The 52,546-nt window shown below is 69.1% G+C and carries 43 protein-coding genes and 1 tRNA gene; 13 read left to right on the top strand and 31 right to left on the bottom strand.

The annotated features are described in order from the left end of the window. From OPF83_RS14750 to purB, 4 genes are all read right to left on the bottom strand, one after another. On the bottom strand, positions 1–2,135 hold a 2,135-nt coding region (locus OPF83_RS14750), incomplete at its 3' end, for a S9 family peptidase (RefSeq protein ID WP_264888338.1). Between the two features lie 101 nt (positions 2,136–2,236). Further along, a complete protein-coding gene (locus OPF83_RS14745) occupies positions 2,237–3,127 on the bottom strand; it encodes a phosphoribosylaminoimidazolesuccinocarboxamide synthase (protein WP_264888335.1) in 891 nt (296 codons plus the stop codon). Positions 3,128–3,211: 84 nt separating this feature from the next. Beyond that, positions 3,212–4,072, bottom strand: coding sequence for an alpha/beta hydrolase (locus OPF83_RS14740; RefSeq protein ID WP_264888334.1), 861 nt, complete (start codon positions 4,070–4,072; stop codon positions 3,212–3,214). Positions 4,073–4,300: 228 nt separating this feature from the next. Continuing rightward, positions 4,301–5,731, bottom strand: coding sequence for an adenylosuccinate lyase (gene purB / locus OPF83_RS14735; protein ID WP_264888332.1), 1,431 nt, complete (start codon positions 5,729–5,731; stop codon positions 4,301–4,303). 202 nt (positions 5,732–5,933) lie between these two features. Between purB and OPF83_RS14730 the strand changes: the two genes are divergently transcribed. Then, entirely contained in the window at positions 5,934–7,817 is a 1,884-nt protein-coding gene (locus tag OPF83_RS14730; protein ID WP_264888330.1) for an HNH endonuclease signature motif containing protein, read from the top strand. Between the two features lie 46 nt (positions 7,818–7,863). Here OPF83_RS14730 and OPF83_RS14725 read toward each other — a convergent pair whose 3' ends face one another. The 4 genes from OPF83_RS14725 to OPF83_RS14710 all read right to left on the bottom strand — a co-directional run bounded on the left by OPF83_RS14725 (position 7,864) and on the right by OPF83_RS14710 (position 12,635). Next, positions 7,864–8,007 carry a hypothetical protein gene (locus tag OPF83_RS14725; RefSeq protein WP_264888328.1) on the bottom strand — a complete coding sequence of 48 codons (144 nt, stop codon included), beginning with the start codon at positions 8,005–8,007 and terminating at the stop codon, positions 7,864–7,866. A gap of 84 nt (positions 8,008–8,091) precedes the next feature. After that, on the bottom strand, positions 8,092–9,282 hold the full coding sequence (locus OPF83_RS14720) for an aminotransferase class I/II-fold pyridoxal phosphate-dependent enzyme (protein WP_375546276.1): 1,191 nt from the start codon (positions 9,280–9,282) through the stop codon (positions 8,092–8,094). 4 nt (positions 9,283–9,286) lie between these two features. After that, positions 9,287–10,843 carry a family 43 glycosylhydrolase gene (locus OPF83_RS14715; RefSeq protein WP_264888326.1) on the bottom strand — a complete coding sequence of 519 codons (1,557 nt, stop codon included), beginning with the start codon at positions 10,841–10,843 and terminating at the stop codon, positions 9,287–9,289. Between the two features lie 115 nt (positions 10,844–10,958). Then, positions 10,959–12,635, bottom strand: a complete 1,677-nt coding sequence (locus OPF83_RS14710) for an AMP-binding protein (RefSeq protein WP_264888324.1) — start codon at positions 12,633–12,635, stop codon at positions 10,959–10,961. Positions 12,636–12,826: 191 nt separating this feature from the next. On the opposite strand from OPF83_RS14710, the gene OPF83_RS14705 reads away from it, so the two are divergent. Then, positions 12,827–13,978, top strand: coding sequence for an acyl-CoA dehydrogenase family protein (locus OPF83_RS14705; RefSeq protein WP_264888322.1), 1,152 nt, complete (start codon positions 12,827–12,829; stop codon positions 13,976–13,978). A gap of 101 nt (positions 13,979–14,079) precedes the next feature. Continuing rightward, complete coding sequence (gene idi / locus OPF83_RS14700) at positions 14,080–14,673, top strand: isopentenyl-diphosphate Delta-isomerase (protein ID WP_264888321.1); 594 nt, start codon at positions 14,080–14,082, stop codon at positions 14,671–14,673. 79 nt (positions 14,674–14,752) lie between these two features. Here the strand turns inward: idi and purD are convergent, their stop codons facing one another. Further along, the gene (gene purD, locus OPF83_RS14695) at positions 14,753–16,009 is read right to left on the bottom strand and encodes a phosphoribosylamine--glycine ligase (RefSeq protein ID WP_264888320.1); all 1,257 of its coding nucleotides are present in this window, start codon (positions 16,007–16,009) and stop codon (positions 14,753–14,755) included. Positions 16,010–16,113: 104 nt separating this feature from the next. Beyond that, positions 16,114–16,851, bottom strand: coding sequence for a TetR/AcrR family transcriptional regulator (locus OPF83_RS14690; protein WP_264888319.1), 738 nt, complete (start codon positions 16,849–16,851; stop codon positions 16,114–16,116). A gap of 130 nt (positions 16,852–16,981) precedes the next feature. Between OPF83_RS14690 and OPF83_RS14685 the strand changes: the two genes are divergently transcribed. After that, the gene (locus tag OPF83_RS14685) at positions 16,982–17,410 is read left to right on the top strand and encodes an HIT family protein (RefSeq protein ID WP_264888318.1); all 429 of its coding nucleotides are present in this window, start codon (positions 16,982–16,984) and stop codon (positions 17,408–17,410) included. Between the two features lie 42 nt (positions 17,411–17,452). Here OPF83_RS14685 and OPF83_RS14680 read toward each other — a convergent pair whose 3' ends face one another. Together OPF83_RS14680 and OPF83_RS14675 are read right to left on the bottom strand one after the other, a co-directional pair. Next, positions 17,453–17,872: a nuclear transport factor 2 family protein gene (locus tag OPF83_RS14680; RefSeq protein ID WP_264888317.1), complete on the bottom strand. Its 420-nt coding sequence runs from the start codon at positions 17,870–17,872 to the stop codon at positions 17,453–17,455. A gap of 65 nt (positions 17,873–17,937) precedes the next feature. Beyond that, positions 17,938–18,315, bottom strand: coding sequence for a nuclear transport factor 2 family protein (locus tag OPF83_RS14675; protein ID WP_264888316.1), 378 nt, complete (start codon positions 18,313–18,315; stop codon positions 17,938–17,940). Positions 18,316–18,451: 136 nt separating this feature from the next. Between OPF83_RS14675 and OPF83_RS14670 the strand changes: the two genes are divergently transcribed. Beyond that, complete coding sequence (locus OPF83_RS14670) at positions 18,452–18,724, top strand: hypothetical protein (RefSeq protein ID WP_264888315.1); 273 nt, start codon at positions 18,452–18,454, stop codon at positions 18,722–18,724. A 49-nt stretch (positions 18,725–18,773) separates the two neighbouring features. Here OPF83_RS14670 and OPF83_RS14665 read toward each other — a convergent pair. Beyond that, positions 18,774–18,846: transfer RNA gene (locus tag OPF83_RS14665), tRNA-Thr, on the bottom strand. A 118-nt stretch (positions 18,847–18,964) separates the two neighbouring features. Between OPF83_RS14665 and OPF83_RS14660 the strand changes: the two genes are divergently transcribed. The 3 genes from OPF83_RS14660 (at position 18,965) to OPF83_RS14650 (ending at position 22,088) form a co-directional block, all read left to right on the top strand. After that, entirely contained in the window at positions 18,965–20,347 is a 1,383-nt protein-coding gene (locus tag OPF83_RS14660; protein ID WP_264888314.1) for a threonine/serine exporter ThrE family protein, read from the top strand. 75 nt (positions 20,348–20,422) lie between these two features. Next, a complete protein-coding gene (locus tag OPF83_RS14655; RefSeq protein WP_264888312.1) occupies positions 20,423–20,608 on the top strand; it encodes a hypothetical protein in 186 nt (61 codons plus the stop codon). 31 nt (positions 20,609–20,639) lie between these two features. Continuing rightward, positions 20,640–22,088: a trehalose-6-phosphate synthase gene (locus OPF83_RS14650; RefSeq protein WP_264888310.1), complete on the top strand. Its 1,449-nt coding sequence runs from the start codon at positions 20,640–20,642 to the stop codon at positions 22,086–22,088. Between the two features lie 76 nt (positions 22,089–22,164). Here OPF83_RS14650 and OPF83_RS14645 read toward each other — a convergent pair whose 3' ends face one another. The 12 genes from OPF83_RS14645 to OPF83_RS14590 all read right to left on the bottom strand — a co-directional run bounded on the left by OPF83_RS14645 (position 22,165) and on the right by OPF83_RS14590 (position 33,896). Further along, the gene (locus tag OPF83_RS14645; protein WP_264888308.1) at positions 22,165–23,004 is read right to left on the bottom strand and encodes a hypothetical protein; all 840 of its coding nucleotides are present in this window, start codon (positions 23,002–23,004) and stop codon (positions 22,165–22,167) included. Continuing rightward, positions 23,001–23,543 carry a hypothetical protein gene (locus tag OPF83_RS14640; RefSeq protein WP_264888306.1) on the bottom strand — a complete coding sequence of 181 codons (543 nt, stop codon included), beginning with the start codon at positions 23,541–23,543 and terminating at the stop codon, positions 23,001–23,003. Before OPF83_RS14640 ends, OPF83_RS14645 begins: the two co-directional genes overlap by 4 nt. Beyond that, a complete protein-coding gene (locus tag OPF83_RS14635) occupies positions 23,543–24,961 on the bottom strand; it encodes an MCE family protein (protein ID WP_264888305.1) in 1,419 nt (472 codons plus the stop codon). Before OPF83_RS14635 ends, OPF83_RS14640 begins: the two co-directional genes overlap by 1 nt. Then, the gene (locus OPF83_RS14630) at positions 24,958–26,196 is read right to left on the bottom strand and encodes an MCE family protein (RefSeq protein WP_264888303.1); all 1,239 of its coding nucleotides are present in this window, start codon (positions 26,194–26,196) and stop codon (positions 24,958–24,960) included. Before OPF83_RS14630 ends, OPF83_RS14635 begins: the two co-directional genes overlap by 4 nt. 8 nt (positions 26,197–26,204) lie before the next feature. After that, positions 26,205–27,470, bottom strand: coding sequence for an MCE family protein (locus tag OPF83_RS14625; RefSeq protein ID WP_264888302.1), 1,266 nt, complete (start codon positions 27,468–27,470; stop codon positions 26,205–26,207). Then, positions 27,467–28,618, bottom strand: a complete 1,152-nt coding sequence (locus OPF83_RS14620; protein ID WP_264888301.1) for an MCE family protein — start codon at positions 28,616–28,618, stop codon at positions 27,467–27,469. Before OPF83_RS14620 ends, OPF83_RS14625 begins: the two co-directional genes overlap by 4 nt. Then, positions 28,611–29,666, bottom strand: a complete 1,056-nt coding sequence (locus OPF83_RS14615) for an MCE family protein (RefSeq protein ID WP_264888299.1) — start codon at positions 29,664–29,666, stop codon at positions 28,611–28,613. Before OPF83_RS14615 ends, OPF83_RS14620 begins: the two co-directional genes overlap by 8 nt. Beyond that, positions 29,663–30,901 (bottom strand): MCE family protein, encoded by a 1,239-nt coding sequence (locus tag OPF83_RS14610; RefSeq protein WP_264888298.1) that lies wholly within the window; start codon positions 30,899–30,901, stop codon positions 29,663–29,665. The genes OPF83_RS14615 and OPF83_RS14610 overlap by 4 nt, the downstream gene beginning before the upstream one ends. 10 nt (positions 30,902–30,911) lie before the next feature. Next, complete coding sequence (locus OPF83_RS14605; protein ID WP_264888296.1) at positions 30,912–31,763, bottom strand: ABC transporter permease; 852 nt, start codon at positions 31,761–31,763, stop codon at positions 30,912–30,914. 1 nt (position 31,764) lies between these two features. Then, positions 31,765–32,529 (bottom strand): ABC transporter permease, encoded by a 765-nt coding sequence (locus tag OPF83_RS14600; protein ID WP_264888295.1) that lies wholly within the window; start codon positions 32,527–32,529, stop codon positions 31,765–31,767. 237 nt (positions 32,530–32,766) lie between these two features. Continuing rightward, positions 32,767–33,681 (bottom strand): 3-oxoacyl-ACP reductase, encoded by a 915-nt coding sequence (locus OPF83_RS14595; protein ID WP_264888294.1) that lies wholly within the window; start codon positions 33,679–33,681, stop codon positions 32,767–32,769. A 20-nt stretch (positions 33,682–33,701) separates the two neighbouring features. Further along, positions 33,702–33,896 (bottom strand): ferredoxin, encoded by a 195-nt coding sequence (locus OPF83_RS14590; RefSeq protein WP_264888292.1) that lies wholly within the window; start codon positions 33,894–33,896, stop codon positions 33,702–33,704. A 225-nt stretch (positions 33,897–34,121) separates the two neighbouring features. On the opposite strand from OPF83_RS14590, the gene OPF83_RS14585 reads away from it, so the two are divergent. From OPF83_RS14585 to OPF83_RS14570, 4 genes are all read left to right on the top strand, one after another. After that, a complete protein-coding gene (locus OPF83_RS14585) occupies positions 34,122–35,420 on the top strand; it encodes an acyl-CoA dehydrogenase family protein (RefSeq protein ID WP_264888290.1) in 1,299 nt (432 codons plus the stop codon). A 1-nt stretch (position 35,421) separates the two neighbouring features. Continuing rightward, on the top strand, positions 35,422–36,618 hold the full coding sequence (locus tag OPF83_RS14580; RefSeq protein WP_264888288.1) for an acyl-CoA dehydrogenase: 1,197 nt from the start codon (positions 35,422–35,424) through the stop codon (positions 36,616–36,618). Beyond that, positions 36,615–38,420, top strand: coding sequence for an AMP-binding protein (locus tag OPF83_RS14575; RefSeq protein ID WP_264888286.1), 1,806 nt, complete (start codon positions 36,615–36,617; stop codon positions 38,418–38,420). Before OPF83_RS14580 ends, OPF83_RS14575 begins: the two co-directional genes overlap by 4 nt. A 137-nt stretch (positions 38,421–38,557) precedes the next feature. Beyond that, entirely contained in the window at positions 38,558–39,250 is a 693-nt protein-coding gene (locus OPF83_RS14570) for a hemolysin III family protein (protein ID WP_264888285.1), read from the top strand. Positions 39,251–39,400: 150 nt separating this feature from the next. Here the strand turns inward: OPF83_RS14570 and OPF83_RS14565 are convergent, their stop codons facing one another. Then, on the bottom strand, positions 39,401–40,507 hold the full coding sequence (locus OPF83_RS14565) for a nitronate monooxygenase family protein (protein ID WP_264888336.1): 1,107 nt from the start codon (positions 40,505–40,507) through the stop codon (positions 39,401–39,403). Positions 40,508–40,509: 2 nt separating this feature from the next. Next, a complete protein-coding gene (locus OPF83_RS14560; protein WP_264888283.1) occupies positions 40,510–42,147 on the bottom strand; it encodes an acyl-CoA synthetase in 1,638 nt (545 codons plus the stop codon). Positions 42,148–42,228: 81 nt separating this feature from the next. Here OPF83_RS14560 and OPF83_RS14555 point away from each other — a divergent pair, with 81 nt between their 5' ends. Further along, positions 42,229–43,035 carry a crotonase/enoyl-CoA hydratase family protein gene (locus OPF83_RS14555; protein ID WP_264888282.1) on the top strand — a complete coding sequence of 269 codons (807 nt, stop codon included), beginning with the start codon at positions 42,229–42,231 and terminating at the stop codon, positions 43,033–43,035. A 211-nt stretch (positions 43,036–43,246) separates the two neighbouring features. On the opposite strand, the gene OPF83_RS14550 is transcribed toward OPF83_RS14555, so the two are convergent. From OPF83_RS14550 to OPF83_RS14535, 4 genes are all read right to left on the bottom strand, one after another. Further along, positions 43,247–44,365 carry an Ig-like domain-containing protein gene (locus tag OPF83_RS14550; protein WP_264888281.1) on the bottom strand — a complete coding sequence of 373 codons (1,119 nt, stop codon included), beginning with the start codon at positions 44,363–44,365 and terminating at the stop codon, positions 43,247–43,249. 161 nt (positions 44,366–44,526) lie between these two features. Beyond that, the gene (locus OPF83_RS14545; protein ID WP_264888280.1) at positions 44,527–46,008 is read right to left on the bottom strand and encodes an aldehyde dehydrogenase family protein; all 1,482 of its coding nucleotides are present in this window, start codon (positions 46,006–46,008) and stop codon (positions 44,527–44,529) included. Between the two features lie 182 nt (positions 46,009–46,190). Further along, complete coding sequence (locus tag OPF83_RS14540; protein WP_264888279.1) at positions 46,191–50,489, bottom strand: Ig-like domain repeat protein; 4,299 nt, start codon at positions 50,487–50,489, stop codon at positions 46,191–46,193. Between the two features lie 640 nt (positions 50,490–51,129). Continuing rightward, the coding region (locus OPF83_RS14535) for an Ig-like domain-containing protein (protein WP_264888277.1) at positions 51,130–52,546 on the bottom strand (1,417 nt) is incomplete at its 5' end.

The following is a 52,546-nucleotide window of genomic DNA, read 5'->3' as shown; positions in this document are numbered from 1 at the left end:
CACGCGTATTCGAACGCTATCTGACGCCACCGCTCGTAGCGCCCGGAGACGCCGCCGTGGCCGGCGCTCATCTCACAGCGCAGCAGCACCGGCCGCTCCGCGGAGTTGGCCGAGGTCGACACCTCGCGCAGCTTCGCCACCCACTTGGCGGGCTCCACGTACAGCACGCGGGTGTCGTTCAGCGAGGTCACCGCCAGAATGGCCGGGTAGTCCTTGGCCTCGATGTTCTCGTACGGCGCGTAGGAGGCCATGTAGTCGTAGACCTCCTCGTCGTGCAGCGGGTCGCCCCACTCATCCCACTCGATGACCGTGAGCGGCAGCTCCGGCATGAGGATCGAGGTGAGTGGATCGACGAACGGCACGACCGCCTGGATCCCCGCGAACAACTCGGGAGCGAGGTTGGCGACCGCGCCCATGAGCAGGCCACCCGCGCTGCCACCCTCGGCCACCAGACGATCCGTAGCGGTGAGCCCGGACTCGACCAGGTGCCTCGCGCACGCGACGAAGTCGGTGAAGGTGTTGCGCTTGGTCAGGGTCTTGCCGTTCTCGTACCAGAGTCGGCCCATCTCCCCGCCGCCCCGGACATGCGCCACGGCGTAGACCATCCCCCGGTCCAGCAGCGACAGCCGAGCCACCGAGAATCCGGGGTCCATGCTTGACTCGTACGAGCCGTACCCGTAGATCAACGTCGGCACCTGCTCGCCCGCGTCCACCCTGGCGGCGGTGTCGACGGACATGACCAGCGAGAGCGGCACCCGCGTGCCGTCCTCCGCGGTGGCCCAGTCACGACGCTGCACGTAACCCGACGGGTCGTACCCGCCCAGTACCTCCTGCTCGCGCAGCAGGGTCCGCTCGCCCGACCCCAGGTCCATCGAGTAGACGCGACCGGGCGTGACGAACGAGCCGTAGCCGTACCGCAGCACGGGGGTCCGCCACTCGGGATTCGACCCGACGCCAGAGGTGAACAGCTCCTCGTCGAACTCCACGGGCTCGAACTCGCCGTACGCGTCGGCGCCGGTGTCGGTGTCCGGGTCCAGCGGCATGAGCGCGAACCTGGGCAACGCCCCCTCGCGGTAGCTCAGTACGAGCACCCGCTCGAAGGCGTCCACTCCCTCGACCCGGACATCGTCACGGTGCGGCACCAGCGTGCGCAGCTCGCCGAAGTCCCCGATCGGCCCGACCGGAGCCTCGCCGACCGTCGAGTTGGGCGCCCCTGCGTTGTGGGTGACGATGAACCGGTCCTCGCCGCCCACCACCGCGTGCTCCACGTCGTACTCGACGCCCTCCTCGCGCGGACGGACGCACCAGAAGTCCCCTGCGGGATCGCCGGAGTCGAGGCACCACACCTCGGTGGTGATCTTGGACCCGATCGCTATCTGCAGGAACTTCTCGCTGCGGGTCTCGCCCACACCGATCCAGTAGGACTCGTCCGGTTCGTGGAACACCGTGACGTCGTCGTCACGACCCGATCCCACGCGGTGCCGCCACACGGTGTCCGGTCGCCACGCCTCGTCGACCGTCACATAGAACACATAGTCGCCGTCCCGCGACCACGTCACGCCCGCGGCGATGCCGGGGATCTCGTCCTCCGGCGCCGTGACCTCGGGGTCCAGCGACCGGAAACGCAAGGTGTAGCGCTCGTCGCCCTCGACATCGACCGACCACGCCAGCATGCGACCGTCGTGACTGACGGAGAACGCGCCCAGCGCGAAGTACCCGTGTCCCTCCGCCTCGACATTGCCGTCCATGAGCAACTGCTCGTCCGGCAGCTCAACGCCGGGCGAGACCTCCGGCGGGACCCAGCCCGCGGGGTCCGACTCGTCGGCCACGAACTCGGCCGGCACGGGCACGCGGCAGTGCTGCGCGTAGGACTTGCCCTCGATGGTGCGCGAGAAGTACCACCAGCCGCCCGAGCGCACGGGAACCGACATGTCGGTCTCCTTGACGCGGGAGCGGATCTCCTCGTAGACCGCGTCCTCGAGCGGCTTGAGGTCGGCGGTCAAAGCATCGGTGTAGGCGTTCTCTGCCTCGAGGTACTCGCGGGTCGCCGGGGCGTCCTTGTCGCGCATCCACTCGTAGTGGTCCTCGAAGACCCGGCCGTGGTGCTCGCGCCGGTGCAGGCGCCGCTCGGCCACCGGCGGGGTGGGTGCGGGCGCGCCGGCGGCGGTGGGTGTGCCGGTGTCGGGGGCGCCCGAGTCAGGGGTGCCGGTGTCAGGTGCGTCGAAAGTGGACTCGCTCACGCGTCGCCTCCGATCCAATCAGCGAACTGCAGACCCGAGATACGCTCGTACGCCTCGATGTACCGCGCACGCGTCGCCTCGACCACCTCGGCGGGCAGCGGCGGCGGTGGCGTGTCCGAGGCCTTGTCCCAGCCCGACTCAGGGCCGGTCAGCCAGTTGCGGACGTACTGCTTGTCGAAGCTCGGCTGCACCTTCCCCGCCTCGTATCCCTCCGCCGGCCAGTACCGCGAGGAATCCGGGGTCAGCACCTCGTCCGCGAGGATCAGCTCGCCTCCGGAGACACCGAACTCGAACTTGGTGTCCGCGAGCAGCACACCGCGCTGGGCCGCCATCTCGGCGGCGCGCGAGTAGACCTCCAACGTCGCGGCGCGGAGTCGCTCGGCCATCTCGTCACCGACGATCTCGGTGAGCCGGGAGAACGAGATGTTCTCGTCGTGGTCCCCCACCGCCGCCTTGGTTGCCGGCGTGAAGATCGGCTCGGGCAGCTTGCTGGCCTCGACCAGCCCCTCGGGCAGCTCGATGCCACAGACCGTCCCCGACTCGCGGTACTCGACCATGCCGGACCCGGTCAGGTAGCCGCGGGCCACGCACTCGGCCTGCACCATGTCCAGCCGGCGGACCACCATCGCGCGGCCCAGCACCTCGGCGGGGATCCGCTCGTCGTCCATCGGCCCGGCCAGATGATTGGGCACGTCCAGCGCGTCGAAGAAGTACGCGCTCATCGCGGTGAGGACGCGGCCCTTGTCCGGGATCGGCGTCTCGAGAATGTGGTCGTACGCCGAGATGCGGTCGGTGGCCACCATGAGCAGCGTGTCCGCGTCGATCTCATAGAGCTCCCGGACCTTGCCGGCGGCGAGATGGCGATAAGTGGAGAGGGCAGGTCGCATGAGGCCAGCGTAGCGGCCGCCCCGGACACCGTTCCCTCGGGCGACGGGCCTCAGTCCCTCGCCGCCACCGCGCCGAGCCGCCCCTCAGCCCAACCGCGCGTCGAGCCAGGCCCCCAGCGCCTCGTAGGCCTCGTCCGCGCAGAGATCGTTGAACAACTCGTGCATGCCGCCCTCGATCTCCAGGTACGTGATCTCAGGCCGCGGATCATGGGCGCTGCCGGCCTCGAGGGCGAACCTGCGCGACCCGGTGGGCGCGGTGATGGGATCCGCGCTGCCGTTGAGGACGAGAGTAGGAACACGCAGTCCGGGCGAGCGCTCCAGCAACTTCTTCCCGCCCGCGAGCAGAGAGCCCGCGGACAGTGCGGGGACGCCGGCGTGGTGGACCAGCGGGTCCGACTCGTAGTCCGCGATGTACTCGGGGATGCGGGAGACCTCCTTCGCGTCGAGATTCTCCACCGGGAGGAAGGGCAGCAGTCGGGCGATGACCGGCGCGATCGCCTTGAGCACGGCCGGCGAGTTCTCCCCCACCGCCAGGCCCGGCGAGGACAGGACGAGCCCCGTCAGATCCCAGGGGCGACGGAGTGCCGACTCCCCGGAGATGAGTCCACCCATCGAATGTCCCATGAGCAGCCGCGGGAGGTCCGCCGTTGAGTCCCCGGCCTTCTCCGCCCAGCCGATGACGGCGTCGCGGACCGCGAGGTTGTCCTGGATATGGGTCTCGACCGCGACCCGCGCCCGCGGTCCCGGCGCCGTCCCGTGACCGCGCAGGTCATAGGTCGCGACGGTGATCCCGCGGTCGTTCAGGAAGGAGATCATCTTCCCGTAGCGGCCGGAGTGTTCGCCGAAGCCGTGAACCAACAGCAGGAGGGCCCTGGGGGTGTCCGCCCGGTGGATCGCGACCTGCAGGCCGCCGGTTCTGGGCACGGGGAGGATCGTCTGACTCATGGGCGCAACATTAGCGCCCGGCCCCGTGCGTGTGACGGACTTCAGGCGGCGCCGGTCTGATCGTGGCCCGCGCTCCCGGTGTCACCCGGAGAACGCGGACGCCGGCGTGCGCCCACCCGCCGGCGTCCGCGGACCTCGTCGTCGTCGCTCTGCCCCCGGCCCCACGGCGAGACCCGCGGCGAGCAGCCGTGACCGGACCTGACCAGACCGGACCTGACTCGACCAGACCTACAGGATCGCGCCTGGCGTGTAGCCCGCCGCCTCCGGGTACCGCGCGATGAGGGCCTCGGCGCGCGCGACCACGGCGTCGACCTGGTCGGCGGCCGCACCGATGAACGCGGCACGATCGGCGAGTGCGGCCTCGAGCGCCTCACGGTCGAGCGGCAGGCGGTCGTCGGCGGCGAGACGATCGATGAGGTCGGGCTCGCGGCCCTCCTCCCGCATCGCCAGGGCCACGGCCACGGCGTTCTCCTTGATGGCCTCGTGCGCGACCTCGCGGCCGACGCCGGCGCGCACCGCGGCCATGAGGACCTTGGTGGTGGCCAGGAACGGCAGGTAGCGCTGGAGCTCCTTGTCGATGACGGCCGGGTACGCGCCGAACTCGTCCAGCACGGTGAGGAAGGTCTCGAACATCCCGTCCAGCGCGAAGAACGAATCCGGCAGCGCGACGCGACGGACCACGGAACAGAACACGTCGCCCTCGTTCCACTGCGCGCCCGCGAGCTCGGCCGCCATGGATCCGTAGCCGCGCAGCACGACCTGGAGGCCGTTGACGCGCTCGCAGGACCGGGTGTTCATCTTGTGTGGCATGGCCGACGAGCCGACCTGGCCCGGCTGGAACCCCTCGGTGACGAGCTCGTGACCAGCCATGAGGCGGATGGTCTGCGCGAGCGAGGACGGTCCGGCACCCAACTGCACGAGCGCGGAGACGACCTCGTGGTCCAGCGAGCGCGGGTAGACCTGCCCGACCGAGTCGAAGGTGCGGGAGAACCCGAGGTGGGTGGCGACGCGCTGCTCGAGCTCGGCCATGCGCGAGGCGTCACCGTCGAGCAGGTCGAGCATGTCCTGCGCGGTGCCCATCGGCCCCTTGATCCCCCGCAGCGGGTAGCGCTCGAGGAGGGACTCGACGCGCTCGATCGCGACGAGCAGCTCGTCGGCGGCGGAGGCGAAGCGCTTGCCGAGGGTGGTGGCCTGGGCGGCGACGTTGTGACTGCGGCCGGCCATCACCTGGTCCCGGTGGGAGGCCGCGTGCTCGCCGAGTCGATGGACGGCGGCCACGGCGCGGTCACGCATCAGCTCGAGCGAGCGGACGACCTGGAGCTGCTCCACGTTCTCGGTGAGATCGCGGCTGGTCATGCCCTTGTGGATGTGCTCGTGGCCGGCGAGGTCGTTGAACTCCTCGATGCGCGCCTTCACGTCGTGGCGGGTGACCCGCTCACGGTCCGAGATCGACGCCAGGTCGACCTGATCGATCACGGCCTCGTACGCCTCGATCACCCCGTCGGGGATGTCGATTCCCAGGTCACGCTGGGCGCGGAGGACCGCGATCCACAGCTGACGCTCGAGCACGATCTTGTACTCGGCGGACCACAGGGTGGCCAGATCGGCGCTCGCGTAGCGCGAGGCGAGGACATTGGAGATACGAGGCTTGGCGGTCACGGGCTCGATTCTCTCACGAGACTCCGACACCGGCTCTCGGCGTCGTCCCCCCGCCCGAGTGCCCGTGCGCTCCCCGGCCACACCGACCGGAAATCCGCGCGAGAAACGTGCAGAAAATCCTTGCGGTGTCGAAAATGTGTACGTAGTCTAGAACGCAGATTCGAAGCACGTTTATAGTTCGATCCGACCGGGGAGGTGACTGATGGGGAACGAGTACGACGACGACAAGGTCACCATCCACTCGCTCGCCACCTCCTCTCCGACCACGTCCTCCACCCCGACAAGCGCGCCGGCAGAGGCGGCATCAGAGGTACAAGCAGGCGCGCCACTGGACCCGTTGGGTGCGGCCAACGCGGCACTACGCGAGAGCTGGGAAGCGGAGAACCGCGCGTCCGGCCTGCGGCTCGTGGCGGCGCACACGGTCATGGCCCAGTGCGTGATCGACCCCGTCTGCGCGGACGCTGCCGACGAGCCCCGGCCCGGCTACGGAGTCGTCGACCCGGAGCTCATGGCCGCCACCCACCTGGTCCGGATGCTGTCGATCTCGTCCACCCGCGCCAGGTTGATGATCTCCTTCGCCGCGGACCTGCATTTCCGCTACCCGGCCCTCCTGGAGTCGATGCTCGCGGGCCTCATGGAGCAGAAGGTGGCCCGAGCGCTTGCCCTACAGATGTCCAATGTCGACGAGAGCGTGCTCGACGAAGTCCAGAAGCGGGTGGTCGAGGACTACCTCGACCGGCTCGCTGCCGGCGAGCGTCCCAATATCAACGATGCCAAGGCTCACGCGGACCGAATCATCATCGACATGGACCGGGACGCGGTCCGCCTGCGGAAGGACGATGCCGCACGCGCCAGGGGCGTCCGGATCAACAAGGGCCAGGACGGGATGACCACCGTCAACGCGACCCTCCGTTCGGACGAGGCGGCAGTCCTTGCCGAGGCACTCGACGAGCAGGTGGAGCTCGACCGTGAGGCAGAGAACGCCGCCCGGGACACCGCCCGCGCCGAGGCTGAATCCTCAGGCGAGCCAGAGCCCGATTCCACCGACGATGAGGGCTACACCGAAGCACAGCGTCGCGCGGACGCCCTCATGTCAAAGGTCTGCGGCGGTCTCGGCCCCGCTCACGGCGGCGAACCCGAGCCCGGCCCCGGCGGAGACACGGACGGCTCCCCCTCCGGAGGCAGCGGCGGCAATGGCGGAGGCGCTGGCGGCAACACCACAGGCGGTGGACTCTCCCTCCGTCCGCGGATCACGGTCATCACCAATCCGACCGGCGGAAACGTCCCGGATGGTTCGCACCTCAGCGAGGCCGGCGTCGAGTTCCCCCGGTCCGGCGAGGCCGCCATCGAGTCCCTGCTGGCAATGCTGAAGCTGGCCGACAATACGGTCATCGAGAGCGTGGACCCCACGATCGGCGCCGCGGACTCCGACGAGGAATCACTGCGATATCGCCCCGGCGCCGCACTCGCCCGCAGGATCAGACTCCGGGACGGCACGTGCCGTCATCCCGGCTGCGCAGTCCCGGCCGAGGCCTGTGATCTGGACCATGTCGTACCGTTCAACCACGACGATCCTGCGGCAGGCGGGCTGACTGTGGAGTGGAATCTGGCCGCCCAGTGCCGGAGCCACCATCGGTTCAAGACCTTTGCTGGCTGGGACTACCGCATGGAGCCCGACGGCACGCTCGTCCTCACCTCACCGGACGGCGAGACCATGTACACCCGTCCCACCGGTCCACTGGCGAGATATCGCCTGGCCCGGGAGCGTGCCGAGGCCGGCGCCTGGGACGGCTACCGCGACTATGACCCCGCCCCGCACGACACGAGCGGCAAGGGGCTTCCTGGAGAACTCCGCGCCGACGCCGTCACGGAGAGACACCGCCGAGTGGCGAGAGCTGCCCGACGCGCTCGGAGGCAGTCGCACGGTGCCGCGACCTGGGCACAGCCGTTCACCACGTGCGTTGCGCACCACGGGACCGCCGAAAGCACCACCCACGGCACCACCGAGTACCAGCGGCAGTACGACGAGCTCAACGCTAAGCGCCGCCCGCACTCAGCCCAGCAGGGTGACGAGCCGCCGGTCTAGTCGCGGCCGGCTCGTCCTCCGATGCGGGTCAGGACACCGTCGCGGGTCAGGACACCATCGAGCCGCCGGTCGAGGCGTTGAAGATCTGCGAGGCGTTCATGTAGATCTGCTCTGTCGTGAGTGGCCCCTGGAAGAGGAGCCACGGACGAGTGATGTAGACGCTGGCGGTGATGATCTCGGCGGAACCCATGCGCCGACGGTAACCCGCCGAGCCGCCGGACAGGGCTGCCATCATGAGCTGCGAGTCCCAGCGGCCCGGCCGCCCGGAACCTTACTAGCCCAGCACCGCCTCGAGCCGGTCCAGCGCCTCGGCGACCTCCTCGGTACCTCCGGCGAAGCTCAGCCGGACGGTGTGGCGGCCGTCGACGGTGTCGAAGTCGACGCCGGGCGTCAGCGCCACCCCGGTCCGGTCGAGGATCTCGGCGCACCATGCCACGGAATCGTCGGTCCAACGCGAGGCGTCGAAGTACGCGTAGAAGGCGCCGTCAGGCGGGGCGATCTCCCCCACGCCCAGCTCCCCCAGCCGACGCAGGACGAGCTCGCGATTGCGGGCGTACCGCTCGACGTGACCGTCGAGCTCGGCAGCGGACTCCGGGGTGAACGCCGCAACGGCCGCGAACTGCGCATCGGCCGGCGGGCAGATGGTGAGGTTGCCGATCAGGCGGTCGACGGGATCGCGCAGATACTCGGGCAGCAGCATCCAGCCGATCCGCCAGCCGGTCATGGAGAAGTACTTCGACACCGAACCCATCACCACGGCGTTCCGGCTGGACTGCCAGGCGCTCGCACACTCGCGGCCGTAGGTGACGCCGTGGTAGATCTCGTCGCTGACCAGCAGCGTCCCGTGCTCGTCGCACCAGCCCGCGAGCGCCGCGAGCTCCTCCGCACCGATGATGGTGCCGGTCGGGTTCGCGGGGCTGGCCACGATGAGTCCCGCAGGCGCGTGCCCGAGTTCGGCGGTCACCGCCTCGAGTTGCGCCACCGTCGGCTGGTAGCGGGTCTCGGGCCCGCACGGGATCTCGCGCACGTGGCACCCGAGCGCCTGCAGCGTGTTGCGGTAGGCGGGGTACCCCGGCCGCGCCATGACCACCACATCGCCGGGGTCGAACGCGGCGAGGAACAGCACCGTGAAGCCGCCCGAGGATCCGGTGGTGACGACGACGTCGTCGGCCGACACCTCCACGCCGTCCCGCTCCCGGTGATACGTCGCGATCGCCTCGCGCAGGGGGCGGATGCCCAACGCCTCGGTGTAGCCGAGGATCTCCGTGTCGAGGGCGTGATGCGCGGCCGCCAGCACCGGGCCGGGCGCAGGGGTCGAGGGCTGCCCGGCGCAGAGGGAGATCACGTCACCGTGGGTCTCCTGGCGGCGGGCTGCGGCGGCGAGGACGCTCATGACGTGGAACGTCTCGACGGCCGAACGGCGGGACGGGTCGCGGGGCACGGGCATGACGGTGAGGGTAGTCATCAGTTCAGCTTCCGAACGACCCCGACCCCGTACTCGACCCCGAGCCCAACCTCGACCCCGACCCTGTACCCGACCCCACCGGTACAGACCCGAGTGCGCCTGAGCCGAGAGAGCCCAGCGAGAGCGAGCCGTCTCCGGCCACTTCGAGTCCGAACACGGCCAGTTCCTGCGCCGGGCCGCCGGTGGTCCCGACCGAGATCACCAGCTCATACGAGCCGGCGCCCAGCTCGCCTGTCCGCAGGGTGAGCGCCCGCTCCAGTGACGCGCCCGCCGCGACGGTCACCGGGACGACGGCCACCGGAACGGCGTCGCCCCCGCCTTCATCGGTCACCAGCTGCACCGGGGTGCGCACCATGTCCGGTCCGGTCAGGTCCGCCCGGAGATCTCCCGAATACTCGGGCCCGGTCGACTGCACCAGGACTGTCAGGTCGACCAGCTCGTCGTCGTCCACTCTGTGCGTCACGTCCCCCACCGCGGTGAGGCGGACGGGGAGGTCGACCACGGGATCGGACGGACGCAGGGTCGACGGCGTGCCGTCACCCACCCGCGGCCACATTCCGGTGGTGCCCGGTACCGTCTCCCAGTCGATCCGGTCGATCATCATGTACCGCCGCTGGACCCCGTTGGGCAGGACGGCGCTGCCGCGCGGGGCAGCGTGGTAAAGCATCCAGTCGGTCCCGGCGTCGTCGGTCGCTACGTCCACGTGACCCGGGCCGACCCAGTCGTCGTCACCGTGCAGGATCACGTCCCCCGAGTCCGGTTCGTGCAACGGGCGTCCGCCGCTGTCGACGTACGGCCCCATGAGGTCATCCGCGCGGCCGCCCAGCACGCGGTACTGCGAGCCCTCGCCGTCACAGCACAGGCCGGCGCTGGTGAACAGGTGCGTGTGACTGTCCCGGGCGAGCACAGTCGGAGCCTCTACGCCTGTACCGGCGATGAGCACGGGGTCACCCTCGAGCGCGGTCCCCTCGGCGTTCATCGGCACCGCGTGAATCCCCTCGAAGTTGCCCATGAGCATTACCGGGCCGATCTCGGTGAACACGACCTCCGGATCCATGGGATCGAGGACCTCGCCGCGGTACTCGCCGTGGCACACGATCGGCCCGGAATCGTGGGTCCAGGGCCCCTCGAGGCCCGGCGCACTAGCGCGACCGACACACGGCTCGATGCCACCGGTGGTGTAGTACATGACCGCGCCCGAGTCGGCCACGTGGACGTCCGGCGCCCACAGGAACGACCCCGCCGGGGCCCACGCCGGGAGGGAGCGGAACGCATTGCCCACATACTCCCACTCGACCAGGTCGAACGAGCGGAAATGCGGGATCACCCGGTAGCCGGCACCGTCGGACCAGTCGTCGGAGGACGCGTACACGTGATACGCGCCATCCGCGCCGCGCAGCACGGTCGGGTCCGGGGCGACCGACGAGATCGCGGGATTGGCCGACGCCGGGGCCGCGGCAGCGGTAGTGGCGGTAGCGGTGGTAGCGGCTGTGGAGGTGGAGATGACCACGACGGCGAGGGCGGCAGCCCCGACACGGCGGGCACCGGAGCGAGAAGACATGACTGCGAAGATAGCGCCCCGCACCAGGGAATGTGAGTCATTCCTTAGTGCGGGGCGCTGGTCTGCCCGGGTCGGCCTGGCCGGATCAGGCTTAGCCGAATCAGCCCTGACCGGATCAAGCCTGTGCGGCGCGCTCCTTGCGGAGCAGGAAGCGCTGGATCTTGCCCGACGGGGTCTTGGGTAGCTCGCGGACGAAATGGACCTTGCGGGGGAACGCGTGGGACGCGAACTCGGTCTTGACCCACTTCTGGAGTTCGGAGACCTTCTCGTCGTCGTCGACAACTCCCTCGCGCAACACGACGTAGGCCTCGAGGACCTCGCCCGCCAGGTCGTCGGGGACGCCGATCACGGCGGACTCGAGCACGTCCGGGTGCTGCGCCAGGACCGACTCCACGTCGAACGGCCCGATCCGGTAGCCGGACATGAGGATCACGTCGTCGTCGCGGCTGGAGAAGTAGAAGTGGCCGTCCTCGTCGAGCTTGGCGGCATCGCCGGTGTAGTACCAGCGTCCGTCGGCACTGAAACGCTCGGCGGTCTTCTCCGGCGCCTCGTGATACCCGGTGAACCACATGAGCGGGCTCGCGGGCACGTCGATCGCCACGCGGCCGAGCTCACCCGCCGGGGCGGGCTCGTCGGAGTCCGCGGCGAGCACGGTGCAGGCCCAGCCCGGCAGGGGCACGCCCATCGAACCGGGACGGACGTCCTCGCGAAGCGCGTCGTGCCACGGGTTGATGATGAACATGCCGTGCTCGGTCTGTCCGTACTGGTCGCGCACCTCCACGCCGAACTGCTTGATCGACCAGTCGATCACCTCGGGCGTGAGCGGCTCGCCGGCCGCCGAGGCGCGACGCAGCGTCACGTCGTTCGGGGCGATGTCGGCCTTGGCGCGCATCGTGCGGTAGACGGTCGGCGCGGCGGCGAAGTTGGTGACCTTGTAGAACTGCAGCACCGCGAACGCCAGCTCCGGCGAGTAGCGGGCGTGCAGCAGCAGGCTGCGGCGACCGAGGGCCAGCGGGCCGAGGATGCCGTAGTACAGGCCGTACGCCCAGCCCGGATCGGCGCCGTTCCAGAACACGTCATCGGCGCGCACGTCCAGACCGGTCTCGATGTACTGGTGGAACGCGGCCAGCGCGCGCACCGGAACCACGACGCCCTTCGGCGTGCCGGTGGTGCCGGAGGTGAACAGCATGACCATGCCGGCATCCGGACCGGTGACCGCGGCGGGCCGGCCGGGCTCCTGCGCCGCGACGATGGTCGCCAGGTCCAGATCGCCCTCGCGGGCCTCGGGGCAGTCGGCCAGGCCCGCCACCACGACGGGGACCGGGGTCTGCTCAATCTTCCCGCGCTGGTCGGCGTCGGAGACGATCACCTTGGCGTCGCCGCCGGTGATCCGCATCTCGATGGCGGGCCAGGCGAACGCCGTGAACAGCGGCATGTGGACCGCGCCCAGGCGCCAGATACCCACCAGGGTGAACACCAGGTCCGCGGACTTGGACATCAGGGTGGCGACCCGGTCCCCCTCGGACACGCCGAGCTCGGCCAACGCGGCGGCGACCTTCTCGGACTCGATCCGCAGCTCGCCATAGGTGATGTCGCGGCTCGACAGGTCGGGGTCGATGATCGTGAAGGCCACGGCCTCGGGATCGTGCCGGTCGCAGAGGAACTCCGCGGCGCTGGCGCCGGGGACGTCATAGATCGCGAGCAGCTGCTCGGGAGACAGGGGCGTGGACGCGGTGCTGGCGGACGCGGCGCCGTCGGACGCGGCGCCGTCGGACGGAGTGTTCTGGGTCATACCGACAGATTGTTCTCTTTCACAGCGCACCGCGCCATCACCACCCACCAACGGGCACCCCCGCTTCAGGATCTGGCGTTCCGCGGGTCGGCGGGTGCACTCTAATGAAAGGTCAGAACCCTGCCTGTCCCTGCCCTTCAGTTTCCCCTCACCCGTCCCGCACGTACCCCGCACCCACCCGGAGGACCCTCATGGCCGTCGACCGCATGCTGCCCAGTGACGAGGCATACGACCTCATCGAGATGACCCGCGACGTCGCGGACAAGCTGCTGGAGCCGGTCGCCGCGCAGCACGAGAAGGACCACACGTACCCCGAGGGTCTGTTCGCCCAGCTCGGCGAGGTCGGCCTGCTGGGACTGCCCTACCCGGAGGAGTTCGGCGGCGGCGACCAGCCGTACGAGGTGTACCTGCAGGTGCTCGAAGAGCTTGGTGCCCGCTGGGCCGCGGTCGCCGTGGCCACCAGCGTCCACGGACTCGCCTGCTTCCCGCTGGCGACCTACGGCACGGACGAGCAGAAGAACGCGTGGCTGCCCGGCATGCTCGCCGGTGAGCAGATCGGCGCCTACTCCCTCTCCGAGCCGCAGGCCGGCTCCGACGCGGCGGCGCTGCGTTGCCGCGCCGAACGCGACGGCGACGCCCCGGACGCGCCCTACGTCGTGACCGGCACCAAGTCGTGGATCACCCACGGCGGGATCGCCGACGTCTACAACACCTTCCTGCGCACCGGCGAGGGCTCTCGCGGCATCTCCTGCCTGCTCGTGCCCCGCGACACCGAGAACCTTCACTTCGGCAAGCCCGAGGACAAGATGGGCCTCAACGGCGTGCCCACCACCACCGCCTCGTACGAGGGTGCCCGAGTGGACTCGAACCGGCTGATCGGGGCCGAGGGCGACGGACTGAGGCTCGCGTTCTCCGCCCTCGACTCGGGCCGCCTGGGGATCGCCGCCATCGCGACCGGGATCGCCCAGCGCGCCCTCGACGACGCCGTGGCCTACGCCAACGAGCGCGAGGCGTTCGGCAAGTCCATCATCGGCCACCAGGGCCTGGGATTCCTGCTGGCCGACATGGCCGCCGCAGTCGGCTCCGCACGCGCCACCTACCTCGACGCCGCCCGCCGCAAGGACGCCGGCCGCCCGTACTCGCGCGAGGCCTCGGTCGCCAAACTCACCGCCACCGATGCGGCCATGAAGGTCACCACCGACGCTGTCCAGGTGCTCGGCGGCGTGGGCTACACCCGCGAGTTCCCGGTCGAGCGCTACATGCGCGAAGCCAAGATCACCCAGATCTTCGAGGGCACCAACCAGATCCAGCGACTGGTGATCGCCCGCGGTCTGGCGAACTGAGGCGGGCGGGGCCTGCGGACGGTGCTTGCGGACTGAGCCTGTCGGGCTGACGGACAGAGCCCGGCGGGCCGATCGCCCGTGCTGCGCCTAGGGTGAGTGGCATGGCCCCGCACCCCGACTCCCCCGCCGCAGGCTCCGACCCCCAGGCCCCGGACGCCGGCGCCGGCACCGCCGACGCTGAACTCGTCGTGCTGCTCGACGAGGCGGGCACGCCCGTCGGCTCGGCGGACAAGGCGACCATCCACACCGCCGACACCCCGCTGCACCTGGCGTTCTCGTGTCACCTGGTCGACGACGACGGGCGCGTCCTGCTCACCCGCCGCGCACTGTCCAAGCTGACCTGGCCGGGGATCTGGACCAACTCGTTCTGCGGGCATCCCGGCCCGGGCGAGGACCCGACGGAGGCGATCGTGCGGCGGGCCGAGCAGGAGCTGGGTACGCGGGTCGACACGATCGAACCCGCGATCCCCGACTTCCGCTACCGCGCCGTGGACGATTCCGGGGTGGTGGAGAACGAGATCTGCCCGGTGTTCACCGCCCGCATCCGCGCGGACCTGAACCCGCGGCAGGATGAGGTGTGCGCCCACCACTGGGCGAGGCCGGAGGACGTGCGGCTGGCCGTCGACTCCACTCCGTTCGTGTTCAGCCCGTGGATCGTCGCACAGGTTCCCCGGATGGCTCTCTACTCCCGCTGAGAGCTGCTCCCACTGAGAGCTACTCCCGCTGCGAGACCAGGACGGCCACCGGGTGACCGCGCAAGAACCCCTGGGAAACTCAGCCGGGGATGCTGATGCGCCCCTCTTCGGCGGCCTGACCGATGTCGCGGCGGAAGTGGCCGCCCACCAGCTCGATGCCGTCGAGGATCCGGTAGGCCTCGGCGCGTGCGGTGGCGAGATCGGCACCGGTCCCCACGACGGACAGCACGCGTCCGCCGGCGGAGACCAGCGTGCCCTCGTCGTCGCGAGCGGTTCCCGCGTGCAGCACGCCCGGCTGCTCGGCGCCGGTGATCTCGTCGCCGCGGCGCGGGGTGCCGGGGTAGTTCTCCGCGGCCAGCACGACGGTCACGGCGGCGCCGTCGCGCCAGACCAGCGGCTGCTGCTCGGCGAGGGTGCCGGTGGCCACCGCGTGCAGGATCTGGCCGAGCGGCGACTCGAGCAACGCCAGGACGGCCTGGGTCTCGGGGTCGCCGAAGCGGCAGTTGAACTCCACCACCTCCGGGCCCTGCGACGTGATCGCCAGGCCGGCGTACAGCAGGCCGGAGAAGCCACAGCCGCGCGCCACCATCTCGCGGGCGACGGGCTCGCATACCTCGGTGACGATCCGCGAGACCATGTCCTCCGGCAGCCACGGCAGCGGCGTGTAGGCGCCCATGCCGCCGGTGTTGGGTCCGCGATCACCCTCGCCGACGCGCTTATGGTCCTGCGCGGGCAGCAGCGGGACGACCGTCTCGCCGTCGACGAGGCAGAACAGGGAGACCTCGGGACCGTCGAGGAAGGACTCGAGCAGGACGGGGTGGCCGTCGTCGAGACACGCCAGCGCGTGGGCGTGGGCCGCGGCGCGGTCCGGTGTCACCACGACGCCCTTCCCCGCGGCGAGGCCGTCGTCCTTCACCACCCAGGTGGGACCGAACCGGTCGAGCGCCTCGTCGAGGTCCGCGGGCGAGTCGACGATCTCGGCGCGCGCGGTGCGCACGCCGGCGGCGGCCATAACGTCCTTGGCGAAGGCCTTGGAGCCCTCGATGCGCGCCGCGTCGGCGGACGGTCCGAAGACCGGGATCGAGGCGGCGCGCAGGGCGTCGGCGACGCCCGCGACGAGGGGGACCTCGGGTCCGACGACGACGAGGTCGGCCCCCACCCGGCGGGCCAGTGCGGTGACCGCCGCCGGGTCGGTCACCGACACGTCATGACAGGTCGCCTGGACCATGCCGGGATTGCCCGGCGCGGCGTGGAGCTCCGTCACCGCGGGGTCCGCCGCGAGGGCTACGAGGAGGGCGTGCTCACGAGCACCGGATCCGATCACGAGAATGCGCACAGCGCCTACAGTAGCGCCGCCGCCGGGCTCGGCCGACCCGGCCCGTCGGGAAACTCCGCGCGGGTCGGGAAAGTCCCGCGTCGGTCAGGACTGTCCCGCGTGTATCAGGCCCGGAAGTCCGACAGTGCGCGCACCGGCAGGTCCGCCGCGTCGCGGACGCGCAGCCCCTCGTCGGTGAGGAGATCGGTCAGGCACAGGTCGATCGTGCGCGCGACGGTGGCCGACGCCTCCTCGGTGTCCATCTGATGGATACCGAACATGGCCTGGACGCTCAGCCCGTCGATCGCCGCCCACATCGAACGCTGGCCGACGAGGTTGCTGCCCTGCACGAACGCACCCACCTCTACCCCGCGGTCGACGACGGCCTGCAGGTTCTCGCGGGCCTCCATGGCCTTCTCGGCGACCGTGGTGGAGGAACCGAGGCTCTCCAGCATCATCCGCGCCCACGCCGGCTCGTCCACCGCGAACGCCACGATGCCCATCGCGAGGTTCCGCAGGTCGAGGTAGGCGGCGAGCACCGGGTCGCTCACGCCGGTGGTGGGCTCGACGGCCGCCAGACGCTCCGCCATCGCGAGATACCCCTGGGCCGACACCTCCTCGACGAGCTGCTGGCGGTTGGTGAAATGCCGGTACGCGGCCGTCGCGGACACACCGATCTGGGGCGCGATCTCCCGCAGGACGATCGCCTTCTCCCCGGACTCGCGCGCTCGCGCGGTGGCCTCGAGGATGATCGCGTTGCGAAGGTCACCGTGGTGATAGGACTTCTTCTTGGTGATCTGCTGCTCCCGACCTTCGTTGGCGGTCTCCGCCGGCGCCGACGCCGGAACAAGAGGCTCGACCATGACGGCGCTCCTTCGATTGCTACTGGGACAAGCGGGTCTCCGCTTGTTGACGGGACCACACAACTCCATTAAACACTCGATACTCCCCGTCGGTCGGACGTGAGCGGGCGAAATCCGTATTCTTTGGGTCATGTCGTCGGTTTTCAGCAAGATCATCGCCGGTGAACTGCCGGGTCGCTTCGTCTGGAAGGACCCGGAGGTGGTCGCCTTTCTCACCATCGCCCCGGTCGCACCCGGACACGTGCTCGTCGTTCCCCGCACCGAGATCGACCGGTGGACGGATCTGGAACCGGCGCTGCTCACGCGGCTCAACGAGGTCGCCCAGGCCGTGGGCAAGGCCGTGCTCTCGGGATTCGACGCATCGCGCGCGGGCTACCTGATCGCCGGCTTCGAGGTTCCGCACACGCACATTCACGTGTTCCCCGCGAACGACATGTCCGGATTCGACTTGTCCCGGGCCAACCCGGACGCCCCGGCCGAGGAGTCGGATGCTGCGGCGGAGACCCTGAGGAGCGCCCTGCGCGAACTGGGCTACGGCGAGTTCGTCCCCGAGGCCTGACGCCCCGCCCCCGCGCCGAGTGCGCCGCGTCGCGGCTGCCCGTCAGTGCCCGAGTGCGTCGGTGACCGGCCGCATGTCGTGGTAGTCGACCCAGCGGCGGACGAGCCCGTGCTCGAACTCGAAGAACGCGCCCACCTCCAGCACGACCCGGGTACCGCCGATGCACATGCGTATTGTCCTGTTGATCGCGACGGTGTCGCCTGTGTCCGAGGTCAGCACGTGGTGAATGTCGCAACGGACGTCCGTCGCGACCTCGGTGTGGAACTCGATGACGTGTCGCACCTCCTCGAGACCGTGCACCACTTGGGTGTCCTCCATCAAGAGCTCCACGTCGGGCGTGCAGCACGCCTGAGCCGTGGGCACGTCGCCGGTAAGGGCCGCGGCGAGCAGCCGGAGCGCTACGTCGGCAGGCGTGTCCGTGTGAGGGGAGGCCTCTGTGTCCGGGTCACCGTGTTCGCTCATCCGTCTGCTCTCCCCTGTGTCGCCTGGTTGCCCCTGTGTCCCGGGACGCCCCTCTCGGCCACCCCTCACCCCGCGATACGATCCAGGGTCGCCAGGGATTTGTAGTCTGACCACCGGCTCACCAACCCGTCGGTGACCTCGACGAACGAGCAGCCCCGGATCTCGATCCCGCCGGAGGGGAGGAGGTATCGCTCGAGTCGCCGCAGCGCCACCACACCGTCCGACTCCAGGACCTCACCCTCGATCGAGACGTCGAGGAAGCCGGCCAGCCGGCCGAAATCCACTGCGATGTCGTGAACCCCCTCGTGTCCGATGTAGGTGCGGATCTCACCGAGCCTGTAGACGATGGACGACGACGACAACGCCACCGCCGCGTCGTAGTCGCCACCGACCACAGCGAACATCCATCGCGTTGCCACGTCACTCGCCGACTGCTCCTTCACGGCTACGGCCCTTTCGAGATCATCGTCGATGAACGACACTGTGCGCGGACACCGTCGGCAAGTGCTGCAGATGGACGCAGTTGCCGGACGCTGCACGTAGTGATGCCATTTTCCCACCCTCGTTAAAGGAAAATCAATGGGAACGTCCCGACCCCAGGATCTCTACCCGCAATTAGGTGAGCTGACGGCTCATCTCAGAGGACTGACCGACGATCTCGCGATGCTGCGCGCACGCTGTGAAACCTGGGATACCGCTGAGTTGCGGGTCGACCCCGGCTCGGTGTGGACCACGGACGAGACGCTCGCGGCGGTACTGGGAGATCTCGCGGGGGCGGAGGAGGCGCTGCGCTCGGCCCGCGGCCGCCTCGAGGGCGCCTGGGCTGCTCTCGGACGCCTCGCGTCGGACTGATGTCGCGGACACACGCCTCAGACGACTGCCTCGGCACCATCCCCAGGAGAGCTGGAGACGAGACTTGAACTCGCAACCGCCCGATTACAAGTCGGGTGCGCTACCAATTGCGCCACTCCAGCACGGCCACCCTGACCCGCCGATCCGTCGATGTGTAGATCCGCAGATCGATCAGGTCGCCAGCGACCGGGAACCATCCTAACCCGACCACCCTCCGTGCTCCCGACTACGGTGTCCACCGTGGACTTCCGCGACACCATCTCACCCTTCACCCGCCCCCTGGCGCGGCTGGGTTTGCGCAAATCCGCGATGGACCTCGCCGTCGAGCCGCCGCTGTCGCCGATGGCGCCGGTGGATCTCGACGACGACGGCGCCGTCACCGACGTCCTCAACCTCGCCCTCGAGATCGGCAGCATCCTCCTCTCCTCCGGTGAGGGCGCGGCCGACACCGTAGCCCAGGCCGAGTCCGTGGCCGCGGCGTTCGGCCTGCCCCACGCGACGGTCGAGGTGACGTTCACGTCGCTGAGCATCGGCGTCAACCGTCGGCGGGGTCGCCCGCCGATCTCGGTGATGCGGGTGGTCAACTACCGCACCGTGGACATGACACGGGTGACGCGCGCGGCCCGGCTCATCGACCTCATCGTCCGCCGCCAACTCACGGTCGAGCAGGCGTCGAACGAGGTCGAGGCGATCGTCTCCTCGCCGCACCCCCACTCGTTCCGGGTCGCGATCCTCGGCTGGGCGATGCTGGGCTGCGCGGTGGTGATCCAACTCGGCGGCACTCCACTGGCGGGACTTCTCTCGATGGTCTCGACCTTCGCCCTGATGTACGCCAACCGGTTCCTCGACGGACTCCGCCTCCCCACGTTCTTCCAACAGATCGTGGGCGGCTTCATCGCCACGGCGTGGGCCCTCATCGCCTTCGGCTTCCTCGCGGACGCCTTCATCGAGATCCGACCATCCCAACTGGTCGCCGCCGGCATCATCGTCCTCCTGGCCGGGTTGACCCTCGTCGGCTCGATCGAGGACGCCATCACGGGCTTCCCCGTCACCGCCGCCGGCCGAGGGGTCGAGACGTTGGTCCTCACCGGCGGCGTCCTCGGCGGCATCACCATCGCCCTCGCGCTCTTCGGCCGCCTGGGCCTGTCCCCTCCCCCCATCGATCCGACAATCACCGGCAACGCCGCGACCCACGTCGCGATCATCGCCGCGGCGGTCGGCGCCGCCGGCTTCGCGGTCGCCAGTTACGCCACCGTGCGGGCGACACTCCTCGCCGCGGGCGTCGGCGCGATGGGCATGGCGATCTACCAGATCATCACCTTCGCCGGCTTCGACGTGGTGGTGGGTTCCGCACTCGCGGCCTGCGCCATGGGCCTGGTGGGCGGCATCCTCGCCCGTATCGCGACCCTGCCCCCGCTGGTCGTCACGATCGCCGGCATCACGCCGTTCCTGCCCGGCCTGTCCGTCTACCGCGGCCTGTCGGCCCTGACGAGTGACCAGACCGGTATCGGTCTCGGCCTGATGTTCCAGGCACTGGCGATCGCGCTGTCACTCGCCGCGGGCGTGGTGTTCGGCGAGTGGCTCACCCGTAACTTGCGGCGAACCGCCGCCGCCGAACTGTGACGTAGAATCGACCACGGACTCGGGGCGCCCCGACCTGGGACGCGCCAGTCCGACCCCGACCACAGGAGGACATCGATGGCAACTGCCGCCGCCGACAGCAAAGAGCCCCAGATCGACGACATCGAAGAGGTTGCCGACGAAACCGCGCAGCAGGCACGACTCGTCGTGGCCAGCTACTCCAAGGACGCCGAGGAGTGCCGCATGCTCATCGACATGCTCGGCATCGGCCCCGAGACCGCCGAGCCGGACGACGCCGAGTAATCCACCACCACACAGCGCAGGGAGTAGGGGCATGACACGCGAAGCCGGCCAGGGCACGGGTGACGCGGGGGCCGACTTCGTCGTCGTCGCCAACAGACTCCCCGTCGACCTCGTCCGCGACGCGGACGGCACCGAACAGTGGAAGGCCAGTCCCGGCGGCCTCGTCACCGCGCTCGAATCCATCCTCAAGGCCAACCACGGCGCCTGGGTGGGCTGGCCCGGCGTCGCCGACGCCGCGCCCGACCCCTTCGACTCGGACGGCATCCGGCTCCACTCGGTCCTGCTCTCCGCACTCGACATCGAGCTGTACTACGAGGGGTTCTCCAACGCCACGCTGTGGCCGCTGTTCCACGACGTCGTGGTCCCGCCCGAGTACCACCGCGAGTGGTGGAACGCGTACCGCGACGTCAACACGCGCTTCGCCGAGGCCACCGCCGCCGCCGCCGCACCCGGCGCCACCATCTGGGTGCAGGACTACCAGCTGCTGCTGGTCCCCCGCCTGCTTCGTGAACTCCGACCCGACCTGACCATCGGGTTCTTCCTCCACATCCCGTTCCCGCCCGTCGAGCTGTTCATGCAGCTGCCGTGGCGCACCGAACTGGTCGAGGGCATGCTCGGCGCCGACCTGGTGGGATTCCACCTGCCCGGCGGCGCGGACAACTTCCGCATCCTCGCCAACAAGCTCAGCGGCCTGCCCTCGGTTCGGCTGCGCGCGGACAAGACGAAGGCCGCCGAGATCCGCGTCGACGACCGCATGGTGCGCGCCGGCGCGTTCCCCATCTCGATCGACTCGGGGGCCGTCGACGCCCTCGCACGCACCCGTGCGATCCTCGACCGCGCCGTCAGGCTGCGCGAGGAGCTGGGCTCCCCCAAGGTACTCATGCTGGGCGTGGACCGACTCGACTACACCAAGGGCATCGACGTCCGCCTCAAGGCACTCGAGGAGCTCATCGGCGAAGGGCGGCTCGACCCGTCCGAGGTGACGTTTCTCCAACTGGCCACGCCGAGTCGTGAGCGCGTCGAGCAGTACCAGTTCATGCGGTCACGGATCGAGGAACGGGTCGGCCGCATCAACGGCATGTACGGGGAGATCGGGCAGCCGGTCGTCACCTACATCCACCGGCCCGTGCCCAAGTCCGAGCTCACGGCCTTCTACGCGGCCGCCGACGTCATGCTCGTCACGCCCGTACGCGACGGCATGAACCTGGTCGCGAAGGAGTACGTCGCCACCTGTACCGACGGCGCGGGGGCCCTGGTGCTCAGCGAGTTCGCGGGCGCGGCGGCCGAACTGCGCCAGGCCTACCTGTGCAATCCGCACGACCTGGAGGGCGTCAAGGACGCGATCATGGCGGCCATCTCCGACCCCGTCGAGGAACGCCGGCGTCGCATGCGGGCTCTGCGCCGTCAGGTCCTGGGCAACGACGTCCACGCGTGGGCGCGCCGATTCTTCGAGACGCTGGACGCCACCCCCGACAACTGACGGCCGGGGGCCCGCGCCGGGCCGATCACAGCGCCGGGGCGGTCACCGTGCCGGGCCGATCACAGTGCCGGGATGATCACAGCGCGTTGAGCTTGGCCAGCTTCCAGCTCTCGCCGTCGAACTGCATCTCCAGGCTGAGCCGGGAGGCGGAACTGGCGGCCTCGGGAGTGTCCTTGGTGGAGACCATCCGGTTGAGCATCACTAGCACCGTCACGTGCTCGGCATCCACCACCTCCTGCGGCGCGGCGGCGGCAACGGTCGCGTAGACGGTGGCCTCCTGCTGCTTGGCCGCGGAGGCGACGGTCGGCATCGACTGTTCGACGAACTCCCCCAGCGCCGGCTCGGCGAGCTTGGGGCGCACCGCGGCGAGGTCCGCGTCTACGGTGCGGTGGTCGTAGGTGAACATCTGGGTGGCGATCTCGCGCGCCGCGTCGGTGGCCGCGTGGGGCGCGTCCGCGATCTGCTGCTCGGCGGCCGTGGCCTCGCGGGCCTCGACGTACTGCCACGTGGCCAACCCGGCGACGACGACGAGGACCACCGACGCCGCCGCGAGGATGCGGGTGAGCAACTTCTGGCGGTCCGGGTCTATCGGCTCCTTCGGCGAGGCCGTGGCGCCCACATAGGCAGTGTCGGCGGCGGATGGCGTACCGGACCCCGACGTCGTGCTTCTGCCCGAGGTCGCCGAGGAACCGGATTCGGGGGCCGCAGCCTCCATGCCCTCGAAGAGGCCGCCGGCACGGGCTGCCTCCATCGCACGCTGGCGGGCGGCATCAGCCTTGCGCTGGGCGCGGGCCGCACGCTCGGCCTCACGCTGCGCACGGCGAGCGGCGCGGACGTTGGACTCGGGTGCGCTCTGGTCCGGGGTGCTCGAGTCCGGAGTGTTCGTGTCCGGAGTGCTCTGGTCTGAAGTGCTCACGGGATGAAGTTCACCCCCGAGACCTTCATCACGCCGTCCTCATGGCGATTGACCGTCACGCGGACTCGGTACTGCCGGTCCTGGTCCTCGTCGGCTTTGGGGTTACCGATGGTCTGGTCGATGGCCATGATCACCTCGGCTCGATCGGGGTAGGAATGCTCGACCGCCGCCGCGGACACCGCGCCGTCGGCCACGACGTTGGTGGTGGTGACGACGTCCTCGTACGAGTCGCGGCGCGGGGCGAACTGCTCGGAGAAATCACCCTCGATGAGTCCGACGATCTCGTCCACATCTTCCGACAGGGTCTCCTGCCGGATGGTCATGAGCTTGGTCATGACGTCTGTCGCGAAGTCGCGGTAGGACGCGTCGAGCTCCGCGGAGGAGGCGCGGTCGGCACGGACCGTGGCCGCCTCGTTCCGCTCACTCACCCACAGCCCCGCTGCGACGATCGCCGCCACCAGGCACAGGGCCGCGATCACCGAAACCACGATCAGTCCGGTCCGCCCACCACCGGTGGGGGTCTGGTCAGACTGTGGCACTAGGTCACTCCGTTCGTCAGGATGTCAGCCAGGTCGGCGTCCGCCGCGAGCCGACTCTCGGTACCGAGGTTCAGCTGACGATACGTCTTGCCGTCGGCGCCGAAGTACTCGCCCGTCTCGGCGTCGTACACCGCGGCGGAGGTACGGATCTCCGGCTCGCCCGAGGTGGACGACGGCACGACGTTGTAGGCATTGGGGTTGTTGCCGGGCGGCCCGACCTCGCTAGTGTTGGGCGGGTTATGGCCCTCGGGCACGTAGTTGCCGGCGCGACACTCATCGGGAGAGGCTCCCCGACGCCCTGGGAACTCCATGCACGGCAGGTTGCGTGCACCTCGTGCGGCGATCTGCGAGTCCATCGGCACCTTGCAGTAGATCCCGTTGATCAGGGGCGGCACCGACAGATCGGCCGGGGACCGCCGGTCTTCTGCTGGCAGAAACCCCGTCGTGCAGGGCGGGGTCTCATTGATCTGCAGGTTGAAGTCCACCTTGACGGAGCCGGATTCGCGGCCCCCTTCGATCGCGGTGACAAGCGATGATACCAGCGCCGGGTAGATCACCAACAGCTGCTCGATCGAACGGTTATAGACCACGCCGACCTCACCCACGCTGACCAGGTTGGCCACGAGCACCGGCATGGTGGGCTGCAGCTCGTTGAGCACCTTGGTGGCCCGGCCCAGAGCATCCGGGCCGCGCTGGATCAACGACGTCACCTGGGGTTCGTTCTCACGCAGCTGATCGGTGATGTCGGCTATGTTCCGGGTCCATGCGCGGATCGAGTCGGACGAGCGCAACTGCGAGTCGAGCACCGGCTCCGCGTCCTCGATGAGCTGACGCGTGACTCCCGAGTTGCGCTGGGCCTCCTCCAGCAGCAGCTGCGCGGAGTCCAGGAACTGCTGCAGGTCCCGGGCAGATCCGTTGAACGCGTCGAACGACTCGGAGATGACGCGCCGCATCTTGGCGTCGTCGATCGACGCCATGAGAACGGTGGCCTGGTCGAGGACCGGGCCGATGCTCTGCGGCATGTCGACGCGGTCCTCGCCGATCACGGTGCCGTCGGCCATCCGGCCCTCCGGCTCCCCCTCGGGCACGAACTCGACGAACTGCTCGCCCACCGCGGACACACTGCGGATCTCGGCACGGACGTTCTCTGGCACGTCGGCACCGGAGTCGAAGTGGAGCTCGGCCACGACCATGCCGGGCTTGAGCGTCACGGAGTCCACGCGGCCGATGGTCTTGCCAAGGTAGGAGACGTTGGAGTTCTGGTACAGACCACCGGTGTCCGGCATCTCCAGGGCGACGTCTGTGCGGTGCCACCCCAGGGCACGAGGCACCTGGAGGTACACCACCGACATGACCAGCAACGCCACGACGGTGACCACGGAGAAGATCGTCAGCTGAATCTTCACGAGCCGGGTCATCGGGGGGCCTCCTCGGTCGGTGCGGCGGGGCCGCCGGGGTTGTCGGCCGGCTGCTCACTGGGGGGCGGGTTCCCGGTGTCCGGGTTCTCGACGCCCACGTCGGGCCGGGGCACGTCCAAGGAGAACGGGTCGGGACTGACCACCGAGCCGGGAGCAAGCCCCACGTAGCCCTCGAGGCCGGCCATGCGATTACCGAACTCGGTACCCAGCAGGAACGTCTCCTCCAGACGAGGATTGCTGAAGTCGGCGTCAATATAGAGATTCGCGTAGTCACCGCGCAGGAAGTTGTCGATTCCGGCTTGCGGGAAGGGGAAGGTGATGAGTGTACTCAGCACCCTGGTCATATCCCGGCCAGAGTTGGCCAGGCCCTCGAGCACCGGCGTGAGGTCGCGGAGGTTCGCCACCAGGTTCTGTCCGCCGCCGGCGTCGATAATCTGGTTGGCCTTGTTTCCGAAGTCGCCGAGCGAGACCAGGGCGGTGGTCAGTTCCTGCTTCTGGTCGTTGATCAGACCGACTGCCTCGGGCATCTGTGCGAGAGCGCGGGCGAGGGTGTCGTTCTGCTCGTCGATCTGCCGGGCAAGCCGGTCGAGTCCCTCCATGGCCGCGACGATGTCGGCACGCTGATCGTCGAGTCCGCTGACGGTGGTCTCCAGCTGGGTGATGACCTCTTTTGCGTCGAGCTGACGGCCGTCGAGGGCGGTGTTGAGCTCCTGCGAGATCGTCTCAAACTGCGCAAGGCCGCCGTCGGTGAGAACCACCGACAGCGCCGAGAGCGTCTGCTCGGTGGTCGGGTAGACACCGGCGCGCTCGATGGGGATGACATCACCTGCCGCGAGCGTCCCCTCCGCGCTGCCATCCGGTGGCGGGAACAGCTCGAGGTGCTGCGAACCCAGCAGGCTGGTTTGCCCGATCTTGGCGTAGGCGTTGGCCGGGAGCCGTACTTCCTCGTTGAGTGAGACGGTGACGATTGCGGTATAGTCCTCGACCCTCATCGACGCGATGGAGCCGACATTGACGTCATTGACCCGGACCGGTGAGTTCCGGGTGATGGTGGTGACGTTGGGCATCTCGATGGTGACCTCGTAGGCGCCGTCGCCCTTGCCCTCGGCTCCGGGCAGCGGGAGCGAGTTGAGCCCGTCCCACGCGCAGCCGGTCCCGACGAGCAGGACGGCGCCGGCGAGCGCGCCGGCAGCGAGGACCCGCGAACGGAGGATCCTTCCGGCCGGTACAGTCATGCCGCTCATCATGCGCCTCCCGTCACGAGCAGGGTGTCGGTGAGGTTGTCGCCCTTGTTGACCACGTTGACCAGCGGGTCAGGGCGGTCCGAGACGGGCTGGACGCCCGGCGCCGTCTGTGTGCCCGGCTTCTGTAGGTCCCAGATCTGGTCCGGCTCGGCGGTCGGTGTGATCGGCGGGGCGACCACACCGTACGGGTAGTTCGAGGTCAGCGAGTTGAACAGTGGCCCCATGTATTGGGCGCACAGCTCCGCGTCGGACTCCGCGGTGTTGTTGGCCAGGCCGGCGATGGCGCCGCAGATGAAGTTGGTCGGATTGGCCATCTGGTTCATCGCCAGTACACCGTTGAGTGTGCCCTGATACGGGCGGTAGATGTTGTAGAAGTTCGCCATGGCGGTGGGGCCGACGTGGAGGATGCCCTCGAGATCGGCTCGGCGGTCGCGGATCACCTCAGTGGCGCGGCCGAGCTTGTCGACGCCCACGGAGAGCCGATCCCCGTTGCTCTCGAGGAAGCGGTTGATGTCCATCACCGCGAGATCAAGGTCGCGCAGGGCGGCATCGATATCCTCGGTTTGGTCCCCCAGCACCTGCGAGACGCTGGCGAGCTTGCCGCCGAAGGAGACGATCTGCTCCTCGCTCTGGGACAGCGCGGTGACGAACAGCTGGAGGTTCTTCAGCGTGGTGAAGAGGTTCTCGCGACCGTCGGACAGGATCGACATGGTGTGTGAGACCTCATTGAGCGCGTCGCGGATGTCGGCGCCGTTGCCCTCGAACATCGCGTCGGCTGAGTCGACGAAGTCGCCGAGCGGGCCGGTCTCTTCACCCTCGGCGGGGCTCAGCGCGGTGGACAGCTTCATGAGCTGCTCCTTGACGCCGTCCCACTCGACCGGGACCGCCGTGCGCTCGACGGGGATGGTGCCGCCGTCCGGCATCTCCTCGCCGCCGGTGTAGGCCGGGGTGAGTTGGATGAACCGCTCGGCGACGAGCGACTGGGCCACGAGCAGGGCGTTGGCGTCCTCCGGCACAGGGACGTCGTGGGCGACCTTCATGGTGACCTTGGACATCCCGTCCTCCGTAGCGATGTCGGTGATGCGGCCGACCTCGACGCCGAGCACACGGACGGTGTCGTCCTCGTAGACGCCCTGCGTCGACGGGAAGAACGCGGTGATCGTCTTGGTCCGACCGGAGAAGATCCAAACGGCTCCCGCGATCAGGGCCACCACGGCGATCAGGGCGACCACCTTCGCGGCGGTGCCCGGCAGGAATCGGTTCATCGCGGCAACCTCTTCTCGCCCCAGCCGGGGAACTCGTCCATCAGGGTCAGGCCCGGGGTGCCGGGCAGGGTTGGTTCTCTGACCAGCCCGGGCTCGGGCTGGACCCGGTCATCGATGAGCGGCATGAGGTCACGCAGGATCGTCTGCTGGTACTGGCCCTGGGAAAGATTGACCACATAGGCGTTGAACCACGGGCCGGAGGCGACTGCCTCACTGAGTGCAGTGGAGAACGGAACGATCCGCCGCAGTCCGAGGTCGATGTCGTCCTTGTTACGGATCAGCAGATCAGACACCTGCTCGAGCTTGTCGAGCGCCGGGCCGATCTGAGCCTCGTTGTCCTGCACCAGCCCCGACAGCTGACGGGCGAGCTCGTCGATGTTCACGATGAGCTCGCTCAACGCGCGCTTACGCATGTCGAGCTGGGTGAACAAGATGTTGCCGTCGACCATGAGCTGGTTGATCTGGTCGCTGCGCTGACCCAGCACGTCGGTGGTCCCGGCCGCTTTGTCCAGCAGCTCGCGGACGGCCTCGTCCCGCTCGTTGAGTGAACGGGACAGTCGTGTGATGCCGTCGATCGCGCCACGCACCTCGGGCGAGGAGTCCTCCATGGTCTCCGCCAACACGTCGAGGGCGTCCTGCACCGAGTCGGTATCCATGGCCTCGACGGTGTCGCTGAGATCGCCGAGGGCGGAGGTCAGCGAGTACGGCACGGAGGTCCGGTCAATCGGGATCGTCCGGTCCTCGAGCTCGCCGCGACCGTCGGAGTAGATCCCCAGTGCACGCCGGCCGAGGATCGAGTCCGTCTTGATCTGCGCCGAGCTGTCCGCGCCGAGGTCGACGTCGGTATCGATGTCGAACTTGACCCTGACCTGGTCACCGTCGAGGTCGAGCTTCCGGACCGATCCGACGCGCATACCGGCCACCTGCACTTCGTCGCCGGCCTTGAGCCCGGCTGCGTCCGCCACGTAGACGGTGCCACCGTGCATGCCGTTGATGTACGGGATGCGGTCGTAGTTCAGCGAGACGGCCATGAGGGCGACCACGCCGACCGCGCCCCACACGCCGATGACCTTCGGGTCGCGGTCCCGGAACCGGAGTTGTCCGCGGGGCGCCTTGGGGGGCGCGCCGTCACTGTTCTTCTTACTCATCGGGGAACGCACACCGTCCCGTCGTCTGCTCATACTGCGGAAGAAAGAGGTCATTGCCGGTGGCCGGGTTGGTGATCCGAACTATGACGCCACAGAGATAGAACTGGAAGAAACTGCCGTAGACGCCGAGCCGGCCCATCTTCTCGAAGTCGGACGGCAGGCGATTGATGACGTTCTCGACGAACTCCTCGTCGTCATTGATCAGAGTCGCCACGCGATCGATCTGGGCGATGTCCTCCTTGAGGGAGGGCCGCACGTCGGCCAGCAGCGTTGTCATGTTGGCGCTCGTGTCGTTGAGTCGGCTGACCGACTCCGCCAGGGGCTCCGAGTTGGCGGCCAGTCCGGAGACGAGCTGCTGCAGGTCGTCGACGATCGAGTCGACGTTCTCGTTGTTGTCGGCCACCGTGGTGAGAACGGAGTTGAGGTTCGTGATCACGTCGCCGATCAACTGGTCGCGGTCGGCGAGGGACTGAGTGAGCGACGACGTCGAGGCGAGCAGGTCCTGAATGGTGCCGGACTCACCCTGAAACACCTTGACGATCGACTCGGACAGCTGGTTGACCTGCCCGGGGTCAAGCGCCTTGAACAGCGGTCGGAATCCGCCGAGGAGCGCGTCCAGGTCAAGCGCGGGCGCGGTCTGCGAGAGGGGCAGGGTGCCGCCTGGCTCGAGCGGAGCCTGGCTCCCCTCTCCGCGCTTGAGCTCGAGGTAGCGGTCGCCGGTCAGGTTCTCGTACCGCACCACGGCCTCGGTGCTCTGGTGGACGCTCTGGTTTCCGGCGACCGTGAAGCGGACGCGGGCGGTGTTCTCCTCGGCCAGCTCGACCTTCCCGACCTGGCCGACCTCGACGCCGGCGATACGCACCTTGTCGCCGGACTCGAGCCCTGAGACGTCGGTGAAGTGGGCGTTATATCGCTCGAAGTCGCCGGAGCGGTACTCGCTGAACACCACGACGAGCCCGGCCAGCACCAGGGCCATCACAGTGGTGAAGATCCCGAGCTTGACCGCGGTAACCCGGCCCGCGCGCGCTGCCGCGCGCCCGGCGCTCACGGGTTCCCTCCGTCCATGCCGAGCATGACCTGCAGCAGTGTGGGCGGCGCGGGCCTTCCGGGCTCGGTCGACGGAAGCGGGCCGAAAAGCGGGCCGGGTCGCGAGGTAAACACGTCGGGCATTCCCTCCACGGGGTTGGAGCCGGTGTCGGTGACGACGAACGGCGCGTGGACGCTCGGGTCGGGGAAGGGCAGGCCGTAGCAGTTCGGGCCGGTACTGGCGTTGACCTTGGGCAGGTCCTTGGGATACTCGTAGGCTCGTGCGCCCTGCTGGAAGCCTGCCCTGAATGTCAGGCCCGGTTGGTTGGACGCACCGAACGCCTGCCCGGCGCCCTCGACGCCTTGGTTGAGGCCGACGATCAGGCAGGTGAGTATGGGCGAGTACTCGCCCAGCAGACTGGTCGAAGCGCGCAGATCGGACAGTGCCTTGACCAGCTGGTCGCCGTTCTCGCTCAGCAGCCGCTTACCGGTCTCGCCGGTGCCGATCGCGGAGGCGAGCAACTGCTCGAAGCGAGCCTGGTTGTTGACGATGTTGGCGCCGACGTCGGTGCCGGAGTCGAGAATTCGCATGACATCCGGAGTGACGTCCGCGTAGAGGTTCGCCACCCGCGAGCCCTTGGCCAGGTCGCGCTGGAGCGTCTCGATCTGCGGATTGATCTCTTCCAGATACGCGTTGAGGTCCGTGATCGTCCGGCCGATCTGTTCGCCTCGCCCGTCGACGGCTCCGGAGATCGCGCCGAGCGTCGCGTTGAGCTTCTCCGGCTCGATCGCCAGGAGCAGATCCGACAGATCCTGGAACAGGGTGTTGACCTCGGTGGTGACATTGGTGGCCTGAACCACGGCGCCGGGCTCAAGGGTGGCAGGGCCCGGGTTGGCGGGGGCGCGGAAGTCGACGGACTTGGCCCCGAAGATGGTGTTAGAGCCGATTGAGACGGGAGAGTTCGCCGGGATCGCCTCGAGCGCGGCGGGGTCCACCTCGAGCTCGAGGGTCGCACCGTCGAACTCCTGGATGATCCGGGTGACGTTGCCGATCTCCACACCGCGTGAGCGGACCTTGGCGTCCTCTTCCATGACCAGCCCCGCGCGGTCGCTGCGCACCGTGATGGGCACGCGATTGTCGAAGGCCCGCACGAACATCAGGAGGGACAGCGCGACCACCACGACGATGAACAACGTCAGGCCCGCGCCCGCGATGCGCTTGGGCACCGTGTCGCTCTGGCTCACCGTCCTCGCCATATCGTCTCTCCTATCCCGACAGGTTGAAGTTGCCGTCTCCGCCGTAGATCGCGAGCGAGACGAGAAGGGTTACCGTCACCACGGCGATGAGCGACGTGCGCACCGCGTTGCCCACGGCCGCGCCGACGCCGGCGGGGCCGCCCGCCGCGTTGTACCCGTGGTAGGTGTGGATGAGCATGATCGTGATGGCCATGGCGATGGCCTGGACGAACGACCAGAGGATGTCCGTCGGAATGAGGAACGTCGAGAAGTAGTGGTCGTAGACGCCGCCGGACTGGCCGTAGATCTCGACCGTCGCGAAGCGGCTCGCCAGGAACGAGGCGATGACGGCGAGCGAGTACAGCGGGATCACCGCGATCATCCCGGCCAGGATGCGCGTCGAGACCAGGTAGGTCACCGAATCGATGGCCATGACCTCGAGCGCGTCGATCTCCTCGGAGACTCGCATGGCGCCCAGCTGGGCGGTGGCGCCCGCGCCGATGGTGGCCGCCAGCCCGATGCCCGCGATCACCGGCGCGGCGATACGGACGTTGATGAACGCGGCGAAGAAGCCGGTGAGCGCCTCCACGCCGACATCCGTCAGCGAGGAGAAGCCCTGCACGGCGATGACGCCGCCTGTGGCCAGGGTGAGGAAGGCGACGATCACGACCGTGCCGCCGATCATCGCGAGCGCACCGGTTCCCATGGCGATCTCGGCGATGAGCCGCAGCGTCTCCTTGGGGTACTGGGTCAGCGCGCGGGGCGTGGCCGCCAGCGCGCGCCAGAAGAACAGGGCGTGATCGCCGAAGTTGTCGAACCCGCCGATCGCCCGATGGCGAGCACGCGACAGGCGCGGGAACCGCGTGGTCTCTATCACCGCCATGTCACGCTCCCAGAACCTTGACGCCGACGGCGGTGATGACGGTATTGACCACGAACAGCGCCATGAAGGCGAAGACGACGGTCTCATTCACCGCGTTTCCGACCTCCTTCGGTCCGCCACGGACGTAGAGGCCCTTATAGCAGGCGACGAGGCCGGCCAACATTCCGAACACCCCGGCCTTGATCTGCGCCAGGACGAGCTCGCCCAGACCCGTCAACAGCGTGATGCCGTTGACGAACGCACCGGGGTTGACCCCCTGGAGGAGGACGGAGAACAGGAAACCGCCGAGGATGCCGATGGTGCACACCAGGCCGTTGAGCAGCAGGGCGACGAACGTCGAGGCGGCCACCCGCGGAACGACGAGACGCTTGACCGGGTCGATTCCCAGCACCTCCATCGCGTCGATCTCCTCACGGATGGTACGAGCGCCCAGGTCCGCGCAGATGGCGGTGGCGCCGGCCCCGGCGACGATGAGCACGGTGACCATCGGCCCCACCTGCGTGACCGCGCCCAGTGCCGCGCCGGCACCCGAGAGGTCGGCTGCGCCGATCTCCCGCAGCAGGATGTTGAGCGTGAAGCTCACCAGGACGGTGAACGGGATGGCCACGAGGATCGTGGCCATCATCGACACGCGGGCGATGAACCATGACTGGTCGACGAACTCGCGTCCCTGGCGGACGATCGAGGGGAATGAGATGAAGGTGTCCAACGTCATCGCGAAGAAGTCGCCGACTCCCTTGAGTGGCTTGTCGAGAACACTCGCCATGACGCCCCCCTCCTACCTTTTATCCCCCGGATCACACGTGATCCCCTCACGTCCGGGGTCCACCCTGTGTGATCGCGGTAACACATTAACGAGAACGTGTTCCAATTCGCAAGGTCTTCCTCGGCACCCCCGAGGTGGGCCCTCCCGGAATCTGGAGGGAATCTAACACGCGCCCCACCCGTCACCGCGCTCCCCGGCGCGAACTCACAGGTTCGCGCCGGGGGCCACCGGTTGCGGTCAGAGTTTCATGATCTCCGCGGCTGAGAACGACTTGCCCTCTGCACGGCCTGACCAGTGCCCCGACACCGCATCGGCGAACTCGCGACGGTCCCAGACGCCCCCCGGCGCGTCGAACCGCTTCTCGACGACCGGCGCCTCGACGAGCGCCACCATGCCGCCGTATACCACAAACAGCTGCCCCGAGACGCCGGCCGACGCAGGCGACGCGAGATAGGACACGAGGTCCGCGACGCGATCCGGCGAGAGCGGATCCGGACCCTTCGAGTCATCCCACTCCGCGAAGACCGCCTCGGTCATCCCGGTCCGCCCGCGCGGGGCGATGACATTGGCGGTGCAGCCGATGCGCTCGAGCACGCGCGCCGCGGACAGCGTGAGCGCGGTGATGCCGGCCTTCGCGGCGCCGTAGTTGGCCTGCCCGGGAGGGCCGAAGAGCCCCGCCTCGGACGAGGTGTTGATGAGGCGGCCGTAGACCGGCGCACTACCCTCGGTGCGCTTCTTGTCCTCTGCTCGCCAGTGGGCCGCGGCATTGCGGGTGAGCAGGAAGTGACCGCGCAGATGAACCTTGACCACCGCGTCGAAGTCGTCGTCGGACATGTTGAACAGCATCTTGTCGCGGGTGATACCCGCGTTGTTGACGACGACATGGACACCGCCCAGTTTCAGAGCGGCGGCCATCATCGCGTCCGCGGTCTCGCGCTCCGAGACGTCCCCCACGACCAGCTCTGCCCGTGCACCCGCCGCCTCGATGTCCGCGATCACCGCATCCGTGGCCTCGGAGGCCCGGATGTCGTTGATCACGACTGCGGCCGCGCCCGACCGGGCCAGTTCAACAGCTTCCGAGGCCCCCAGGCCCGAGCCGGAGCCGGTGACCACGGCCACCCGGCCGTCGAGGGACAGATCCTGATCGAGCATTCCGCGCTTCTCCTCCACAGTTACTCGACGGCCTTGAGCGCCGCCATGGGACATTTCTCCACAGCCTTGAGGGCCCGCTTCTGGAGCTCCTCCGGCACCTCGTCCACGATGACGCGAACAACCTCGTCGTCGTCGTTCAACTCGAAGACCTTGGGCGCGAGGCCCACGCACACGGCCTGCCCCTCGCAGCGGTCGGGATCCACTTCAATCCGCATACCAGTTCTCCTTAGTCAGTCCAGCGGGCACGGTGCCCCCCGGGGCTGGGACGATTCTATGTGAGACGGGACACTAGAACGTGTTCCTACTCGAGCACGAGTGTAAGGCACCGCGACCGGTCGGCCCGCACTCGCGCCGAGCGCCGCCATCCCGCACCCCGCAGTGTTAGCGTGATCTACGCAACTGGAACTTGTTCCAATTTCGACGACGAACCAAGGGGCTCCATGGACATCACCTACACCCCAGATCAGCAGCGTCTGCGCGGCGAGTTGCGCGAGTACTTCTCCGCGCTGATGACCCCCGAGCGACGCGAGGCGTTCACCTCGACCACCGGCGAGTACGGGCACGGCAACGCCTACCGCGAGATTGTCGCGGAGATGGGCCGCGACGGCTGGCTGACCCTGGGCTGGCCCGAGGAGTTCGGCGGCCGGAACCGGCCGATGATCGAGCAGCTCATCTTCACCGACGAGGCCGCGATCGCCGGCGTCCCGGTCCCCTTCCTCACCATCAACTCCGTCGCGCCGACGATCATGGCGTTCGGCTCCGAGGAGCAGAAGGCCTACTTCCTGCCGCGCATCAGCCGCGGTGAACTGCACTTCGGCATCGGTTACTCCGAGCCCGACTCCGGCACCGATCTCGCCTCTCTGCGGACCCGCGCGGTCCGCGAGGCCGGCACCGGCGAGCACTCCGGCCAGGACGTCTACCGGATCAATGGCCAGAAGATGTGGACCTCGCTGGTCGCCTACGCCGACTGGATCTGGCTGGCCGCCCGCACCGACCCGGACGCCAAGCGACACAAGGGCATCTCGATGATCGTCGTCCCCACCACCGCCGAGGGGTTCTCGTGGACGCCGGTGCACACCATGGCCGGCCCCGATACGAGCGCGACCTACTACCAGGACGTGGTGGTCCCCGCGACCAACCTCGTGGGCCCCGAACACGGCGGCTGGCCGCTCATGACCAACCAGCTCAACCACGAGCGCGTCGCCCTCACCTCCGCCGGGCCACTTCAGGCCTCGCTGCGACAGGTACTCGCCTGGGCGCGGGCCACCCATTCCGCCGAGGTCGGCCTGCCCGGCGACGGCATGGTGATCGAGAACGAATGGGTCCGCACCCACCTCGCGCGCGTGCACGCCATGGCCGAGTACCTGGCGCTGCGCAACTGGGAGATCGTCTCCGCGGACACCGCCGCCCCCACCCGCATCGCCGCCTCCGCGACGAAGGTCTACGGCACCGAGACCGCATGCGAGGCGTACCGCCTGCTTATGGAGGTGCTGGGCTCGTCGGGCTACCAGCGCTCGCACTCCCCCACCGCCGCGCTGCACGGTCGTATCGAGAGGCTGCACCGCTCGGCGCTCATCCTCACCTTCGGCGGCGGCACCAACGAGGTGCAGCGTGACATCATCGCCGCGGCCGGCCTCGGCCTGCCGCCGGCCCCCCGCATGGCGCCCGCGCCCGCAGCCGCCAGCCCGACCGCGTCCGCCACCACCGCGTCCGCCACCACCGCGCAGAAGGACCGCTGACATGGATTTCTCCGTTGACGACACCATCACGGAACTGACCGGACTCGTCCGCGAGATGGGCGAGAAGCTGGTGACCGACGAGTCCCTGCGCGAGCTCGACGCCCGCTTCGGCCCCGGCACCGAGTCCGGCGGCACCGACCGCGACACCGCCCGCTTCCACGCCCCACTGTGGGACGCGCTCGTCGAGGCCGGGGTGCCGGCGGCGCTCGCGCCCGGGTCGTGCGGCGGCGCCGGACTCGGCGTGGTGGGCGAGGCGCTCGTGATGCGGGAGCTGGGCCGCGTGCTGGCCCCCGTCCCGCTCTCGCCCGCGATCCGGGCCTCGCATCTGCTGGCCGCCGCCGGGCTGACGGACCGCGCGACCGATGTCGCCGAGGGGCGGGAGATCGCCGCCGTCGGCGACGGTCCGATCGCCCCCGCGATGGAGGTCGACTGGGCGCCGGTCGCAGACCTGATCGTCGCACCGCTACCGATGCCGGATCTGCCGATGCTGTGGTTCTCTGATGTCGCCCGGGCGCGCGAGAAGGACACCGTCGCCATCGAGCGGACCGTGCCCGTGGACTTCTCGTGCGCCGGGATGGTCAGCGGCCTACCGACGTACATGCCTCTGGCAGACCGGCCGGCCGACGACACTCCGCGCCCGACCGAGCACTCGGCAGGGAACTCCGTGATCCCCGCCCACGCCTCCGCGCTGGAATTCGACGCCCTGCGTCGCCGCGTGCACCTGGCGGCCCACCAGTGGGGCGTGGTCGAGTCCGCGCTCGAGCGCACCGCCACCTACGCCACCACGCGCCATCAGTTCGGCCGGCCCATCGGCTCGTTCCAGGCCGTCGCGGCCCGGCTGGCCGACGGGATGATTGACGTGGACGCCGTGCGCCTGTCCACGCTGCGCGCCGCCTACGAGCTCGACGCCCGTAGTGGATCCGTCGAGAACGGCGACACCGGCCCCGCCGAGATCACCGCCACCGCCCGCGACTCCGTCGCCTCCGCTCATTTCTGGGCCTGCGACGCCGGCCACCGCCTCGCCCACTCGGCCGTCCACATCCACGGCGGCGTGGGCCTGGACCGCTCCGAGCCCGCGCACCGCTACTTCCTCGCCGCCAAGGCGAATGAGTTCCGACTCGGCGGCGCCACCCGGCAGTTGCTCGACCTGGGCGACGTACTGGCCTCCGAAGGAGACCCGTGGGAGTACTCGGCATGAGCGCCGCCGTGCGGACGATCGCCGATGTCGCCGCCGAGCCGTTCCGCTCGGTCGCCGACGCTCTGCACGCCCTGTCCGACATCGACGACCGCGGGATCTGGGCCGACGGGCAGTTCACGCCCTGGTCGCAGGCGGCCCGGGAGAGCGCCGTCCGGATCGCGGCAATCCGGGAACTGATGAGCTCGCGGGCGGACGTGTCGTCGTCGTCGGGCTCGGCGTCGTCGGGGTCGGCGTCGTCGGGGTCGGCGTCGTCGGCCCCGGACGCCGCGCGCGACGCCCCCGCCCACCCCCACATCGGTCTCCTCATGTCCGGCACCCCGGAGTACCTTCACCTGCTCGGCGCGGCGGCGTGCTCGGAGCTCGTCGTGGCCGGACTCAACCCCACGCGGCGCGGCGAGGCCCTGGTGCGCGACGCGCGGCTCGCGGACTGCGCGCTGGTCCTCACGGACGCGGACAACGAGGCACTTCTCGACGATCCCGACGTGGGCATCCCGGTGATCTCGGTGGACTCGCCGGGGTGGTCGAAGCTGCTGGCTCGCCACTCCGGCGCCACCCTGCCCGACCCCGCGGCCGTGCCCACCGACGCCGACGACCTGGTGGCGCTCGTGTTCACCTCCGGCACCAGCGGCGACCCCAAGGCCGTGCGCATCACCCAGTCCAAGATCTCGGTGCCCGGCCGGATGCTTGCCGAGCGGTTCGGGATGGGCCACGAAGACTGCGTGTACAGCGCGATGCCGCTCTTCCACTCCAACGCCGTGATGGTGGCCTGGCCGATCGCGCTGTTCGCGCAGTGCTCGATCGCCCAGCGTCGCCGCTTCAGCGCGTCGGGCTGGCTGGACGACGTGCGGCGCTACGGCTGCACGTTCGCCAACTACGTGGGCGCTCCCCTGTCCTACATCCTCGCCACCGCCGAGCGCGCCGACGACGCCGACAACCCGATGCGCGTCGTCTACGGCAACGAGGCGCCCGCCGACGTGCGCGCCGAGTTCACCCGCCGCTTCGACGTGCGCGTGGTGGACGGTTTCGGCTCCAGCGAGGGCGGCCTCTCCGTCTCGCGTACGCCCGACACCCCTGACGTCGCGCTCGGACCGCTGCCGGCCGGCGTACGGATCGTCGATGTGGACTCGGGGGTCGAGTGCCCGCGCGCACGGTTCGACGCAGACGGTGCGTTGGTCAATCCCGACGAGGCCGTGGGCGAGATGGTCGCCGACGGGCCCGGGATGTTCGCCGGCTACTGGAACGACCCGGCCGCCGACGCCGAGAGGATGCGCGGGGGACGTTTCCACTCCGGCGACCTGGCGTATGTCGACGACGACGACTTCGTCTACTTCGCCGGCCGCTCCGGCGGATGGATGCGGGTCGATGGGGAGAATCTGGCGGCAGCACCGATCGAGCGCGTGATCCGGCGTCATCCCGATGTGGCCGACGTGGGCGTGTACGCCGTGCCGGCGGCCGCGGTGCGCGGGCCGGGCTCGGGCTCGGGCTCTAGCGCTGGCTCCGGGACAGGCTCGGGGACAGGCTACGGCGCGATCGGTGACGCCGTGGCGGCCGCCGTGGTCCTCCGCGGTGACGCGGACGAGACGGTGGCCTGCTGGTTCGCCGAGGGCTTTGGCGAATTCCTCGCCGGCCAGGCTGACCTCGGCCCCAAGCAGTGGCCCTCGCTGCTGCGGATCACCTCGGCGCTGCCTCGGACCGCGAGCTTCAAGTTCCGGGCGCGGGATCTCACCTCGCTCGGCACCGAGCCCGCCGGCGACCGGATCTGGGTGCGCGGACACGGGGCGGAGAGGTTCGTGCCGCGGTAGACGGGACGCATCGGCGGCGGGGCTAGCCGGGGCGGTCTCACGTGGTCAGAGCCCCCACCGCAGTGCCCAACAACACTATGCCCAACAACACTATTTCGAGCCCCGGAGCCGCCGTCGCCACGGGGTAGGTTCGGAGTGTGACCCCTCCGGCTGACGCAGACACGCTCGACCCCGACAACGACTTCAGCGTGACCGTGGTCCCGGAGAAGCCACTGCTGCGAGGCTGGATCCATCTCGGCACTCTGCCCGTGGCGATCGTGCTCGGAGTCCTGCTCACCGCGCTGTCGGAGGGCACCGCGCTGACGGTGGCGTGTGCGGTGTTCCTCGCGACCTCGTCGCTGCTGTTCGGCATCTCGGCGCTGTATCACCGGGGCACCTGGTCCCCGCGGGCCGCGGCGCTGCTGCGACGGATGGACCACTCGAACATCTTCCTGCTCATCGCCGGGACGTATACGCCCATGACCGTGGCCGCTCTCGAGCCGCCGGCCAGCACGATCCTGCTGGCCGTGGTGTGGACCGGCGCACTACTGGGGATCGCGTTCAGACTGTTCTGGCTCTCGGCCCCGCGCTGGCTGTACGTGGTGCTGTACATCGTCCTGGGCTGGACCGCGGTCTGGTTCGCCGGCGACCTCATCGAAGTGGACCCAGTCGCGGTGGGACTGGTGCTGGCCGGCGGACTCGCCTACACGGGCGGCGCGGTGGTTTACGGCCTCAAGCGGCCCGACCCGGTGCCGGGCGTGTACGGCTTCCACGAGGTGTTCCACACGTGCACAGTGGTGGCCTTCGCCTGCCACTGGGCGGCGATGCTGCTGTTCGTCCTCGGCAGCTGAGCCCCGCGCTCCCCGCCGAGCCCGCAACAACACCGAAATCCGCTACTCCCTCCGCAGATCCGCTACCCGTAAAGGGGTAGCGAATCAACAGGCGGAGTAGCGGATTTGCAGGGCGGCGGGGTGGTGACGCGGATTCCAGAAACGAGCTGGTCAGGCGAGTGAGGCGCGCAGGCGCTCGACGGCGGCGGAGTACTCGGCCACGATCTGCGCCATCGTGTCGGCGACCGGCACGATCCCGTCGAGCGAGCCGATGATCTGCCCGGCCGGCATGGCCACGACCTCCGGATCCTGGGCCGCGGAGATCCGCTGGTGCGCCTCGGCGACCAGCAGGTTCTGCAGCGGCATGGGCAGGGGCTCCGGAGCGTCATCGGCGGCCCAGGCGTCGGTCCACTTGCTCTTGAGCAGCCGGGCCGGCTTGCCGGAGTAGATACGGCTGCGAACGGTGTCCCGGCTGGTCGCGGCGAGCAGTGCCTTTTGCATGGCCTGCGAGCCACCGTCGTCGGCGTACTCGGCGGCGGTGAGCCAGCGCGAGCCCATCCAGGCGCCCTGCGCGCCCATGCCGACCACGGCCGCAACCTGCGTGCCGTCGCCGATCCCGCCGGCGGCGAGCACGGGTGCCCGGCCGTCGAGCGCACGGAGGATCTCGGGCACGAGCACCATGGTCGCCACCTCGCCGGTGTGACCGCCGGCCTCGCCACCCTGGGCGATCACGATGTCCACCCCGTTCTCGGCGTGGGCGAGCGCGTGTTTGGTGCTGCCGGCCAGCGCGGCCACCTTGAGCCCCGCGTCGTGAGCCTGGGAGATCACCTCGACCGGCGGGGAGCCCAGCGCGTTGGCAATCAAGACGGGCCGGTGTCGCAGCGCCACGTCGACGTGCGACTGCGCCACAGAGTGCAGCCAGCCCAGGACGCCGGCGTTCTCGTCGTCGTCGTCGCCGAGAGGCGGTACGCCTAGGTCGTCGAGGACTCGGTTGACGAATCCGCGGTGCTCGTCGGGGATCATGGCGCCCAGGTCCACGGAGCTGCCCTCGGTGGGCACCTTGTTGGGCATCACCACGTCGACGCCGTACGGCTTGCCGTCGGTGTTGGCGTCCATCCAGTCCAGGACCTCGTCGAGCTCGGCGGGGTCGTTGTACCGGACGGCGCCCAGCACGCCCATGCCCCCGGCGCGGGTCACGGCGGCGGCGACCGCCTTGGACGGGGTGAACGCGAAGATCGGGTACTGGATTCCGAACTCCTCGGCCAGATCGGTGCGGATGTTCACGAGGGGATCTCCTGGCTGTCGTCGGCGGGACGGGACGCGGCGATTTCCGCGGCCCAGCGGTAGTCGGGCTTGCCCGCGGGATTGCGTTTGACGGCGGGTTCCACCCATAGGGCGCGCGGCACCTTGTAGCCGGCGACCTCCCGGCGGACGTACTCCCCCACCTCGGCGATCGGCGGGCACGTGCCGTCGCGGGTCTGGATCACCGCGGCCACCTGCTGCCCCATCCGCTCGTGCGGCACGCCGATCACCAGGGCATCGAACACATCGGGGTGCGTCTTGAGCGCGGCCTCCACCTCCTCGGGGTGCACCTTCTCGCCGCCCGTGTTGATGGACACCGAGCCGCGGCCGAGCATGGTGACGGTGCCGTCTTCTTCCACGCGCGCGTCGTCGCCGGGGATCGCGTACCGCGTGCCGTTGTAGGTGCGGAAGGTCTCGGCGGTCTTGGCCTCGTCCTTGTAGTAGCCCAGCGGGATGTGCCCGGACCGTGCCACCTTGCCGATGGTCCCGGATCCGGGGGCGACCTCGTTGCCGTCATCGTCGAGCACGGTGGTCTGCGAGTCGATGGTCACGCGCGGGCCACCGGTGTGGTTCTTGCCCTTCTCGGCCGGCGCCAAGCCGGAGAAGCCGGTCTCGGAGGAGCCGATCGCATCCGAGAGCAGGAGGTTCGGGAAGGCGTCGTTGAACTGGTCCTTGACCGACGGCGACAGGAGCGCCGCCGACGAGCCCATGTAGAGCAGGCTCGAGGCGTCGTACTTCTCCGGGTCCCAGGCCTCGATCATGGGGCGGGCCATGGCGTCGCCGGTGATGAACATGAGGTTGATCCCCCGGTCGGTGACCAGCTGCCACACTTCGGCGGGGTCGAACTCGGGGACGATGACGCTGGTGTGGCCGGCGAACAGGGCCATGAAGATGGCCCACTGGGCGCCGCCGTGGATCAGGGGCGGCAGGGCGCAGCGGACCAGCACGCCGCCGTCGACGGCCTTATCTGCCAGCTCCCATTCGCTGGCGACCTTCTCTCCGGTCATGTAGTCGATGCCGCCGCCGAGGACCATGAACACGTCCTCCTGCCGCCAGACGACGCCCTTGGGCGCGCCCGTGGTGCCGCCGGTGTAGAGCATGTAGGTGTCGTCGTTCGAGCGCGGTTCGAAGTCGCGCTCCGGCGACTGCGCGGCCAGGGCGTCCTCGTAGTGGGAGACGGTGACGCCGGCGGGGACCTGCGGGTCGGGCCCGTCGGTACCGTCCTCGATCACCACGACGTGGGTGACGGCCGGGGCCTGTGGGAGGGCCTCGGCGAGGGTGTCGGTGTAGCGCCGTTCGACGACGACGACAACGCTGTCCGAGTTGTTCAGCAGATACTCGAGTTCGGGCGCGACGTAGCGGAAGTTGACGTTGATCATGACAGCGCGGATCTTGAAGATCGCGACCATCGCCTCGACGGCTTCGATCGTGTTGCGGCTGTAGACCGCGACCTTCCCCTCGGGGCCCACGCCGACCGATCGGAGGTGGTGGGCGAGGCGGTTGGCGCGCTCCTCCAGTTCGCGGAATGTCAGGACCCGATCACCCTGGACCAGGACCTCGCGGTCCGGCACGCGATCGACACTGTGCTCGACAAGATCCCCAATGGTGTAAGCCATACCCCTAAACTAGAACGTGTTCCCGTCCTGTGGGGTGGGTTACATCGAACTGTCGACACACTCAGCTATTCAGGAGGCACGATGACCGCCGACGTCACGCCCGAGGACCAGCACCTGCTCGCCGAGCGCCGCGGCCACGTCCTGATCGTCACCATGAACCGGCCCGAGGCACGCAACGCGCTGTCGGGTCCGATGATGCGCGGGATGGAGGAGGCCTGGGATCTGGTGGACTCGGATCCCGAGATCCGGGCGTGCATCCTCACCGGTGCCGGCGGATACTTCTGTGCCGGCGCGGACCTCAAGGCGATGAACAAGGACGCTCCCGGAGACAAGTTCGCCGGCGGCGGATGGGACCTCACCAAGCTCCCGGCGCTGCTCAAGGGCCGTCGGTTGAGCAAGCCGCTCATCGCCGCGGTCGAGGGCCCGGCCATCGCGGGCGGCACCGAGATCCTGCAGGGCACCGACATCCGCGTCGCCGGACGTTCCGCCAAGTTCGGCGTCTCCGAGGCGCGCTGGGGCCTCTACCCGCTGGGCGGCTCGGCCGTGCGACTCGTCCGCCAGATCCCGTACACCGTCGCGATGGAGGTCCTCATGACGGGCCGCCACCTGACCGCCGAGGAGGCCGAGCGCTTCGGGCTGATCGGCCACGTGGTGGACGACGGCTCCGCGCTGGACAAGGCGCTCGAGCTCGCCGAGTCGATCGCCGCCAACGGCCCGCTCGCGGTGCAGGGGATGATCGAGACGATCCGCCGCACCGAGGGCATGCACGAGGAGGAGGCGTTCAAGGTCGACGCCGAGGTGGGCGGCAAGGTCTTCGCCTCCGCGGACGCCAAGGAGGGCCCGCGCGCGTTCGCGGAGAAGCGCACCCCCGAGTTCCGAGGCGAATAACCCGCCCCTCCTGCCCGCAGCCGCTCCCTCCGAGCATCGCTGCACAAGTGCTCGACTTGTGCACTGTCTCGGTCAACCCCGCCGACCCTATGCGGCACATCGGTGACCGACAGGCCGCCTAACCTCGGGGCCGCCGGCCGGCTGAGCGGAGTACAGGCCCTGCCCCGACCCGATCGGAGCCGGAACCGGAGCCACAGCGTAGGCCGACCGATCAGGCCCCCGGTGCGGGCGCGGGCCCGGAGATGACGGTGCCGCCGCCGATCGCGCCCTCGATGAAGGACGTCGAGCCGGTCTCGCCGAGGCTGCTCTCGGACATGCTGCCCGTGGCGCTGCCGAATTCGGCCCCATCCGCGCTGCCGAATTCGGCCCCATCCGCGCTGCCGGATCCGCCGTCGCCCGAGCTACCCGAGCTCCCGGAGTCACCGGTGAGGCTGCCGGTGAGGCTGCCGAGCGGGCCCCAGTCGAGCAGGTCGTCCAGCGAGCCCCAGCCGGTGCCGGCGTCTTCCACCGTCACCTCCACCTCCGCGGCGGGCTCGGAGGTGCCCTGGTCGTTGGTGGCGGTGGCGGAAACGCTGTGCGTCCCACCGGCCATCTCCCCCACCTCGCAGGAGAACGTGCCCTCTTCGGTCGCGGTGGTGGTGCAGCGGATCTCCCCGTCGACGGTCACCTCGACAGTCGAGCCGGCTTCGGCCAACCCGCTGATGGTGACCACGTCACCGGTCGTGGGGGCCTCCGGGTCCACAGCGGAGACGGTCGGCGCCTCGGGCGCGGTGGCCGCCTCCTCGAGACGCAACGACCAGCCCGGCCTGATGGACACCCCCTGCTGCGTCTCCTCCCACGGGATCCCGAGCAGCAGCTTGACGGGGATCTCCTTACCGGTCGGTGCCGGGACCTCATTGAGCAGGACCCCGTAGTCCTCCGGAGTCGACGGGCCCGTGAGGGTGGCCATCTCGCCCGGGTCCTCGCCCAGTTCCACACGCCAAGTGGCCGAGGCACCGTCAGTGACGTTCCAGGCGCCCGCGTAGGCCTGCAGGGTGGCGGGCTGCTCGCAGCCGTTGCGCACCAGGAACTCGGCATGGAGCGATTCACTGCCTGGGACCGGCCTGATGGACCTCCACGAGATTTCCGAAGTACCACCCCAGCTCTCGCCCGCGTCCTGCGAGTACTCCAGGCATGCGGTGTCCAGCCAGGCCACCAGATGAGGATCTCCACTCACCTGCGTCGTGTCGACGGTTCGCGTGGTGTCTGTGGTGGCGGCGGCAACGAGACCCATCAGGGACATGACCCCGAGCGCTCGAACCGCTCCGCTTACCCGCTGCTTAGCTCCCATGCCCCGGATGATAGGAAGTTCCGCTCAGGAAGTCCACAGGAGTCACTCGTTCTGTGGCCCTTGGTCGGTCGATTGTGAGCTGCCCGCGCTGCCGCGGCGCATAAGGACAGCCGCTCCCCGAGATGGTTTCCCGCTCTCCTTACGGACAGCCGCCACCACCCTCAGAGCTTCAGCTTCGTCCGCCACTTCATCGCGTTGAAGTAGATCGACGCGTGCCGCTTCTTGTCCGGCGGGTACGGCGCGGCGACGAACTCGGAGATGTTGGTGGCGAACGAGTGCATGGCCACGGCCCGCTCGTGGGTGAAGGTCGAAAAGCCGTAGCGTCCGTGGTAGCCGCCCATGCCGGAGTTACCGACGCCGCCGAACGGCACGGCAGAGGAGACCATGCCGATGCCGAAGTCGTTGCCGTAGATGTTGCCGGAGCGGGTGCGGTCGGCCAGGTGCTCGAACCGGTCGTTCTTGTCGCCGTACCAGTACAGGACCAGCGGGCTGGGCCGGTCGCCTATATAGCGGATCGCCTCGTCGATGCTGCGGTAGCCAAAGACGGTGAGCACGGGGCCAAAGACCTCGTCGGAGTCGATCTCCATGTCGGAGGTGACGCCGGTGAGCAGGGTGGGCGCGATCTTGCGGGTGACGGCGTCGGGCAGCCGCTCCCCCGCGGGCGCGGCGTCGCGCTTCTCGGCACCCTTGGCCACGGCGTCGTCGATCAGGCCGACGATCCGCTCGTAGTTCTTGGTGTTGATCACGGCGGTGTACTCGGGGTTGCCGGCGATCGCGGGGTTGGCCGTGCGCCACTGGTCCAGCACGATCTCGCAGAACCGGTCCATCTGGTCCTGGGGCACAAACACGTAGTCGGGGCACATGCACACCTGGCCGCCGTTGACCATGCGAGAGGAGGCGACGCTGCGGGCCGCCCGCTCGAGGTCGGCGCTCGAGTCCACCACCACGGGGTTCTTCCCGCCGAGTTCCAGGGTGACGGGGGTGAGGTTGGCGGCTGCGTCGGCGGCGACGGACTTGCCCACCTCGGGCGAGCCGGTGAAGAACAGGTGGTCGAACGGCAGCCGGGAGAAGTCGGCGCCGCGTCCGTGCTCGGGGCCGATGATCGCGAGTTCGTCCACAGAGAAGTAGTCGGGCGCGCGCCGGGCGAGCACCTCGGTGGTGTGGGCGGTGACCGACGACGGCCGCAGCATGACGCGGTTGCCGGCGCCGAGCGCGGACCCTGCGGGGACGATCGTCAGGTACAACGGGAAGTTCCACGGCCCGACGATCCCCACCACGCCCTTGGGGTCGTGCCGCACCTGCTGGGTGAAGCCCACGGCGTCCAGCAGGCGGGAGGGCCGGGTGGGCTTCATCCACTTCTTGACGTTGGCGCGCTGGGTGTCGAGGTCGGGAATGGAGGAGGCCACGTCGGTGAGCAGCGAGAACGTCTCGGGGCGGGAGCCGTAGTCCTCGCGCATGGCCTCGGTGAGCTCGGCGGCGTTGTCCAGGACGAGCCGCTTGAGGCGCAGGATGCGGTCGCGCCGGATCTTGGCGCCGGGCTGCGGGTCGGCGAGGAACGCCTGCTGTTGCCGCTCGAGGATCTGCTCGAGGGTGAGGTCGCGCGCGGTGGGGGTGCCTGTGGTGCCGGTGAGGGTGCGGGTCATGCGTCCAGGGTAGAACGTGTTCCTGGTCTAGTGTGGTGCCGAGGTCGGCCGGCCGCCGCGCCGCGCCAGCCGGACCGGGGTCGCGGGGTCACCGCGGGAGGGGAAAAGACCACGACGACGACGCCGCCGAGGGCCCGCCTCCTCTGGTGGAGAAGGCGGGCCCTTGGTGAGGCACTCGTGCGTCAGCTGCCGAGCGAGCTCAGCGATCCGAGTGAGCCGGACGAGCCGCTCCCGCCGGCCCCGCCGAAGAGTCCGCCGAGCGAACCCATGTCGAGCGAGCCGGTGTCGTCGTCATCGTCGTCGTCCTCGCGGACGGTGACGGTCTTCTCCACCGTCATGTCCCCAGCGGAGACCGTGAGGGTCACCTGGCCCGCGGCGGCGGGAGTCCACTCGCAGGTGGCCGTGCCCTCGTCGCCCAGAGTGACGCGGCAGATCTCCGTGTCACCGTCGGTGATCACGACCTGCTCCCCGGCGTCGCCGGTGACCGTGATCTCGACCTTTTCGCCGGCCACAGGCTGGGCCGGGGTGACCGTGATGGTCGGCTCGGTGGGATCGACCACCGGGGCCTCGACCTGCAGCGACCCTCCGTCGGCGGCCCCGGAGGTATTGTCGGCGGCATCGGTCGCAGTCACCTCGACCGTCTTGCCGTCCATTGCCTCGGTCGCGTCGAACGAGCACGTAAACGTTCCGCCCGTCGCGGTGACCGAGCAGACCTCGTCGCCACCCACCGTCACAGTGACGGTCGACCCGGCCTCCGCCGATCCCGACACCGTGACCTGCTCGCCCACCGTCACCGGCTGCGGCGACACGGTCACTCCCGTGGGCGCGGCCGGCGCCTCGGTGTCAGGCGCCTCCGTGACGGTGACGATCTTGGTGACCGTCTGGTCCCCGGCCGTGACCGTCAGGGTCACCTGGCCCTCCGCGGCCGGGGTCCACTCGCAGGAGCCCGTGCCGTCCTGGTCCAGAGTGACGCGGCAGACCTCGTCCGCCCCGGCGGACACGACCACCTCGACGCCCGGCTCACCCGTCAGAGCGAGGGCGACCGGCTGCCCGGCCACCGGCTGCGCCGGCGTCAGGGTCACGGTCGGAGCAACCGGGTCCACGACCTCGGCCTCGAGCTGCAGCGACCCGCCGTCGGCGGCCTCGGAGGTGTTGCCGGCGCCGTCGGTCGCGGTGACCGCGACCGGCTTACCGTCCATATCCTCGGTTGCGTCGAACGAGCACGTGAACGTCCCGCCCGTCGCAGTGACCGAGCACACCTCATCGCCACCCACGGTCACCGTCACGGTCGACCCGGCCTCCGCCGTGCCGGACACGGTGACCTGCTCGCCCACCTTCACCGGCTGCGGCGACACGGTCACACCCGCGGGCGTGGCCGGGGCCTCGGTGTCGGGGGCCTCCGCGACAGTTACGGCGGTCGCGGTCGTCGACTGCGAGGCGCCCGTAGTGCCGTCACCCACGTAGTGCGCGGTCACGGATACGTCGCCGGCCGCGGCCGGGATCCAGTCGCACTCCACTGTGCCGTTGGCGGCGACCTGACCGGTGCACAGCGCGTCGGTGCCGCCTCGGAACTGGACGTCCACGCCCGTGACGCCGCCGGTGACGGTGGCCGATAGGCGCACCGGCTCCCCGGCAGTCGCGTCTGCCGAAGCGGTGACGGCGGACGTCTGCGTCTGCGCGACGCCCACGTCGATGCTCACCGGCGTCGACTCGGAGCCGGCCACAGCGTCGTTGCCGCCGTACTTCGCGGTGGCGGTCAGCGTGCCCGCGGTCGCGGGGGCGGTCCACGTGGCGGTGGCCGTGTCGCCGGTCACCGTCGGGGACGCGACCACGTTGCCGCCCACCACGATGTCGACGGTCTGACCGTTGGCGATGCCGGTGGTGGTGACGGTGAAGGTGATCGCGCCGCCCACCACGACCGAGTCGGTGGCCTCGAGCGCGACCGTCGACGCGGTCTTGCCGACGGTCACGCTGGTCACCTTCGCCGACTGCGAGGCGCTGGTCGTGGCGTCGCCCATGTAGTGGGCGCGGACCGCGACGGCCCCGGCGGCGGCCGGAATCCAGTTGCAGGACACCGTGCCGTCGGCGCCAACCTGCCCGGTGCACAGCACGTCGGTGCCATTGCGGAACTGGACGTCCACGCCGGGAGTGCCGCGGGTGACTGTGGCCTGGAGCGGCACGGTCTGGCCGATCGTCACGCTGCCGGGCGCGGCGACGCCGGAGGTCTGCGTGGCGGTCTCGTCGACGGTGATGGTCAGCGGGGCTGAATCGGCAGCTTCGGTCGAGGTGTTCCCTGCGTAGCTCGCGGTGATCGTGAACGTGCCGGTGGCCTCGGCGAGCCACTGGTAGGTGGCCTCGCCCCCGGTGACGGTGGCGGTGCCCTTCTTCTTCCCGTTGACCAGGATGTCCACGCTCTCGCCGTCGGCGATGCCGGTGGTGGTGAGGCTGAGGTCGGCGGTTTCCCCGGGCTGGACGGAGCCCGGCCCGGTCAGCTCGATGGACGTGCTGATGGTGCTGACGCTCACCGGGAGCGTCGCAGTCCCCGACTGCACGTTGTTGAGGAGCGCGTATGCGTTGAGCTCGTGCTGGCCCGCCGGCAGTGTGCCGAGCTCGCACTGGAACGCGCCTGAGGCGTCGGCGGTCGCCGTGCACTCGCTGTTGTTGGTGAACAGGAAGACGGTTACCTCGGATCCCGCGGGGGCCGTGCCGCTGACGGTGAGGGTGTCGGCGGCGGTGGGCGCGGCGGGGCTGATCGTCAGTCCGCTCGGTGCGGCCACGACGCCCTGCCCGACGCTCACCGTGGTGGGGGTGGCGGAATCGGAGGCGGAGGTGGTGTCAGTGCCGGCGTAGTGCGCGGTCACGGCCACGTCGCCGATCTCCTCCGGGGTCCACGCGCAGCTCGCGGTGCCGTCGGCGCCCACTTGCCCGGTGCACAGCACCTGGTCACCGTTGCGGAACTGGACGTCCACGCCCTCGACGCCGCCGGTGACGGTGGCGGTCAGGGTGACCGGCGCGCCGGTCTTCGGATCGGCGGAAGCGGTCACGGTGGAGGTGGTGGTCTGTCGGGCGTCGACGACGACGACGAGCTCGTCCGACTCCGCCCCGGCGACAGTCTCCGAGCCGGCGTACACGGCGCGGATGGTGTGGCTGCCGGTCGCGGTCGGGGTCCAGTCGATGCTGGCCTTACCAGCGGCGACCTGCGCGGGGCGCGACTGCTCGCCCTGGATCTCGAAGGTGATCGTCTGGCCGTCGGCGATCCCGATCGTCTGGGCCGTCAGCGTCTCGCTGCTCCCCACCGAACTGCTGGTGGGGCCGGTGAGCTCGATCGACGAGGCCTTGCGCCCCACGGTGACGGTGGTGGCCTGCGGCGACTGCGACTGTGTGGTGGTGCTCGTCCCCTCGTAGTGGGCGGTCACGTGGTACTCACCGGTAGCGGTGGGGGTCCACCCCACGAGGGCGTTGCCGTTGGCGGACAGCGTGGTCCTGGCGAGCACGGTGTCACCGTTGCGGAACTCGACGAACTCGCCGGGAGTACCTCCGGTGACGGTTGCTTGGAGATCCACTCGCTGCCCCACCTCCGCGCTCGCGACAACGTCAACGTCGGAGACTGTGGTCTGAATCAGTCCGACTGTTCCGGTGACAGCGTTCGAGGTGGAGTCCGCGTAGCCCGTCGAACCGCGGTAGGTGGCGGTGAGACTGTACGACTGCGCGGCCTGCTGGTTGGTCGGCTTCCAGGTGAAGCTGGCCTTCCCGTCCTGGAGTTGCGCGGTCCCGAGGGGCTGCCCGTGGTTGAAGAATTCGACGTCGTCGCCGTCGTGCCCGTCCGTGACGGTCGCGGTGAGGGTCGACTCGGTGCCAGGTGCGGGGTCCGGGTCCACGGCAAGGGTCGTGGTGGTCTCCTGGACCGGCTGGCTGACGGTGATGGTCTGAGGCACAGACGCTGAGGAGGCGATGTTGGTCGAGCCCGCGTAGTGAGCCTCGACGGAGTAGTCGCGTTCCTCGGTTGGGGTCCACCCGGTGAAGATCGCGGTTCCACCGACCACGTCTGCGGTGCCGATGCTCGTGCCACCCACGCGGAAGTCGATCGACTGACCGTCGGGGATGCCGGTGGTGGTGGCGGTGAGCGGGATGGTCGTGCCCACGTGCCGCGGGGTGCCCACCTCGAGGTTGACGCTCGAAATGGACTGCGTGACCTGGGCGGTCACCGTCGCGGAGGCCGATTCACTGTGGGTCGGGCTCTGGCCGGTGCGCGCCGTGATCGCGTACGAACCGGGGGCGGCCGCTGTCCAGGTGGCGTTCGCGACTCCGCCCTGCGCGGTGGCGGTCGCCACGACGTCTTCACCAACTAGGAAGCTGACAATGGTGCCATCCGGCGCGTCGGTGGTGGCGTTCAAAGTGGTGGGCTGGCCGATCACCACTGACCCTGGCTCGGCGAGGGTGGTGGTCACGCCCTTCCGCTGGACGGTGATGGTGGGGCCCATGGTCGGGAAGTTTCCATCGCGCACAGTACCGCTGAACTGGAATCCGCCCGAGGGAACCGGACCGGCATCGCAGGTGACGATATACCGAGCAGTCATGGTGATCGGTGGCTCATGACTGGCGGGTCCCGGTGGATCAACCTGCACCTGTGTAGCCGAGACGGACACTTCGCTCGAACGGCTGCCATTCGTGTAAGTCGTTCCGTTGGACGGCGTCCACGTCACAGCATCAGCGTTAGTCGCAGGATCGACTAGCTCGAGACATTGGGGAGTGAAATCACGCATCCAATTGATGAGGTTCCCATTCAATCCGCCAATTCGCTCTAACCGCGTGGACACTGTCACGGTGTCCCCGTATGTGACGGTGCCTTCACTGACTGTTCGAGCGACCCGCATATTACTGCCCCAGCCACTGGAAGTTTCTGCGGTGGCCGACACTGGCCCTGCCGACACCGCGCCGCTGGCCCCGGTGACCAGGAACGCCGCCGCCATCGCCAGCGTTCCCAATAGCGCGAGCGGCCTTTTCAACCTGTTCTTCATGAGTGCCCCTTCCCCCCGGGCATGAGTAACGATGCGGCCGAAGCGGCCGTGGTGCGAACGGGCGGCGGAGCGATATCCGCTCCGCCGCCCGAGGGGTGATGCGTTAGCTGCCGAAGCTGCTCAGCGAGCCGAGCGAGCCGCTGGCGTTATCGCCGCCACCGGAGCCGGTCAGCGATCCGAGGCTTCCGCTATCCGTATCTGTTGGATCAGGGTCCGGATCCGGGTCAGGGTTGACAACCTTCGGGGCGATGAAGACCGACTCGGTGTCCTGCGAGGCCAGGTAGACACCGTGACCGGAGAACACCGCGCGAACGGTGTGATCCCCGTCGGTTGTCGGGGCCCATGTCAAGGTCGCCGTGCCGTCCGACTGGACAGGCGCGGTGCCAATCAGAGTGTTGCCGTCGTAGAAGGTGACGGTTCCACCGGCCTGTCCCGCAGTGACCGTTGCCTTGAGCGTGGTCTCCTGGCCCACCTCGACAGACTGGATGTCTGCCAGTGTCGTGGTGGTGCTCTGGGCTTCGGGCGCCTTCTCGGCAACAGTGACAGCGAGCCCAGCGTTCGAGGGGTTCACACCGGTGCGTCCCGAGAACTTGGCATCGATCGTTCGCTCACCTGCGACAGACGGGATCCAGTCAATCGAGGCCGTGCCGTCCGCACCCACGGGGGCGGGTCCGATGGAGACCCCGTCATGGAAGAACTCAACCTCGCCACCGGCACCCGCCGGGGAGACCGTCGCTGTGATCCTAGTGCTGAGTCCCACCTTCAGGTCTCCTGAGGTGGCGATGGCTAACGAGGAATCGACGTTGGTGGGCGACACGACGACAGTGCGGTTATGGGATGTCGATCCACCGTGAGTGGGGGTCTCACCGAAGGTTGCCGTGACCTGCTTTGTCCCGGCGGTGGTCGGAGCCCACTCGAGCGTCGCCTGACCATTACTGACCGGGCCGTTCCCCACAGGCGCACCGTCGACGTTGAAGGTGACGACCCCGCCATCCGGCACGTTGTTGGTGGTGGCCCTCAAGGTGACCTGTTGATTGACCTCCGGGTTGACGGGCTGCGCCAACCAGACCGAGGTGCCCATGCGCCGGACATCGATCGTTGGCCCGTTGCTGGAAAAGTCTGCCGCGCCACTGATTGCGTTCGTGGTGTTCCACTTGGGTCCACCAGTAGGGAGCGGCCCGGCTGCGCACGTGACGCGGTATCCCGCGGAGAAAGTGATGGGCGGCGCCCACGAGTTGGCAAGGGGTGGATCAATCTTCGTAGACCCTGGCGAAACGAAAACCTCGCCCGGATTTGAAGCCTCTGTGTACGTTTTGCCGCTGACCGACCACGTGGTAGAGCCGGGAATGTACTCGAGGCAGTCCGGCTTGACGTCTTCGATCCAGTAGACCTGCCACAAGTTGCTTCCACGGGTGACCTTATTGGTGATTGTGATCTCGTCACCCCAGACCGGCGAGCTTTCGCTGACGGTCCTTTCGTAGCTCACGCCACCTTGGGATCCTTTCGCTGGCGCGGTAGGA

This window comes from Dietzia sp. NCCP-2495 (assembly GCF_026011735.1).
Lineage (GTDB): Bacteria > Actinomycetota > Actinomycetes > Mycobacteriales > Mycobacteriaceae > Dietzia.
Note: the sequence above shows the minus strand (reverse complement) of the source record. Positions and strands in the feature narration are given on the sequence as shown.

Excerpts from the sequence above, each read along its gene's own strand:
- OPF83_RS14685 (WP_264888318.1), top strand. The coding sequence starts at position 16,982 with ATGTCGTCGGTTTTCAGCAAGATCATCGCCGGTGAACTGCCGGGTCGC.
- OPF83_RS14730 (WP_264888330.1), top strand. The coding sequence starts at position 5,934 with ATGGGGAACGAGTACGACGACGACAAGGTCACCATCCACTCGCTCGCC.
- OPF83_RS14555 (WP_264888282.1), top strand. The coding sequence starts at position 42,229 with ATGACCGCCGACGTCACGCCCGAGGACCAGCACCTGCTCGCCGAGCGC.
- OPF83_RS14655 (WP_264888312.1), top strand. The coding sequence starts at position 20,423 with ATGGCAACTGCCGCCGCCGACAGCAAAGAGCCCCAGATCGACGACATC.
- OPF83_RS14690 (WP_264888319.1), bottom strand. The coding sequence starts at position 16,851 with ATGGTCGAGCCTCTTGTTCCGGCGTCGGCGCCGGCGGAGACCGCCAAC.
- OPF83_RS14600 (WP_264888295.1), bottom strand. The coding sequence starts at position 32,529 with ATGGCGAGTGTTCTCGACAAGCCACTCAAGGGAGTCGGCGACTTCTTC.
- OPF83_RS14710 (WP_264888324.1), bottom strand. The coding sequence starts at position 12,635 with ATGACCCAGAACACTCCGTCCGACGGCGCCGCGTCCGACGGCGCCGCG.
- OPF83_RS14545 (WP_264888280.1), bottom strand. The coding sequence starts at position 46,008 with ATGACCCGCACCCTCACCGGCACCACAGGCACCCCCACCGCGCGCGAC.
- OPF83_RS14595 (WP_264888294.1), bottom strand. The coding sequence starts at position 33,681 with ATGCTCGATCAGGATCTGTCCCTCGACGGCCGGGTGGCCGTGGTCACC.
- OPF83_RS14610 (WP_264888298.1), bottom strand. The coding sequence starts at position 30,901 with ATGGCGAGGACGGTGAGCCAGAGCGACACGGTGCCCAAGCGCATCGCG.
- OPF83_RS14575 (WP_264888286.1), top strand. The coding sequence starts at position 36,615 with ATGAGCGCCGCCGTGCGGACGATCGCCGATGTCGCCGCCGAGCCGTTC.
- OPF83_RS14585 (WP_264888290.1), top strand. The coding sequence starts at position 34,122 with ATGGACATCACCTACACCCCAGATCAGCAGCGTCTGCGCGGCGAGTTG.
- OPF83_RS14620 (WP_264888301.1), bottom strand. The coding sequence starts at position 28,618 with ATGAGTAAGAAGAACAGTGACGGCGCGCCCCCCAAGGCGCCCCGCGGA.
- OPF83_RS14650 (WP_264888310.1), top strand. The coding sequence starts at position 20,640 with ATGACACGCGAAGCCGGCCAGGGCACGGGTGACGCGGGGGCCGACTTC.
- OPF83_RS14720 (WP_375546276.1), bottom strand. The coding sequence starts at position 9,282 with ATGACTACCCTCACCGTCATGCCCGTGCCCCGCGACCCGTCCCGCCGT.
- OPF83_RS14670 (WP_264888315.1), top strand. The coding sequence starts at position 18,452 with ATGGGAACGTCCCGACCCCAGGATCTCTACCCGCAATTAGGTGAGCTG.
- OPF83_RS14705 (WP_264888322.1), top strand. The coding sequence starts at position 12,827 with ATGGCCGTCGACCGCATGCTGCCCAGTGACGAGGCATACGACCTCATC.
- OPF83_RS14740 (WP_264888334.1), bottom strand. The coding sequence starts at position 4,072 with ATGAGTCAGACGATCCTCCCCGTGCCCAGAACCGGCGGCCTGCAGGTC.
- OPF83_RS14540 (WP_264888279.1), bottom strand. The coding sequence starts at position 50,489 with ATGGGCCCCACCATCACCGTCCAGCGGAAGGGCGTGACCACCACCCTC.
- OPF83_RS14605 (WP_264888296.1), bottom strand. The coding sequence starts at position 31,763 with ATGGCGGTGATAGAGACCACGCGGTTCCCGCGCCTGTCGCGTGCTCGC.
- OPF83_RS14725 (WP_264888328.1), bottom strand. The coding sequence starts at position 8,007 with ATGGGTTCCGCCGAGATCATCACCGCCAGCGTCTACATCACTCGTCCG.
- OPF83_RS14715 (WP_264888326.1), bottom strand. The coding sequence starts at position 10,843 with ATGTCTTCTCGCTCCGGTGCCCGCCGTGTCGGGGCTGCCGCCCTCGCC.
- idi (WP_264888321.1), top strand. The coding sequence starts at position 14,080 with ATGGCCCCGCACCCCGACTCCCCCGCCGCAGGCTCCGACCCCCAGGCC.
- OPF83_RS14635 (WP_264888305.1), bottom strand. The coding sequence starts at position 24,961 with ATGACCCGGCTCGTGAAGATTCAGCTGACGATCTTCTCCGTGGTCACC.
- OPF83_RS14550 (WP_264888281.1), bottom strand. The coding sequence starts at position 44,365 with ATGGGAGCTAAGCAGCGGGTAAGCGGAGCGGTTCGAGCGCTCGGGGTC.
- OPF83_RS14560 (WP_264888283.1), bottom strand. The coding sequence starts at position 42,147 with ATGGCTTACACCATTGGGGATCTTGTCGAGCACAGTGTCGATCGCGTG.
- OPF83_RS14590 (WP_264888292.1), bottom strand. The coding sequence starts at position 33,896 with ATGCGGATTGAAGTGGATCCCGACCGCTGCGAGGGGCAGGCCGTGTGC.
- OPF83_RS14625 (WP_264888302.1), bottom strand. The coding sequence starts at position 27,470 with ATGAACCGATTCCTGCCGGGCACCGCCGCGAAGGTGGTCGCCCTGATC.
- OPF83_RS14630 (WP_264888303.1), bottom strand. The coding sequence starts at position 26,196 with ATGACTGTACCGGCCGGAAGGATCCTCCGTTCGCGGGTCCTCGCTGCC.
- OPF83_RS14680 (WP_264888317.1), bottom strand. The coding sequence starts at position 17,872 with ATGAGCGAACACGGTGACCCGGACACAGAGGCCTCCCCTCACACGGAC.
- OPF83_RS14745 (WP_264888335.1), bottom strand. The coding sequence starts at position 3,127 with ATGCGACCTGCCCTCTCCACTTATCGCCATCTCGCCGCCGGCAAGGTC.
- OPF83_RS14580 (WP_264888288.1), top strand. The coding sequence starts at position 35,422 with ATGGATTTCTCCGTTGACGACACCATCACGGAACTGACCGGACTCGTC.